General features: G+C 58.6%; 57 protein-coding genes and 1 pseudogene (1 of these 58 cut by a window edge). 30 read left to right on the plus strand and 28 right to left on the minus strand.

Features of this window, described 5'->3' with window-relative positions; genetic code table 11:
• From ONG87_RS15565 to ONG87_RS15575, 3 genes are all read right to left on the minus strand, one after another.
• Positions 1 to 798 carry the 5' portion of a putative 2-aminoethylphosphonate ABC transporter ATP-binding protein gene (locus tag ONG87_RS15565; protein WP_192057842.1) on the minus strand. Its footprint begins 279 nt before the window's first position, so only the first 798 of its 1077 coding nucleotides appear in the window; it begins with the start codon at positions 796 to 798; the stop codon falls past the left edge of the window.
• Positions 799 to 950: 152 nt separating this feature from the next.
• Entirely contained in the window at positions 951 to 1820 is an 870-nt protein-coding gene (locus ONG87_RS15570; protein WP_264381582.1) for a LysR substrate-binding domain-containing protein, read from the minus strand.
• 131 nt (positions 1821 to 1951) lie between these two features.
• Positions 1952 to 3598, minus strand: a complete 1647-nt coding sequence (locus ONG87_RS15575) for a Na+/H+ antiporter (protein ID WP_264381583.1) — start codon at positions 3596 to 3598, stop codon at positions 1952 to 1954.
• Between the two features lie 225 nt (positions 3599 to 3823).
• Between ONG87_RS15575 and ONG87_RS15580 the strand changes: the two genes are divergently transcribed.
• The gene (locus ONG87_RS15580) at positions 3824 to 4834 is read left to right on the plus strand and encodes a GlxA family transcriptional regulator (protein WP_192102503.1); all 1011 of its coding nucleotides are present in this window, start codon (positions 3824 to 3826) and stop codon (positions 4832 to 4834) included.
• Between the two features lie 75 nt (positions 4835 to 4909).
• On the opposite strand, the gene ONG87_RS15585 is transcribed toward ONG87_RS15580, so the two are convergent.
• The 6 genes from ONG87_RS15585 to ONG87_RS15610 all read right to left on the minus strand — a co-directional run bounded on the left by ONG87_RS15585 (position 4910) and on the right by ONG87_RS15610 (position 11996).
• A complete protein-coding gene (locus ONG87_RS15585) occupies positions 4910 to 6400 on the minus strand; it encodes an aldehyde dehydrogenase (protein ID WP_264381584.1) in 1491 nt (496 codons plus the stop codon).
• A gap of 1 nt (position 6401) precedes the next feature.
• On the minus strand, positions 6402 to 7304 hold the full coding sequence (locus ONG87_RS15590; protein ID WP_264381585.1) for a dihydrodipicolinate synthase family protein: 903 nt from the start codon (positions 7302 to 7304) through the stop codon (positions 6402 to 6404).
• 51 nt (positions 7305 to 7355) lie between these two features.
• Entirely contained in the window at positions 7356 to 8675 is a 1320-nt protein-coding gene (locus tag ONG87_RS15595) for an FAD-binding oxidoreductase (protein WP_122476785.1), read from the minus strand.
• Between the two features lie 227 nt (positions 8676 to 8902).
• Positions 8903 to 9928, minus strand: a complete 1026-nt coding sequence (gene proX / locus ONG87_RS15600; RefSeq protein ID WP_122476614.1) for a glycine betaine/L-proline ABC transporter substrate-binding protein ProX — start codon at positions 9926 to 9928, stop codon at positions 8903 to 8905.
• A gap of 41 nt (positions 9929 to 9969) precedes the next feature.
• Positions 9970 to 10923, minus strand: a complete 954-nt coding sequence (proW, locus tag ONG87_RS15605; protein ID WP_122476616.1) for a glycine betaine/L-proline ABC transporter permease ProW — start codon at positions 10921 to 10923, stop codon at positions 9970 to 9972.
• Between the two features lie 38 nt (positions 10924 to 10961).
• On the minus strand, positions 10962 to 11996 hold the full coding sequence (locus ONG87_RS15610; RefSeq protein ID WP_122476617.1) for a glycine betaine/L-proline ABC transporter ATP-binding protein: 1035 nt from the start codon (positions 11994 to 11996) through the stop codon (positions 10962 to 10964).
• A gap of 362 nt (positions 11997 to 12358) precedes the next feature.
• Between ONG87_RS15610 and ONG87_RS15615 the strand changes: the two genes are divergently transcribed.
• The 4 genes and pseudogenes from ONG87_RS15615 (at position 12359) to ONG87_RS15630 (ending at position 17294) form a co-directional block, all read left to right on the plus strand.
• Entirely contained in the window at positions 12359 to 13318 is a 960-nt protein-coding gene (locus ONG87_RS15615; protein WP_122476619.1) for a LysR family transcriptional regulator, read from the plus strand.
• A gap of 138 nt (positions 13319 to 13456) precedes the next feature.
• Positions 13457 to 14870, plus strand: a pseudogene (locus tag ONG87_RS15620) (MmgE/PrpD family protein).
• 136 nt (positions 14871 to 15006) lie between these two features.
• Positions 15007 to 16242: an aromatic ring-hydroxylating dioxygenase subunit alpha gene (locus ONG87_RS15625; RefSeq protein ID WP_264381586.1), complete on the plus strand. Its 1236-nt coding sequence runs from the start codon at positions 15007 to 15009 to the stop codon at positions 16240 to 16242.
• Between the two features lie 644 nt (positions 16243 to 16886).
• Positions 16887 to 17294 carry a DUF4145 domain-containing protein gene (locus tag ONG87_RS15630; RefSeq protein WP_264381587.1) on the plus strand — a complete coding sequence of 136 codons (408 nt, stop codon included), beginning with the start codon at positions 16887 to 16889 and terminating at the stop codon, positions 17292 to 17294.
• A 182-nt stretch (positions 17295 to 17476) separates the two neighbouring features.
• On the opposite strand, the gene ONG87_RS15635 is transcribed toward ONG87_RS15630, so the two are convergent.
• Positions 17477 to 17752: a hypothetical protein gene (locus ONG87_RS15635; RefSeq protein ID WP_264381588.1), complete on the minus strand. Its 276-nt coding sequence runs from the start codon at positions 17750 to 17752 to the stop codon at positions 17477 to 17479.
• A gap of 20 nt (positions 17753 to 17772) precedes the next feature.
• A complete protein-coding gene (locus tag ONG87_RS15640) occupies positions 17773 to 18243 on the minus strand; it encodes a LexA family transcriptional regulator (RefSeq protein WP_264381589.1) in 471 nt (156 codons plus the stop codon).
• A gap of 81 nt (positions 18244 to 18324) precedes the next feature.
• Here ONG87_RS15640 and ONG87_RS15645 point away from each other — a divergent pair, with 81 nt between their 5' ends.
• Genes ONG87_RS15645 through ONG87_RS15660 form a run of 4 tightly spaced genes read left to right on the plus strand, consistent with a single transcriptional unit; the run spans position 18325 to position 20014 of the window.
• A complete protein-coding gene (locus ONG87_RS15645) occupies positions 18325 to 18528 on the plus strand; it encodes a hypothetical protein (RefSeq protein ID WP_264381590.1) in 204 nt (67 codons plus the stop codon).
• Between the two features lie 23 nt (positions 18529 to 18551).
• Positions 18552 to 18899 (plus strand): hypothetical protein, encoded by a 348-nt coding sequence (locus ONG87_RS15650; protein ID WP_264381591.1) that lies wholly within the window; start codon positions 18552 to 18554, stop codon positions 18897 to 18899.
• A gap of 29 nt (positions 18900 to 18928) precedes the next feature.
• The gene (locus ONG87_RS15655) at positions 18929 to 19744 is read left to right on the plus strand and encodes a YfdQ family protein (protein WP_264381592.1); all 816 of its coding nucleotides are present in this window, start codon (positions 18929 to 18931) and stop codon (positions 19742 to 19744) included.
• 54 nt (positions 19745 to 19798) lie between these two features.
• Positions 19799 to 20014: a LexA family transcriptional regulator gene (locus ONG87_RS15660; protein WP_264381593.1), complete on the plus strand. Its 216-nt coding sequence runs from the start codon at positions 19799 to 19801 to the stop codon at positions 20012 to 20014.
• Between the two features lie 193 nt (positions 20015 to 20207).
• Here the strand turns inward: ONG87_RS15660 and ONG87_RS15665 are convergent, their stop codons facing one another.
• Complete coding sequence (locus ONG87_RS15665) at positions 20208 to 21116, minus strand: putative phage abortive infection protein (RefSeq protein ID WP_264381594.1); 909 nt, start codon at positions 21114 to 21116, stop codon at positions 20208 to 20210.
• A 537-nt stretch (positions 21117 to 21653) separates the two neighbouring features.
• Here ONG87_RS15665 and ONG87_RS15670 point away from each other — a divergent pair.
• Both ONG87_RS15670 and ONG87_RS15675 read left to right on the plus strand, forming a co-directional pair.
• Entirely contained in the window at positions 21654 to 21899 is a 246-nt protein-coding gene (locus tag ONG87_RS15670) for a hypothetical protein (protein WP_264381595.1), read from the plus strand.
• A complete protein-coding gene (locus tag ONG87_RS15675; RefSeq protein ID WP_264381596.1) occupies positions 21896 to 22621 on the plus strand; it encodes a hypothetical protein in 726 nt (241 codons plus the stop codon). Before ONG87_RS15670 ends, ONG87_RS15675 begins: the two co-directional genes overlap by 4 nt.
• 20 nt (positions 22622 to 22641) lie before the next feature.
• On the opposite strand, the gene ONG87_RS15680 is transcribed toward ONG87_RS15675, so the two are convergent.
• Positions 22642 to 23109: a hypothetical protein gene (locus ONG87_RS15680; protein ID WP_264381597.1), complete on the minus strand. Its 468-nt coding sequence runs from the start codon at positions 23107 to 23109 to the stop codon at positions 22642 to 22644.
• Between the two features lie 407 nt (positions 23110 to 23516).
• On the opposite strand from ONG87_RS15680, the gene ONG87_RS15685 reads away from it, so the two are divergent.
• From ONG87_RS15685 to ONG87_RS15700, 4 genes are read left to right on the plus strand one after another with little or no spacing between them, the layout of a single operon-like run.
• Entirely contained in the window at positions 23517 to 23846 is a 330-nt protein-coding gene (locus ONG87_RS15685) for a hypothetical protein (RefSeq protein ID WP_264381598.1), read from the plus strand.
• 36 nt (positions 23847 to 23882) lie between these two features.
• Positions 23883 to 24122 (plus strand): excisionase, encoded by a 240-nt coding sequence (locus tag ONG87_RS15690; RefSeq protein WP_264381599.1) that lies wholly within the window; start codon positions 23883 to 23885, stop codon positions 24120 to 24122.
• Positions 24103 to 24615 carry a phage integrase Arm DNA-binding domain-containing protein gene (locus ONG87_RS15695; protein ID WP_264381600.1) on the plus strand — a complete coding sequence of 171 codons (513 nt, stop codon included), beginning with the start codon at positions 24103 to 24105 and terminating at the stop codon, positions 24613 to 24615. The genes ONG87_RS15690 and ONG87_RS15695 overlap by 20 nt, the downstream gene beginning before the upstream one ends.
• Complete coding sequence (locus tag ONG87_RS15700) at positions 24546 to 25205, plus strand: tyrosine-type recombinase/integrase (RefSeq protein ID WP_264381601.1); 660 nt, start codon at positions 24546 to 24548, stop codon at positions 25203 to 25205. The genes ONG87_RS15695 and ONG87_RS15700 overlap by 70 nt, the downstream gene beginning before the upstream one ends.
• Positions 25206 to 25214: 9 nt before the next feature.
• On the opposite strand, the gene ONG87_RS15705 is transcribed toward ONG87_RS15700, so the two are convergent.
• Both ONG87_RS15705 and ONG87_RS15710 read right to left on the minus strand, forming a co-directional pair.
• The gene (locus tag ONG87_RS15705) at positions 25215 to 25622 is read right to left on the minus strand and encodes a hypothetical protein (protein ID WP_264381602.1); all 408 of its coding nucleotides are present in this window, start codon (positions 25620 to 25622) and stop codon (positions 25215 to 25217) included.
• Complete coding sequence (locus ONG87_RS15710) at positions 25619 to 26437, minus strand: hypothetical protein (protein WP_264381603.1); 819 nt, start codon at positions 26435 to 26437, stop codon at positions 25619 to 25621. The genes ONG87_RS15705 and ONG87_RS15710 overlap by 4 nt, the downstream gene beginning before the upstream one ends.
• A gap of 323 nt (positions 26438 to 26760) precedes the next feature.
• Between ONG87_RS15710 and ONG87_RS15715 the strand changes: the two genes are divergently transcribed.
• The 4 genes from ONG87_RS15715 to ONG87_RS15730 are packed head-to-tail and all read left to right on the plus strand — an operon-like array spanning position 26761 to position 29837.
• On the plus strand, positions 26761 to 27108 hold the full coding sequence (locus tag ONG87_RS15715; RefSeq protein ID WP_264381604.1) for an ArsC family reductase: 348 nt from the start codon (positions 26761 to 26763) through the stop codon (positions 27106 to 27108).
• Between the two features lie 35 nt (positions 27109 to 27143).
• Positions 27144 to 28178: a 2,3,4,5-tetrahydropyridine-2,6-dicarboxylate N-succinyltransferase gene (gene dapD / locus ONG87_RS15720; protein WP_122476625.1), complete on the plus strand. Its 1035-nt coding sequence runs from the start codon at positions 27144 to 27146 to the stop codon at positions 28176 to 28178.
• Positions 28179 to 28233: 55 nt separating this feature from the next.
• Positions 28234 to 29439: an aminotransferase class V-fold PLP-dependent enzyme gene (locus tag ONG87_RS15725; protein WP_264381605.1), complete on the plus strand. Its 1206-nt coding sequence runs from the start codon at positions 28234 to 28236 to the stop codon at positions 29437 to 29439.
• Complete coding sequence (locus ONG87_RS15730; protein ID WP_264381606.1) at positions 29436 to 29837, plus strand: SufE family protein; 402 nt, start codon at positions 29436 to 29438, stop codon at positions 29835 to 29837. Before ONG87_RS15725 ends, ONG87_RS15730 begins: the two co-directional genes overlap by 4 nt.
• A 51-nt stretch (positions 29838 to 29888) precedes the next feature.
• Here ONG87_RS15730 and tcdA read toward each other — a convergent pair whose 3' ends face one another.
• Complete coding sequence (gene tcdA, locus ONG87_RS15735) at positions 29889 to 30701, minus strand: tRNA cyclic N6-threonylcarbamoyladenosine(37) synthase TcdA (protein ID WP_122476630.1); 813 nt, start codon at positions 30699 to 30701, stop codon at positions 29889 to 29891.
• Between the two features lie 188 nt (positions 30702 to 30889).
• Here tcdA and ONG87_RS15740 point away from each other — a divergent pair, with 188 nt between their 5' ends.
• The 3 genes from ONG87_RS15740 (at position 30890) to ONG87_RS15750 (ending at position 32165) form a co-directional block, all read left to right on the plus strand.
• Positions 30890 to 31255 carry a YajD family HNH nuclease gene (locus ONG87_RS15740; RefSeq protein ID WP_043185061.1) on the plus strand — a complete coding sequence of 122 codons (366 nt, stop codon included), beginning with the start codon at positions 30890 to 30892 and terminating at the stop codon, positions 31253 to 31255.
• An 8-nt stretch (positions 31256 to 31263) separates the two neighbouring features.
• Positions 31264 to 31734: an RNA methyltransferase gene (locus ONG87_RS15745; RefSeq protein WP_049862310.1), complete on the plus strand. Its 471-nt coding sequence runs from the start codon at positions 31264 to 31266 to the stop codon at positions 31732 to 31734.
• A 65-nt stretch (positions 31735 to 31799) separates the two neighbouring features.
• The gene (locus ONG87_RS15750) at positions 31800 to 32165 is read left to right on the plus strand and encodes a DUF2892 domain-containing protein (RefSeq protein WP_122476633.1); all 366 of its coding nucleotides are present in this window, start codon (positions 31800 to 31802) and stop codon (positions 32163 to 32165) included.
• 83 nt (positions 32166 to 32248) lie between these two features.
• Here the strand turns inward: ONG87_RS15750 and ONG87_RS15755 are convergent, their stop codons facing one another.
• Positions 32249 to 32698 (minus strand): YcgN family cysteine cluster protein, encoded by a 450-nt coding sequence (locus ONG87_RS15755; protein WP_122476635.1) that lies wholly within the window; start codon positions 32696 to 32698, stop codon positions 32249 to 32251.
• 187 nt (positions 32699 to 32885) lie between these two features.
• On the opposite strand from ONG87_RS15755, the gene ONG87_RS15760 reads away from it, so the two are divergent.
• A complete protein-coding gene (locus ONG87_RS15760) occupies positions 32886 to 33479 on the plus strand; it encodes a nitroreductase family protein (RefSeq protein WP_122476637.1) in 594 nt (197 codons plus the stop codon).
• Between the two features lie 54 nt (positions 33480 to 33533).
• Here the strand turns inward: ONG87_RS15760 and ONG87_RS15765 are convergent, their stop codons facing one another.
• From ONG87_RS15765 to rnd, 3 genes are all read right to left on the minus strand, one after another.
• Positions 33534 to 34469: a D-2-hydroxyacid dehydrogenase gene (locus tag ONG87_RS15765; protein ID WP_264381607.1), complete on the minus strand. Its 936-nt coding sequence runs from the start codon at positions 34467 to 34469 to the stop codon at positions 33534 to 33536.
• 79 nt (positions 34470 to 34548) lie between these two features.
• Positions 34549 to 34842 (minus strand): YcgL domain-containing protein, encoded by a 294-nt coding sequence (locus ONG87_RS15770; RefSeq protein ID WP_122476641.1) that lies wholly within the window; start codon positions 34840 to 34842, stop codon positions 34549 to 34551.
• Complete coding sequence (gene rnd / locus ONG87_RS15775) at positions 34839 to 35972, minus strand: ribonuclease D (RefSeq protein ID WP_264381608.1); 1134 nt, start codon at positions 35970 to 35972, stop codon at positions 34839 to 34841. The genes ONG87_RS15770 and rnd overlap by 4 nt, the downstream gene beginning before the upstream one ends.
• Positions 35973 to 36177: 205 nt before the next feature.
• Between rnd and ONG87_RS15780 the strand changes: the two genes are divergently transcribed.
• Entirely contained in the window at positions 36178 to 36402 is a 225-nt protein-coding gene (locus ONG87_RS15780; RefSeq protein WP_122476645.1) for a hypothetical protein, read from the plus strand.
• A 58-nt stretch (positions 36403 to 36460) separates the two neighbouring features.
• On the opposite strand, the gene ONG87_RS15785 is transcribed toward ONG87_RS15780, so the two are convergent.
• From ONG87_RS15785 to ONG87_RS15795, 3 genes are all read right to left on the minus strand, one after another.
• The gene (locus tag ONG87_RS15785) at positions 36461 to 37069 is read right to left on the minus strand and encodes a hypothetical protein (RefSeq protein ID WP_240998687.1); all 609 of its coding nucleotides are present in this window, start codon (positions 37067 to 37069) and stop codon (positions 36461 to 36463) included.
• Positions 37070 to 37124: 55 nt separating this feature from the next.
• The gene (locus tag ONG87_RS15790) at positions 37125 to 37943 is read right to left on the minus strand and encodes a hypothetical protein (RefSeq protein ID WP_185794244.1); all 819 of its coding nucleotides are present in this window, start codon (positions 37941 to 37943) and stop codon (positions 37125 to 37127) included.
• A 221-nt stretch (positions 37944 to 38164) separates the two neighbouring features.
• Positions 38165 to 38563 carry a nuclear transport factor 2 family protein gene (locus ONG87_RS15795; protein WP_264381609.1) on the minus strand — a complete coding sequence of 133 codons (399 nt, stop codon included), beginning with the start codon at positions 38561 to 38563 and terminating at the stop codon, positions 38165 to 38167.
• A gap of 185 nt (positions 38564 to 38748) precedes the next feature.
• Between ONG87_RS15795 and ONG87_RS15800 the strand changes: the two genes are divergently transcribed.
• Genes ONG87_RS15800 through ONG87_RS15815 form a run of 4 tightly spaced genes read left to right on the plus strand, consistent with a single transcriptional unit; the run spans position 38749 to position 44524 of the window.
• Positions 38749 to 39942 carry an ABC transporter substrate-binding protein gene (locus ONG87_RS15800; protein ID WP_264381610.1) on the plus strand — a complete coding sequence of 398 codons (1194 nt, stop codon included), beginning with the start codon at positions 38749 to 38751 and terminating at the stop codon, positions 39940 to 39942.
• 3 nt (positions 39943 to 39945) lie between these two features.
• Positions 39946 to 40815, plus strand: a complete 870-nt coding sequence (locus ONG87_RS15805) for a branched-chain amino acid ABC transporter permease (RefSeq protein WP_264381611.1) — start codon at positions 39946 to 39948, stop codon at positions 40813 to 40815.
• Positions 40812 to 43304: an ATP-binding cassette domain-containing protein gene (locus ONG87_RS15810; RefSeq protein WP_264381612.1), complete on the plus strand. Its 2493-nt coding sequence runs from the start codon at positions 40812 to 40814 to the stop codon at positions 43302 to 43304. Before ONG87_RS15805 ends, ONG87_RS15810 begins: the two co-directional genes overlap by 4 nt.
• On the plus strand, positions 43301 to 44524 hold the full coding sequence (locus ONG87_RS15815; RefSeq protein WP_264381613.1) for an amidohydrolase family protein: 1224 nt from the start codon (positions 43301 to 43303) through the stop codon (positions 44522 to 44524). The genes ONG87_RS15810 and ONG87_RS15815 overlap by 4 nt, the downstream gene beginning before the upstream one ends.
• A 22-nt stretch (positions 44525 to 44546) precedes the next feature.
• Here ONG87_RS15815 and ONG87_RS15820 read toward each other — a convergent pair whose 3' ends face one another.
• The 3 genes from ONG87_RS15820 to ONG87_RS15830 form a co-directional block, all read right to left on the minus strand.
• Entirely contained in the window at positions 44547 to 45239 is a 693-nt protein-coding gene (locus ONG87_RS15820) for a GntR family transcriptional regulator (RefSeq protein ID WP_122476658.1), read from the minus strand.
• Between the two features lie 76 nt (positions 45240 to 45315).
• The gene (locus tag ONG87_RS15825) at positions 45316 to 46887 is read right to left on the minus strand and encodes a gamma-glutamyltransferase family protein (RefSeq protein WP_264381614.1); all 1572 of its coding nucleotides are present in this window, start codon (positions 46885 to 46887) and stop codon (positions 45316 to 45318) included.
• A gap of 203 nt (positions 46888 to 47090) precedes the next feature.
• Positions 47091 to 47369 (minus strand): hypothetical protein, encoded by a 279-nt coding sequence (locus ONG87_RS15830; RefSeq protein WP_264381615.1) that lies wholly within the window; start codon positions 47367 to 47369, stop codon positions 47091 to 47093.
• Between the two features lie 401 nt (positions 47370 to 47770).
• Between ONG87_RS15830 and ONG87_RS15835 the strand changes: the two genes are divergently transcribed.
• Positions 47771 to 48799, plus strand: coding sequence for a DUF4238 domain-containing protein (locus ONG87_RS15835; RefSeq protein WP_264381616.1), 1029 nt, complete (start codon positions 47771 to 47773; stop codon positions 48797 to 48799).
• Between the two features lie 334 nt (positions 48800 to 49133).
• Here the strand turns inward: ONG87_RS15835 and ONG87_RS15840 are convergent, their stop codons facing one another.
• Positions 49134 to 52616 (minus strand): DEAD/DEAH box helicase, encoded by a 3483-nt coding sequence (locus tag ONG87_RS15840; protein WP_264381617.1) that lies wholly within the window; start codon positions 52614 to 52616, stop codon positions 49134 to 49136.
• Positions 52616 to 53350, minus strand: a complete 735-nt coding sequence (locus ONG87_RS15845) for a DUF1837 domain-containing protein (protein WP_264381618.1) — start codon at positions 53348 to 53350, stop codon at positions 52616 to 52618. Before ONG87_RS15845 ends, ONG87_RS15840 begins: the two co-directional genes overlap by 1 nt.
• Positions 53351 to 53616: 266 nt before the next feature.
• On the opposite strand from ONG87_RS15845, the gene ONG87_RS15850 reads away from it, so the two are divergent.
• Positions 53617 to 54138, plus strand: coding sequence for a hypothetical protein (locus ONG87_RS15850; protein WP_264381619.1), 522 nt, complete (start codon positions 53617 to 53619; stop codon positions 54136 to 54138).
• The last annotated feature ends 1015 nt before the right edge of the window (positions 54139 to 55153 follow it).

Below are 55153 nucleotides of genomic sequence, written 5' to 3' on the forward strand. Positions count from 1 at the left end.
CTGAAGTGGGCCCACTTGCGCATGACCATTGCCATTGCCTTCGAAAGCCAACCAGTTGCCCTGCCCCACGAAGTTGGCCACAAACGGCGTCTCGGGACTTTCATAGATTGATTGCGGGCTGGCGTATTGCTCGATGCGCCCCTGATTCATCACCGCAATCCGATCGGCCATCAGCATGGCTTCTTCCTGGTTATGCGTAACCATCAAGGTGGTAATGCCAAGCCGCTGCTGCAGCGTGCGCAGCTCGGTGCACAGGTGTTCGCGCACCTGGGCGTCGAGCGCAGACATCGGTTCGTCCAGCAACAGCAAGGATGGCGCGGGAGCCAGCGCACGGGCCAAGGCGACGCGCTGTTGCTGACCACCGGAGAGCTGGCCCGGATACTTTTTCTCGCTGCCGGTCAGCCCTACCAGCTCGAGCATGGCAGCGACCCGCTGACGAACGATATCGCGCGCGCTGCCGGCGAGGCCGTAGCCGATGTTTTGCTCGACGGTGAGATTGGGGAACAACGCGTACGACTGAAACACGATGCCATAGTCCCTGGCCTGGGGCGGCAGGTTGGAGACATCCCTGGACCCCATGTAGATGGCCCCGCGATTTTGCTGCTCCAGCCCTGCGATGCAGCGCAACAACGTAGTCTTGCCGCACCCCGACGGGCCGAGCAGGCACACCAGTTCGCCCGGCGAGATCTCCAGGGATACGTCGTCCAGCGCCTTGAACGCGCCGAAGTTCTTGCGCAGACCGGCGATCCGTATCGTCACGCCTGGAGAGGCTTCATCAGTAGGGCTGGAACGCAGCATGGGGCACCTCATCAAGTGGAGCACGCGCCGCCTGTGGAGTGCGGCATGCGTGTCGATGAGGCAATGCTAGGGCGTTATTGCGACGACGATGTGGCAGATAGCCAAAAGCTGGCGATAGTCCTATTGGTGAATTTGCCCAGTCTTCAGGATGGCTACAGCTGACGCGCGATGCTGTCGCGAGCGACGTCGAGAAAAGCCGCTGGCAAACGGGCCTGCCTGCGGTCCTTGAGGCAATACAGATACTCGGCGATCTGCGGCGCGCCTTCTATCGCAATGATCCGCAGATCCGGGTTGACGGGCACTTCCTGGCGAGCGATCAGGCTCACGCCGATATTGCGCAGAACGGCTTCGCGGATGGATTCCCGGCTGCCGATTTCCAGCTCGATGCCTGGGCGAACCTGATGGGCGTTCAAAAACTGCTCGGTCAAGGTTCTGGTGGTCGAGCCATGTTCGCGCATCAACAGGCATTGGCCCGCCAACGCGCTGGGCGGTACACACTCTTGCACGGCCAGCGGGTGCTGCTTGTGAACGGCCAGTACCAAAGGATCGGTGCCCAGCACCAGGTGCATCAAGCGAGGGTCGTCGAGCCATTGCGAGGAGGCCGCCAGGTCGACCCGGTAGTCTTCGAGCGCCTCGAGTACATCCTGGGAGTTGCCGATCTGCACCGACACATCGATGTGTGGCAGCCGCTCGCGAAATGACTTGATGAGATCGAGGATATAGTAAGGCGCCGTCGCTCCGATCCTCAATGCGCCAAGGGCCTGGCCGCAGTTTCGCAAATGAAACTCGATATCTGCCTCATGCTGCAACAGCGCCTTGACCTTGGGCAACAGCCGGGCACCCTCGTCGCTGACAGTCAAACGACGCCCTCCCCGATAGAACAATTCCACGGCGTAGCGGCTTTCCAGTTGCCGAATCTGCGTGGTGACCGTCGGCTGGCTCAAGCCAAGCTTCTTGGCGGCCTGGGTGACGCTGCCTAAGAGCGCGACGGTGTAGAAAGCCTTGAGTTCTGCACTGAGCATGGTCGGGCGGGTTCCTTGCAATACAGCGAGATTGGATTGTCTGCTGGGTGACATGGCGCCGGGTTCTGTCGATGGCCAGGCCCTGGCCTCGAGGTTACACCGCAGCGGCGGCTCGACTCTTCGGCCAACGCTCAGCGCCCACGGCCCAGATTCGCCTCGTTCATGTCCAGTTCGGCCAGCACTTCGCGCACGACGTCGTCGCCGATCTTGCGTTGTCGACGCATTTCATACAACGCCAGGCGTTGCGCACGCAGGGCCTTGATACGCAGGTGGCGTTCCAGTTGGTCCATCTGCCGGGCCAGCGCCTGGGCTTCGGCGGAGTCTTCGAACACCGCCAACTGCTGCCGGTACTCGGACATGATGCGCGCCTTGAGTTCGGTTGCCAGTGCGGCCTGGCTGGCGTCCTGTTCGGTGGCCTTCTGCGCCTGGTCTTCCCCTTCCAGCGAACGGATGGCCGATTCGGCGGTGTAGCGCCAGGCATCACGCACCTCCTGGCGAGCACTCTGGTCATCGCTGGCGGCGACTCCGCGCAACAACAGCGGCAAAGCGATGCAGGCCACTACCAGCGAGAGCAGGATGACACCGGCCGCGATGAAGATCAGCAGGTCGCGCTGGGGAAAGGCCTGGCCAGGCGCCATCAGCAAGGGCACTGACATGACACCGGCCAAGGTCACCGCGCCACGCACGCCGCCCAGGGTCAGCAAGGCGCAGGAGCGTGCGTCTGGCAGGCGGGTGATGGTAGTCTTGCCGCGCAGGCGGCGTACCCACGATATCGCACGCCAGGTGCTCTGGACCCAGACGAAGCGCAGCAACAGCAGGATGCCGAAGATCGCCAGCACTTCCAGGCAGCGCCACGACAAGGCTGGCCACAGCGTAGGTTCGTGGCTGATCACCGCCTTGACGATGTCCGGCAACTGCAGACCCAGCAGCAGGAAGATCAGACCGTTGAAGGCGAACTCCAGCAAGGCCCAGACGCTGCGGTTGAGGATGCGCGTGCGCGTCTGCCGAGGCAGCAGATCGAGCCAGCTCTGCATCATGCCGGCGGCCACTGCGCTGAGGATACCCGAAGCTCCCAGGCGCTCGGCCAGCACATAGGCGGCGAACGGCAGCAGCAGCATGAACACCACGTGCGTGGCTGGATCGTCCCAGCCACGGGCGATCATCCACACGCGCAGGCGCCCTACCACCCAGCTGAGCAGCACGCCCAATGCCAGGCCACCGACCGCGACCAGAACGAACGTGACACTGGCATCGGCCAAGGAGAACACCCCGGTGATCGCCGCGGCCAGGGCAAACTTGAACGTCACCAGGCCCGATGCATCGTTCATCAGTGCCTCGCCCTGAAGGATGCGCATCAAGGGTGTCGGCAAGCGGTCCTGAGCGATGGCCGATACTGCCACCGCATCGGTAGGTGACAACACGGCGGCCAACGCAAACGCCACCGGCAGCGGAATGTCGGGCAGCAGCCAATGGATGAAGTACCCGGCGCCCAGCACCGTGAACAGCACCAGACCCACCGCGAGCATCAGCACAGGGCCGCGGTAATGCCACAGGTCACGCTTGGGGATGCGCCAACCATCGGAGAACAGCAGCGGCGGCAGGAACAGAAACAGGAACAGCTCGGGCTCCAGCGCCACGTGCAGGCCCAGGGTCGGCCAGGCGAGAATCGCCCCGGCGGCAATCTGCAAAAGTGGCAATGGCAGGGGAATGACGCGGGCGACCAACCGCGAAACGCCGACCAGCATGAGCAGGATCAGCACGGTGTAGGCGGTTTGCATGGGGCAGGATTTCCTTTGAATCGACAGACAGTGGCCATGGTACCGGCTTACGCACGGTTGGCGCATGACATGACACAACGCGACTCGTCCGTGGAGCGGGTCGGCAACGTCAGTCGAGTGGCCCGGCGCTGATAACCCTGGATCATCCTAAGCCCGGCGAAAATGTAGATTCTTGCGCCATGGGCTTGTCCGTAGACTGGACACACCCGTCAGGATCAAGCAGCCATGTTGCCAGACACCGCACACTCATCGACGGCAACGTTTCCCGATCCGCCCGCGCCAGTGCTGCAATGGGCGAATCACAAGGTCTGCGTCATTGGCTTTCTGCTGCTCGACGGTTTCTCCCTGCCCTGCTTTACCCAGGCACTGGCGGTTCTGTCGACCGCCAACATGATCAGGCCGGGCGCGGTGAAGACGCGCACGTTCTCGGGCAACGGCACCGAGGTGGTCAGCGACCTGGGCATACCGATCCGACCGGACACACCCCTTACCGACGTGCGAATGGCGGAACTGGATGTGTTGATCGTGTGTGGCGGTCTGCGCACCACCCGAGTCGCTCCACCCTGGCTGACGGTGTTGTTGAAGAAACTGGCGAGGACACCGGTGGCGCTCGGCGGGCTCTGGAACGGCGCCTGGTACCTGGGAAAAGCCGGCCTGCTGGATGGGTATCGCTGTGCCATTCACCCGGAGCAACGCACTGCGCTGTCCGAACGCTCGCCCTACGCCAGCGTGACTACGGAGGTGGCCGTCATCGACCGTGACAGGCTCACGGCCGCCACCCCCACTGGCGCCTATCACGTCATGGTGAACTGGCTCAAGAAACAGTGCGGGCAGGCATTGGCCGAGGCGATCGCCGACCTGCTCAACTACGACCAGCCCCGCTCACGCAAGGTCGATCTGGGTCGGCAGCAGCATCTGAGCCGGCCGCTGCGCGAAATCATCCAGCTGATGCAGACTAACCTGGAAGAATCGTTGGATCCGGAACAGCTGGCCGCTTGTGTCCACCTGTCCAGGCGGCAGGTGCAGCGCCTGTTCCGCGAGCAACTGTCCACCACACCGCAGCGCTACTACTTGCGCCTGCGCATCACCGAAGCACGCCGGCTCATTCAGAACTCGAGCATGCCGATTACCGAAGTGGCGATCGCGTGCGGCTTCGTTTCCGGCCCTCACTTCAGCAAGTGCTATCGAAGCTTCTTCGGCTACCCGCCTTCCAGGGAACAGCGCTATGAAGTGTGACGCCGTCTGTAGCCTGCCCCGGGACGGGCTACCCCCGACCCTGGGATAGGGTCGGGGCGGCCCTCACTGGCAGGGTTACGACGCGTCGATCCAGATGGTCTTGATCTCGGTGTATTGATCATGGGCCCAGATCGATTTATCACGCCCGCCGAAACCGGATTCCTTGTACCCGCCGAATGGCGTCGAGGCATCACCCTCGCCGAAGCAGTTCACGGTGACGATGCCGGCGCGGATGCCTCGGGAGAGTTTCAGCGCATTGCGCAGATTACCGGTGTAGGCCGACGCGGCCAGGCCGTAGGCGGTGTCGTTGGCCAACTCGATCGCCTGCTCGACGGTGTCGAAGGTGGTCACGGTCAACACCGGGCCGAAGATTTCTTCCTGAAAAAGACGACTGTCGCGCCCGACGCCATCGATGATCGTCGGCTCGACGAACATGGGCGCGCCTTCACCTCCGCCGACCAGAAACTCGAGTTTTTCGTCAGAGGCCTGGTCGATGTAGGAGCGTACCTTGTCGAAGTGAGCCTTGCTGATCATCGACCCCAAACGGTTCTCTGGGTCGAGTGGGTCGCCCATCTGCCAGTCGCGCAGGTGCACGACCACGCGTTTGATGAGTGCTTCCTTGATGTCCTTGTGCACGATCAGCCGCGAAGACGCCGAGCAGTTTTCACCCATGTTCCAGAAGGCGCCGTTGACCACGTGCTGGGCGACCTGATCCACGTCTTCCACATCGTCCATCACCACCGCTGGATTCTTGCCACCGCATTCCAGCACGACCCGCTTCAGGTTGGATTCGCTGGAGTACTTGAGGAAACGACGGCCCGTCTCCGTCGAACCGGTAAAGCTGATCATGGCCACGTCCGGGTGGCGGCCAATCGGTTCGCCTGCCTCCTGGCCACTGCCCGGAACGACGTTGAAGGCGCCAGCAGGAATGCCGGCCCGATACGCAAGCTCAGCCACCCGCAACGTGCTCAGCGTGGTTTCCTCGGCCGGCTTGACCACCACCGAGCAGCCTGCAGCCAGTGCAGGACCGATTTTCCATGCCAGCATGAGCAGCGGGAAATTCCACGGCAGGACCAGGCCGACGACACCTATGGGCTCGCGCACGACCATGGTCACGGCGCCGGAACCGACGGGCGCGGTAGCGTCGTAGATCTTGTCGGCCAGCTCGGCGTGCCAGCGAATGGTGTTGATGGTTTCGGGAATGTCGATGCCTTGGCATTCACGGACAGGCTTGCCGCTGTCCAGGCTTTCCAGAACGGCCAATTCGTGGGCGTTGTCTTCCAGCAACTGGGCGAAGCCGAGCAGTACGGCCTTACGCGCGGCGGGAGACAGCGTGCTCCAGCGGCCATCTTCGAAGGCGGCCTTGGCGCTGGCGACTGCCAGGTCGACATCTTGGCTATCGCAGGCGGCCACATCGGCAAGATGCGCACCGGTTGCCGGGTTGCGGGTGGCGAATGTCCTGCCCGACCGTGCGGGGTGGAATGTGCCATCCACGAACGCCTGGGTATGGTATTCAAGCCGACCGGCCAGTTCCAGATAGCCTTCTTTGCTCAGCAACTCGGTCATTTCATGCCTCCCCAGTGATGTGGGCAACGTTCTGCTTGAGGGTGCTCACGACAGCGGCAAGCTCGGCCTTTTCGGCTTCTTCCAAGCCCTTGAGGGGGGCGCGCACACCGCCTGCGTGAAGGCCACTGAGCTCGCTGCCGTACTTGATGGACTGGACGAACTTGCCGGCTTCCAGAAAATCCATCAGTGGCAACATCGCGGCCATGATGCGCCGTCCCTTGTCGAAGTCCTTGTCGATCACACAGGCTTCATAGAGCGCAACGTGTTCGCGGGGAATGAAGTTGGAACCGGCGCAGACCCAGCTGCGCGCGCCCCAGGCGAAGAACTCGAGCGCCTGGTCGTCCCAGCCGCAGGAAATCTGGATGGCAGGGTGAGCGGTAGCCAGCCGGTGCAACCGCGCCATTTCCCCGGAGCTCTCCTTGATCGCAACAATATTCGTGCAGTGCGCCACGGCCTCGAAGAACTCGTTGCCCATTGCCACACCCATCCGTGCGGGATAGTTGTAGAGCATGATGGGCAGCCCGGCGGCCTGGTCGACGGCCAGCACATGGGCGGCGATTTCATGCTGGGTCGGCAGTGCATAGGGCGGCGACCCCACCAGGATGGCATCGGCCTTGATGTGCCGAGCCTGCTCGGCGAACTGCACCGAGTCTTCGGTGCGGATGGCACCGGTGCCGATCACCAGGGGCAAGCGCGAGCCGATGACGTCCCTGGCCTTTTTGGCCAACTCGATGCGCTCTTGCGGCGAATGCGCGTAGTACTCGCCGGTGGAGCCGCCGATGATCACGCCATGCACTTTCGAATCGATCAGGTATTCGAGCACTTCGGCAAACGCGACAGGGTCGATACTGCCGTCCGCCTTCAATGGCGTGATGGCGGGCGTGAAGATGCCGTCAAAGTTCATGGTGTAGCCTCCAGTAGTTGAATGTCTGAATCTCGAACACTTCGCAACACGTCAGCTCTCGCGTCCGGCGCGGTACTGTCCCCACTTCAAATTCATGTTCACCCCCGCTGACAGAAACGGTTGCGGCGGGTTGGTATTGGGCCGCGGCGCACTGAGCAGGTAGTCGATCAGGGGGTCGTGTTCGCCGGCCAGCCAGTCGGCGAGAAGCTTCCCGGTGATGGTGCCCCGCGTGACGCCCAGGCCATTGCAACCCAGGGCACCGTAGACGTTGCGGGCCAGCTCACCGAAGAAGCCGTTGTGGTTACGCGACATCGCCAGGGCGCCGCCCCAGGTGTATTCGAAGTTCACGTGCGGCAACATGGGAAAGCGCACATCGAATGACGCCTTGTGACGACGCACGAAGCGGTCGTTGAATTTCTGATTGCTGCGTCCATCGGGATTGAAGCTGAAGCTGTTGCGAATGAGCAGCCGGTTGTCCGGGGTACGCCTGACCGTGGTGCCGAAGGGATCCGCCGGAATGGCGCCCCAGAACGGCTTGCCACCCAGCGCCGCTTGTTCTTCCTCGGTCAGCTGACGGGTAATGCTGCCGTAGGTGTAGATCGGCAACATTCGCCCCTGAAGAAATCCGAAACGCATGCCGAACGAGTTGTTGGCCAACACCAGCTTGTCGGCGGTGATGCTGCCATGGGCATGCCTGAGGACCGTCTTGGCGCCATACTCGACATCGGTGATCGGCGTGCGCTCGTAGAGCGTGACGTTCGCAGGCAGGCTGTCAGCCAGGCCTTTGACCAAGGCAGACGGTTGGATCAGCACCGCGCCTGGGGTGTACAGGGCCTTTCGGTAGAAACGCGTTCCGAGGTGATCGGGCAGTTCATCGGCGCCGATCATCTGGTAGGGCTGGTCGAGCTTGTCCAGTCCCCGGCGATACGCTTCAAGTACGGCGATGCCGCGCTCCTCGACTGCCGCCTGATACTTGCCGCAGGCCTTGAGCTGGCAATCGATCGCGTGCTGGCTGACCAACTCCTTCAACGACAATTGCCCAGCCAGGTTCAACCTGAGGCTGATCTTGGCCAGTTCGATATCGCCGATGTAATCTTCAGCGGCAATATCGTGGGGCAGGTCGATGGCGAAACCGGCATTCCTGCCCGAGGGGCCGAGCCCGACTTCCTGGGCCTCCACCAACACGATCTCTTCGTCGGGAAAGCGCAGCGCCAACTGCCGTGCAGCCGCCAGACCGGTGAATCCTGCGCCTACCACGACCCAACGCGCAGTCCTGTGCCCCGAATGAGTGGGCATCGGCGTGCGTGGGTAGCTCAGATGAAACCAACCACAGGTCTTGTCGTCCGCAGGCAGCGAAGTAACTTTCATGATCGTGACCATCGATAGTTGAGTTTGCCTGCCGCCAGCATGAGTTCACGGACAGGTAACAGCGCCAATGAGAAGTACGCGCGCAGCCGGACGCGGTCCGTTGATACGTACGTATCGGCAAAGCAGTGCGGTGACAGGGTGTGGCGGCCCTGACGGCAATCATCGTCAGGCGCCGCCGGGTGCGGGCAGGCACAGGGCCCGGCGTGGCAGCCGGCCCCTGTGTCATGCGTCTATTTCTTCGCCGCGGCGCGAGCGTCCGCCAGCCAGCCGTCGTATTCGGCCTGGTGCGCCTTGATCCATTCGGCGGCATGCCGCTTGATATCGGCCAAGGACTTTTCACCTTTCTGCATGCGCAAGTTCTGCGCACTTTCATCGGCCGTGGTAATACGCACTTCGGACAGGAACTTGGTGGCCACCGGATTCTCTTCCGAGAACTCCTTGTTCATCACTGCGTAGACGGTGTCTACCGGGAAGCCCAGGTTTTTCCCGTTATAGAAAGTGTCCTTGGATTCCTTGCCATCGGGCAGCGAGGTGAAGGGCACCGGCAGCCAGACCACGTCGCGGCCCTCCACCAGTACGCCGGCGATCCACTGCGGCACCCAGGTGAAGAACAGGATGGGCTTGCCTTGTTCGAAGCGCGCAATGGTGTCGGCCATGAGGGCGAAGTACGAGCCGCGGTTGTCAACCACCGTAGGCTCCAGACCATAGGCTTTCATGTGGTACTCGACCATGACTTCGCACCCCCACCCCGGGTTGCATCCGGTCAGGTCGGCCTTGCCATCGCCATTGCTGTCGAACAGCTTGGCGATTTCCGGCTTCTTCAGATCCGACAGGTCCTTGATGTTGTAGGCGTCTGCAGTTTTCTTGTCGATCATGTACCCCTGCAGTACTCCCTTCATCACTTCGCCGACCTTGACCATCGACTCATCGCCGCCAGCCTTGTTGTAGAAGCCTTCATGCAAGGCGCCCCACTCATGCACGGTGAAGTCCGCGTCACCGTACGACAGTGCCAGGAACATCGCCGGGTAATCGACCTCCTTGGGTGGCTTGACGTTGTAGCCCAGGTCTTTCAGGCCGGCTATGGCCACCTCCCCCCTGAAACGCTCTTCGGCGATGGATGGAAAGATGGGGGTGATCGACTTGCCGTCCCCAGGCTTGTTGGCATCGGCGGCGAACGCCCCGAAGCTCAGAACGGTGCCAAGGACTGCCGCGGCGAGGCTGGCAAGCGCGGATTTCTGGAGGGTTACAGGGTTCATGAGTCACCACGTTCAAGGGTTAGATAGGGTGAGCAGGCACATCAATGAGTGATCGCAGTTTCGACTGGCTTCTTCTTTTTCAACTTCATCAGCAGACCTACAGGGCCGGTTTCGTACCAGCGCTGACCCGTTGCCAGATCCTTGCTGCGCTCGCCCATGGCCTGGGTGAGTCGATCGAGGAACACGGCAAGCAGCACCAGCCCGGCGCCACCGACACTGGCCAGGCCCATGTCCAGCCTGCCGATACCGCTGAGCACCATCAGGCCCAGGCCACCTACGGAAATCATGGACGCCACCACCACCATCGAAAGCGACAGCATGAGCGTTTGATTGAGGCCGGCCATCATGGTCGGCGCGGCCAGCGGCAGTTGGACCTTCAAGAGCATTTGCGTCGCCGTGCAACCGAACGCCCTGGCGGCCTCGACCTTGTCTTCGGGCACCTGGCGGATGCCCAGATTGGTCAGGCGTACCAACGGCGCCACCGAGAAGATGATGGTGACGATCACTCCGGGCACGTTGCCGATGCCGAACAGCATGACCACCGGCACCAGGTAGACGAATGCCGGCAGCGTCTGCATGGCGTCCAGTACCGGACGAATGATCATCTCGAGCCGATCGCTGCGCGCGCTCAATATCCCCAGTGGAATGCCGATGACGGCACAGAAGACCAGCGATGTGAGCACCAGCGCGAGGGTGACCATGGCGTCCTCCCACACACCGATCAGCCCCAGCGCGGTGAGCGTGGCCAGGGTGAACAAGGCGATTCGCTTGCCGCCGATCTGCCAGCTGATCAGCGCGGCAATGATGATGAACACGGTAGGCGGCGCTGACAGCAAGCCTGCCTGGATGCCATCGAGTACCTGATCCACCGGCCAGCGAATCGAACGGAATACATCACGGAAGTTATGAACGAGATACTTGAGAACGCCCTCGACCCATGTCCCGAGCGGTACGTTTATGGTTTTGAAAGGATCCAGAAGATTAAAGTCGGACATAGCCCACCTCAGAGACGACCCGAAAGCTGATCGTGGATTTATCGGCTGCTCAAGCAGTTCAACAGGTGACCTTGCGAGATGGTCCCCTTGTACAAACCCCCACGGTCCACGACAGGCATGGGCGTGTGCGAGGCGGCAACGAGCGGAACGATTTCGCGCAGCAGCGCATCTGCATCGATAGGCGTGTGTCGGCCGGGCTCGTAGACGATGCGGGCGTCCAGCTGGGCGATATCGCCCGCGCGCAGGATGCGGCTGGTATCGAACCCTTCGAAGAAGTCCTTGACGTACGTGTTGGCTGGATTGCAGAGCAGTTCGCGCGGGGTTCCGATCTGTACCACTCGGCCGCCCTCCATGATCGCAATGCGATGCCCGATCCGAACGGCTTCTTCAATATCGTGGGAAATGAAGATGATGGTGCGGTTCTGCTCGGCCTGTAGCTTGAGCAGTTCGCCCTGCATTTCGCTGCGAATCATCGGGTCGAGTGCCGAGAACGCTTCGTCCATCAGCAGGATGGCCGGGTCGTTGGCCAGCGCCCGTGCCAGCCCGACGCGCTGCTGCATGCCGCCGGACAATTGATGCGGGTAGCTGTGTTCTTGCCCGGCCAGCCCCACCTGCCGCAAGGCCACCACTGAACGGCTGTAGCGTTCCTTTTCGCTGACGCCGCTGATCTCGAGGCCGAAGCTGACGTTATCGATCACGCTCATGTGGGGCATGAGGGCAAACGACTGGAAGACCATGCCCATGTCCTTGCGGCGCACTTGCAGCAGATCTTTGTCGGCCAGGCCGGTGATTTCCTTGCCATTGAGGAATATCGAGCCGGAAGTGGGCTCTATCAGCCGGTTGAAGAGGCGCACCATGGTGGATTTGCCCGAACCGGAAAGCCCCATGATCACGAAGATCTCGCCACGCTTCACGGAAAAGTTCGCATCGAACACACCGATGACCTGGCCCGTCTTTTCGAACACTTCGGCCTTGGAAGCGCCCTCGCGCAACATATTCATGGCCACTTTGGGTTGTGCCCCGAAGACCTTGTATACATTGTGTACGGATATTATATCGTCGGCGTTATTCATACCTTGCCTCCTTCGCGGCGGCACTCATTGCAGTAGGCAAATCATGGCAACGCGAAACATGTTGTAAGGGGCAGTGGTACGGGTAATTGTTCATCGCAACGATTTCCTTGTTTTTTATTCTTACCCCCAGGAATTAGGGTGTTTTTTCAATCTATGCCCAATGTGTATTCAGATCCAACAACATTTACAGCCCTTATTCGATAACGTTGGGTTATAGGTTCTGCATGGGTTGTGCAGCAGGCCTCGGGCATGCCAGCAAGCGACCGAGGCGCATCGAAAACGACACCGAACCGACACGGCGAAGCCAGGGTGCTATACCCTCGCCGCCGACCGAGCACAGCGGTACTGACAGGAGGTTGAGCATGTCGAAGCACGTTGACCCGGATACGATTCTGCTCAAGATGCCTTCGCTGCGTGCAGTCAAGGCCTTCGTGGCCGCCGCCAAGTACGAAAGCTTCACACGGGCTGCAGAGGCGCTGTGTGTATCCCAGGCAGCGATCAGTCGCCAGATCAAGGAACTCGAGGTTCACCTGGGCGCGGCACTGTTCACCCGTGTAGGTCGCGCGGTGGAACTGACCCCGGCAGGGACGCTGTTTTTCGACGCGGCCCACCTGTCGTTCGTCAATATTGCCCAGGCCGCCGAGCGTATTCGTAGCGCGCAATCCGAAAAGCGGGTGCTGACCATCTGTTGCTCACCGGCGTTTTCCGCGCTATGGCTGTCGAGCAACCTGCCGGAATTCTTTGCCCAGAGCGAAGGCATCGAGCTCAACCTGATTACCACGCAGAATTTCCTGACCATGGAGCCCGGCGTCCAGCCGGACGCGTTCATCACCAAGATTGCGCGCATACGCGACGGCTACAAGAACTACCACCTGTGCCACGACCTGATCTATCCGGTGTGCACGCCGGCGTATCTGCAGCAGCATCCCGAGATCGCCTCCCTGGACGGTATTCGCGACTCGGCGTTGCTCAACCTGAGTCCCTATGGCCGTTCCCAGGTCGCGGAGCATGTCGACTGGGGGGTATGGTTCGCCTTCCAGGCCATCGACCTGGACGATCGCCCCGCCGCCAGCCCGGCCATTTTCAATGCCAATGACTACAACTTGATCATCAGTATGGTGCTCACCCATCAGGGCATCGCATTGGGCTGGAACCATCTGGTCAGTGGACTCATCGGCAAAGGCCTGCTGGTCAGGCCGATTGCGGATCAAGTGCAGTTGCGCAATAGCTGCCACTACCTGGCGTGCAAGGAAAACTCGGACAACGAAGATGCGTTGCGCAGATTTCGTGAATGGATGCTCGGCAAATTTCCCAGACGGTGACATTCAAGCGCCGTTCAGCATTACTGGACGTTATGCATAGCCCTGCGAAAAAGTTGCTCGCGCCTTGGCGGCGATGCGCTCATCGTTGAATCACGTCGGTCAGCACTGACCTGCAGGATCATTCGAAGGAGCCGCTGGATGTCGCTATTCCTGTTCTGCCGAGATTTCGATTTTCAACAGGCACCTGCCAAGACCCAACAGATCCTCATGAACAGCCTGCTCGATATTCTCGGGGTCATGGCCGGAGCGACGGGCAACGACACCAGCAAAGCTGTTCGACGATACGCCCGAGCGCATTACCCTGGGGGGCGAGTTCACCAGCCGCATGATCTTCGACGGCCAGCGGGTCAATGTGCTCGGTGCCGGCTGGGCGGGTGGATTCACTGCCGACAGCCTCGACGCTCACGAGGGTCACTTCACCTCCAAGGGCCACGCAGGCGCCACTGTGGTGCCCGCCCTGCTCGCCCTGGCAGATGCGCTGGCCCACCAAGGCAAGCCAGTGAGCGGTCGTGAACTGTTGACGGCGCTGTGTATCGGCTACGAAACCGCCCTGCGCGCAGGCGTCGCATTGATGGCCACCTCGCCGACCTACCATGCCTCTGGCGGCTTCTCGGGCATTGGTGTGGTGTGTGCCGGGGCGAGGATGCTGGGCTTCGACGAATCGACATTCCGGCACGCGCTGGGCATCGCCGAATACTTCAGTGCACGCTGCCCGATGATGCGCGTGGTGCAGTCACCGACCATGCTGCGCGACGGTCACGGTGCCGGCGCATTCGCGGGGCTGAACGCATTGCTGATGGCACGCGAAGGCATGACGGGGGCACCGGCGGAAACCATAGAGGACGAATCCGTCGCGGCGTTCTGGCAGGATCTGGGCCATCGCTGGGAAATCGACAGCCAATACTTCAAGCCATGGCCCGTCTGCCGTTGGGCGCAGCCTGCGCTTACGGCAATGGTGGCACTGCAGCAGGTATCGGGCGGCATCGAGGTCAATCGGATCGAGAAGATTCGCGTCGAGACGTTCTTCGAATCGGTCTGCCTGCAGGGGCACACCCCTGCCAACGCCGACGAGGCGCAATACGCCCTTGCATTCCCTCTGGCCGCGCTTATCGTCCGGGGCAAGGTCGGGCCCGAAGAAGTCACGGGCGCATCGATCTGCGCCCCGGACATTCTCGCCATGAGCGCCAGGATCGAGATCGTGGAAGCGCCGGATCTTTCGGCGCGCTTCCCCGAAGAGATCCTGTCACGGGTCATCGTTACCCTTGACGACGGTAACGTACTGCGTAGCCAGACCACCGCCGCCAAAGGTGACCCGGAAACCGCGATGACCATCGCGGAACTCGAGAGCAAGTACGACATGTTCGCTTCGGTGTCGCTGGATGAAAAAACCCGTGAAGCGATCAAGGCAGGGGTCAAAAACCTGGCTTCATCGTCATCGGCGGTAGAAGCGCTCTCGGAAATCTTTCAAGCCCCAACTGCACCGGGGGCCAACCCGCCTGAAGTGCGCCACGCACGGCTCGACGAAGGGAGCGAGCAGGCGATCCATTCATAACCTGCCCGCATTGATTGCACGCCTTAAATGTCGTTTGATCCGCCTCGATTGGCGGGTATAGGCTGCGATCAATAGCCAGTCGGCAATGCCGAGCTGCATCTAACCTGGCCCCCAAGGTCTGCATCCTGGAGGAAATATGGATTTCAAGAAAACCGTTTTTGATCTGGTTTCCCAACGCAAGCCCAACCACTCGCTACCGGGCGCGCTATATAGCAGTAATGAAGTCTATCGCCAGGACCTCGAGCAGATCTGGCACAAGGACTGGATCTTCGCAGGCCATACCTTCGAAGTCGCCAAACCCGGTCAGTACATGACGCTTCAAGTAGGCGATTACCCCGTGGTCATCGTGCGCAGCAAGGACGGCGAAGTCAGAGCGTTCCACAACGCCTGCCGCCACCGTGGAGCCAAGGTCTGCGAAGCCGCGCAGGGCAAGGTCGCCAAGCTGGTCTGCCCGTACCACAAGTGGACGTTCGAGCTCGATGGCAAGCTGCTGTTCGCCGGCAACATGGGCCAGGACTTCGACAAGAGCCAATACAACCTCAAACCGGTGCACTGCGAAGTGGTGAACACTTACATCTACGTGTGCGTAGGTGTAGTCAAACCTGACTTCGAATCGTTCCGAAAGGCTGTGGATCCGTTCGTGGCACCGCACAACCTTGAAGAATGCAAAGTTGCCTTCGAGTCGAACATTATCGAGAAAGGCAACTGGAAACTGGTGTTCGAGAACAATCGCGAGTGCTACCACTGCGACGGCTCGCACCCTGAACTCTTGAACTCGTTCGTGGATAATCTTTCAGTGGGTGGCACCAGCGGGGAGGACGATCCGGAACTGGCGGCATACTGGAACAAGTGTGAAAAGGCAGGCTTGCCCAGTCGCCTGGTCATGGATATCCATGGCCGTTTCCGTATGACCCGGATACCGCTGTCGGCGGGCGCTGTCAGCTACACCATGGACGGCAAACCTGCCGTCAACGGTCGCCTGGACAAGTCCGGCGAGCCCGACATCGGCGCCTTGCTGTACTTCAACTATCCGTCGACCTGGAACCACTTTCTGGGCGACCACGCGTTGAGCTTCCGCGTGCTGCCCATCAGTGCCACTGAAACCCTGGTGACCACCAAGTGGCTGGTGCACAACACCGCCATGGAAGGTGTGGACTACGATCTGGATCGCCTCACCAAAGTCTGGATTGCCACCAACGACCAGGACAGGACGCTGGTGGAGGGCACCCAGCGTGGGGTCACTTCCCCGTCGTTCGAACCGGGCCCGTTTTCCGAAACGGCTGAAACCGGCGTTTGCCAGTTCGATGACTGGTACTGCAATACCATGCTCGATCGCCTTCAGGGGCCGATCCCTTTGAAGTCGGTTGGCTAGGTTCGAAGCCGGGGGGGCATTTGCACCCCCGCGCCCTGTCTGCACAGCGACCGCGTGGCCGAATCACGCGCACCGCCTTCCCTCCTCGCCACGCAAGCATGGCGCTGTCACAGTCGATGCCGCATAATTCCCCGATTCGTTTTCGGGAGGCAGTGGGGCGCATTCGCAGCCCCTCCTAGATCAATGGCTCATATTCTCTACGGCATCAAAGCCTGGGATGCCGTAGCGGATCTTGAAAACTTATTTATTTTCAGAGAGTTACACAATTTTCTATCAAGAAAACGCCTGTTTTTTACGAACGCCAGTATTTCAATAACCATTAACCCAAACGGATGTGTTTTGGGGAAGTTTTGCTCCCGAGCATCAAAATTCTAGAATGGCATCTCATGACCGAAAATATCTCTATCTGGTCCCATTGCAACGAGTGCTCTCGATCCACAAAGCATGAACAGATTGCCAAAAAGGTTCAGGCGGAGGATGAGTTCAATGAGTGGGGACATGACTACTCATGGAGCAAAACTAGCCTGATGCTCGAGTGTAGAGGCTGCGAGTCGATATCTATGAGGGTGGAATGGTGGCATTCGGAGTTTGACGCATCCGACGATATTGACTACTACCCACCTCGCGTCTCCAGGAAACCGCCCGTGTGGCAGTCGCATCTTCCTGCAGACTGGCAAAGCATGCTGCGCGAGATTTACACGGCTCTTCACGCTAACAGCAGAAGCTTGGCAATGATGGGCGCCCGGGCAATAGTCGATATGTACATGAATGATGCGGTCGGCGACATTGGCGGTTTTGCAAAAAAACTTTCGAAACTTGTCACTGATGGGCACTTGAGCAAGCAAGATAAAGAGATTTTGGATGTAGCATTGGAAGCCGGTCATGCAGCAGCGCATCGAGGTCATACGCCAACTGTTCAAGAAGTGGCGCATGTAATGGACATCGTTGAAAATCTCCTACAGAAATTTGCGCTCAGACATCACGCTGCAGAGCTTTCGAAAGGGACACCTCGCAGACTGATTAAGCAGGTAGCGCCTGATCCTAATAATTGAACTGCTGATGATGCAGCATTAGTGGTTAAAAGGTGCTCAAGGCCGTGATCGGCGTGCCCTCGCGGGCCTACCTGTCTAAATCGCAAGGGCCTCAAAGCTCAACTTAAAGGCAACAAACGCAGGGTAGGAACCGCCAGTATTAGACAGATGTTCAGCCCTTTCTCCGAGCGTTCTGCTCACTCTCACCCCACATTCTTGCACCACCACGACTGCGCATAGAGACATCCGCCCTCTTCCTCCAGCCCGCTCAGCACGAACCCGTTCGGCGCCATCCACGACAGCACTGCCTCATGCAGCAAAGGCAGCTCGCTTGCACCGATAGAGTTCACGCCCTTGACGCTGGCCGTCTTCGAGTTCCTGCCCAGGGCTTGGCACAACTCTTCATTAATCCGCAGATCGCCCATGGCCGCCGGCAGCCCACGGATCTCGGCCGCCTCAATCGGCTTGCCCAGGCGCATCCTGCGCGTCACTTGGCACCTCATGGCTCGATGCCATGCTGACGCACGCTGTGCGTCACGACGCCCCACACGGTGAACTCGTCGCCTTCCATGATGAAGCGATGGTGGTGGCCATCGCCTTCGGACTTCAGCACCGGCATGCCCCGAACATAGTCCAGACGCTTCACCATCGGCTCCTGATTCACCACCCCGATTATCACCTGCCCCTTCTTCACTTCCGCGCCCTTGTCGACGATCAGTAGGTCACCGTTGAATATCCCAGCACGGGTCATGCTGTCACCGGCGACGCGCACCAGGTAGGTGAGCGCGTCGGTGGTCAGACCATGGCCAAGCACCACGCCAAGCTGCGCAACGAGCGCGACAAGGATTCGCTCAACCTGCGCCACCTGGCCGAACAAGGCTACAGCGTGAAGGAAGCCGCTGAAGCCATGGGCACCTGCGAAAAACGAATCAGGCTGATGGCAAGCGAGAACGGTATTGCGATCGGGCATCGGCTTTGAAGCGAACGATCGACCGCCACTTGCACCAGCGTACCTGTCTGGGCTGGCTGGATATACCCGTGAGCGGACTGTATGCAAAAGATCACTCGAAACCACACAAACCATCGCTGCCGCGCCAGCCACCAGCGGGCAAAGCTCACTACTGAACAAGTATCCGCCATGCGCGCCGAGTATGAAGCGGGCGTTGGCGGCTACGAATACCTGGCGGCCAAGTTTGGGTGCGGCGTTTCCACTGCTCGCGACATCGTGAAGTACCGCACCCGCTGGGCTAGCTGAACTACATCGCCTGGAGATACGTAATGCCTACACCCACGGATACCGCCGAGTTCCTCGAAGAGTTGAACGGCGGCGCTTTCGCCAGCCAGATCGGCCACGCCCTGTCCGAAATCGCCTCGGGCGTCGTCGACCACGGCAAGGCCGGGAAACTGGTCATCACACTGGACTTCAGCCAGATCGGAGAATCCCACCAGGTGAAGATCAAGCACAAGCTGGACTGCAAGGTGCCCACCAAGCGGGGTACGCGCAGTGAGAACACCAGCTTGGATACCCCGATGCACGTCGGTTCCGGCGGCCGCATCAGCCTCTTCCAAGAGAAGCACGACCAGTTGTTCAGTCGTGAAGACGCCCCGATCAAACCCCGCACCTGATCTCGAACCCCACCACCAGGAATAGAAGAATGTCCCTGACCAAAGATGCAATCCAGCAGATTACCGAGACCGCACTGTCGGCCGCCGGCAAGATGCTGCCCACCAACACGCCAGTCGCGCTGATACCAGACGCCGTGAGCGTAGCCGACCTTGAGCGCTACATGGCCGGCCGGAGCCGGTTCCGCGGTACCTTCTCTACCCATTCGCTGGCTGATTTCGTCGGCCATGTGATCAAGCGAAACATGCCCGGCGCCAAAGGCTTCATCGACCAAGACGAGATGTCCTGCTCGCTTTTCTTCAACATCGGTGACGAGCTCAGCCCGGGCCACGCTGACGACCGTGCCTTGGTCAAGCTGAAGCCGTCTGCAGGCTACAAGGCCGCTCAGTTGGTCAACGGCAAAGCGATGACCCAGAAGGATATGAGCGACTGGATCGAGGACTGGCACCAGTACCTGACCCCGGTCGACGAGAACGAAACTGCCATCGCGATCGCCAAGGCTATCGCCGCGGTGCGCACCATCACCGTGAAGGCCACCAGCGAATCGGAAACAACGGTCGGGGATACCAGCGCCAGCCGCAGCGCCATGGACCAGATCGAAGCGCGCAGCAAGGAAACCATGCCGGTGGCACTGCTGTTCAACGTCATCCCGTTCGAGGGCCTGACGGAGCAGCAGATCAAGTTCCGCCTTTCGGTCATCACCAGCGGCCAGCAGCCGGTGTTGAAGCTGCGTTGGATCGGTGAAGAGGTCCAGCGCGAAGACATTGCCCAGGAATTCAAGGCAGTGCTCGAGGACAAGATCGGCGAAGCGGCGAGCCTTGCACTGGGCTCGTTCGATCCACGTTAAAAATGCGCGGGCCTGTGGCGGGCCCGCCCACCCTGCAAACGAAGGAGACCATCAATGCCGGCCAGCAAGAAGCCCACTAAAGTCCAACTTGAAACGCTCAAACACATCAAAGAGTATATCAAGGCACACCAGTACTCTCCCACCGTCGCCGAACTGGCTGCTGCTGCAGGCGTCACGCCGAACTGCGTCGCCGAAAGACTTGGTGCTCTGGTGAAGCTTAGGCTGGTCAGCAAGACGCCAGGCATCGCACGCAGCATTCGCCCGGTGTGACCACCCCTCCTTATTTGCCAGTCATCAGTCATATTTCTAAGAAAGATCAAATACACCACCGCAGCAAAGCATCGAAAACCAGCGCACTTAAATTCGGGCATTAAAGCCTTGCTTAACATATAGCATGTTATGTCGCAACCTTGAAAAGCTGCTCAACACATCCATATCTATAGATAATAAATCAATTAGAGCCTTATACTTTGGAATCGTATCGCATGCGAATATGACTTATGATGTCAGCCATCTCCATATCTTCATAGTCAGCATATGCGAGAGAACTATAAAGATTTAAGATGCCGGAATCATACTTCACCACTCTTCGCTCCAGATTTTTTAACATCGAATATTTTTCGACGTAGTACTTTAGCCCCAGACCTTGCTGCGACAAACAGTTAAGGAATAAACATGCAACTTCATTACTGCTAAGCTGAGCTCGTAGGATGTTTGCATAATCTCTCTGCAATCTATAGGAGCGCATCGCTCGCCTAATCTCCATACCCATCGGCGCTTTACTTGGAGAGCCTGATGAAATCTGCCCCATCCCATCAACATACTTGAGTATTTGGTAGATATTTCTAAAATAATGTCCAACCGACTCTACGTATGCAGATAGGAAATCTTGGGAATTCTTCTGAACGGCATCTACCTGCCCTTCACCAAGCTCCAAGCACTTGGAAATTAAAACGTTTTCAGTAAAATAAATCTTAACGATTTTTTCAAAAGCATCAGCACCATGATGGTCGGCTATAGTTACGCCGCGCCGGCCTTGAATCTTCAAATTCGTTGAAAGCTGCGAATGGACGTCAAGCAATCTAAAAAATACCGATTCAAAATTTTGTTGCTTAAATATATTACTCTGTTTATTTTGTATATCCTGCGCGTCTTTGGCGTCTCTCCGAGCCAACGCAAGCTCCTCTCTCTGCAACATCAAGTTATACAGTACGGCCATTAAAGCAAAAAAGCTTAATAAAGGATTTAGTACTCCGCCTATGAAATCACCTATTTGCCCCCAATATTGAGCGGTTTGTGGGTTTTTAATTTCCACCCACATCAAATCCACACCCAACTGGAAATGAACGAACACCAGCGCACCAACAGTCATCGACAGTATCAGTGCTAGGACACCTAGAAAATAGATAAAATTCCTACTTGACCCGTCCCTCCGACTGTGGATTCTACGTTTTATTGGTATCTTCATAGCGCTCTCCATGCTCAAAACGCGACATTTTACTGCTGAAAAAGATTCGTGGAAATGGATTACAGCGGCTACGGTGGTTTGCCTGTTTACGTTGCACATCCTCATCCAATTAGAGGCGGCATAAACACTTACCATCGTATCCCCAAACCGCTCCGCCTACCCGTGCAACCCCTCGATTTTCAAACAGCTGCACCAATGCGGTGTATACCGCGCCCAACGTGAACACCGCTCCGGCTCCAAACAAAAGCCAGTAGCGGTATGTAAAAGCGAGGAAAAAATGAGCCTACTAGCCGCTCAGTGCGTCATCGTGTGGCTCTGCCTGCAACTCCCCCTCGGCATGATCCTCGGCCGCTTCATCGCAAGTTCCGACATCATCGCCAAGTAACCCCTTCCCCTTCAACTCAAAGTCAGCCGCTGTAGCGGTGTGGCGGAGCTATCCCCATGAATATTTACCGGCACACGTTCGCGGCCACCTGCCCTTCGGACGGGGACACGATCATCTACAGCCTAGAGATTCGTACGTTGGACGTGGTGATGGTCGAGCACATCCGGACCGCCACGGCGCTGGTCAAGTCCGGCTACCACGAACGAATCGCGGATGAGCTGGCCGAGCGCTTGGGCGGCGACCAGACGATCAAGGCTGTGCACCAGGGCGTCGAGATCGAAACGTTGAGGGTGAGCAGATGATCCATTATCACGGTACTCCAGTCGGAGGCACCCGCCAGGACGGTGCGCGCTTTCTTGCGGGCCGGCACGCCCTGGTGCCCTTTCCGCGCCAGGACGACGTAGGAATAGTCGCTGAGGTGTGCCAATCGTTCGTGTTCGACAACGGTGCCTTCAGCATCTGGAACAAGGGCGGCACGCTCGACGTCGACGGCTATACCCGCTGGGTTGAGGACTGGCACCGCCACCCAGGCTTCGACTGGGCGTTGATCCCTGATGTGATCGACGGGGATCAGGCGGCGAACGATGCGTGGCTGACAGCGTGGCCTCGGAACATACGCGGCGTACCTGTCTGGCACCTTCACGAATCGCTCGAACGCTTACAGCGTCTCGCTAGCGAATGGCCCATGGTGGCCTTTGGCAGTTCAGGGCAATGGCGTTCGCCTGGTACCCCGGCTTGGTGGAAGCGTATGGGGGCGGCCATGAACGCGATCTGCGACGACCAGGGCCGGCCGGCATGCCGGTTGCACGGTCTGCGCATGCTCGACCCGAACATTTTCCAGCGCGTGCCATTTACCTCGGCAGACTCCACCAACGCCGCGGTCAACGGTGGCAGCATCAGCCGCTTCGGCATGTACGCGCCTCCCACCGCCGGCCAGCGCGCCTGCGTGATAGCCGACAGGATCGAAGCTTACAACAGTTCGCCGAACTGGCAGATCGAATCGCAAATAGACTTAACTTGGTAGTACTAAATACGCTATTCACCTTAGTAGGCTTTATGGGGGGTATATCCGCCTGGATACATACTGTAATCGTGATCCCCATAATAATCTGCTGGAACTCGAGGGCCGAAGCTTAGTGACATCACCGGATCTTCTTTTGATGCCTGCATTTTACCTCTCAAACATAATCTTTCAAGTTCTTCGTCCAAACCCGAACTCATCCCCCTATGGTACCTACCAGATTTAACAACAAAGCAGCCACCACTAATAGTTTGTGGATCTAGAGTCAAATGCTTAACGTAGTTACAGTTTTCGTCTACCGCCCAGCAATAGCCTGTTTTTATCTCAAGCGGAAAAATATCCCCCGCTCTCATCATTGCAATGAGTGCTCGCATTCGAGACGAATCAGGATATATAGAGATAATCTCATGAATTAAATCTCCCGAAGATTTGTATTTTGCATATCGCACCTTATATTTAGCGGACTCATCCTGATACTTTATTTTTGGCACAATAAAACCTAGACCTTACGACTCGAAACATGAGAATACATAGCCTCCGCAAACAGCTCAATACAAATATTGCTATCTGCGAAAACCCCCTAGCCAAAAATAAGCTCATTGCAATAGGTGGCTACATTGTAGGCCTGCTTCCAACACAACGAGGTCTGCAACGAATGCGGCCAATACCGCGCCCATGGAAACCACCGCTCCTGCTCCAAGGAGCCCCAGCAGCGGTATGCACAAGCGAGAAAAAAAAGAGCCTACTAGCCTCTAAATGCGTCACCGCTTGGCTCTGCCTGCAACTCCTCCTAGGCATGCTCCTCGACCGCTACATCGCAAGCGCCGACGTCATCGCCAAGTAACCCCTTCCCTCCCATCTATGCAGCCTGCCGGTGATCGGCGGGCGGAGCTATGCCATGACAAAAGAAGAACTCGAAGGGCTGCCCAAAAAGATCCGGATAGCCGTGGCCGCAGGCGTCGAGGCCGCTAACGCTCAGCCAGACGATGGCGGTAGCGCAAATCTCGATCGCGTCGTTATCCCGATTCGCAAGGTTCGTGAATCCACAATCGCAAAACACGGCTTGCCTGGCTACCTCTCTGAGGCCAGCCGCTGGCACGGACGGGCGCTGCACCTTGATACGCCATTTAAGGGCCAGGGGAATCGTCGCTATGCCGGTGTCCAGGCCATGCACAAGTCGCTGCAAGCCCAGGGCGTCAACTGCTACGTCTATTACCAGATCGACTAACCACTTCTGCCGCCAAGCGCGGCACGGAGCATACCCATGAGCAAGGTAACCCTTGAAGAATGGGCGGCGGACCAATTCAGGACGCCGCCCAGCGCCAATACGTTGCGCAAATGGGCGCGGGACGGCTGCATATTCCCTGCGCCGGTCAAGCACGGCCGCAGCTACTATGTCGAGGATGACGCTTGCTACCGCGAGCAAGTGCGGCACCAAATCCCCAAGGGCACAAGCCTTATCAGCCGAATCGAAAGCGCACGACATGGCACCAAGGCCGCGTAACCCCGGATCGAAGGACCTGCCGCCCAACCTCTACAAGAAGAAGGACAGCCGAACCGGAGCGACCTACTTCACCTACCGTGATCCGGTGAGCAATCGATGGTTTGGCTTGGGCAAAGACAAGGACGCAGCCATTCGTGAAGCGGTGTCCGCCAACCTGGCGGATGCACACCGACCAATGTTGGCGACTCGGATGGTAGCGGCTGCGGCGCCAGCGGCACGGCTGTTTGGTGACTGGCTGGATAAGTACGAAGAGGTATATCAGGAGCGGAAGCCGGCCGAGTCCAGCAAGAAGAGCGTGCGCATGCGCGTCAAGCGTCTCAAGACGGCATTCGGCGGAATGGATATTCGCTCTGTGTCGACAATGAACATCGCAAACTATCTGACTGCGATGTCCAAAGAGGGAAAGGACAGATGGCGCGCGCTATGCGCTCATTGCTTCGTGACGTGTTCACGGAGGCCATTGCTGCGGGCTGGACTGAAACCAACCCCGTAGAGCTCACCAGGGCAGCCATGGTGACAGTGAAACGCGAGCGCCTGAGCTTGGAGTTATGGTTGGCCACCCTGGAAGAGGCAAAGCAGCCTTGGTTGAAGCGGGCGATGGAGCTTGCGTTGCTGACCGGCCAGCGGCGTGAGGACGTCGCCAGCATGCTTTTCAAGGATGAGCATGACAAATACCTGCATGTGGTCCAGTCCAAGACTGGCGCTGGGCTCCGGATAAGCACTGCGCTGCGCCTGGAGTCCGCCGGGCTGGAGCTGGCGATAGTGATAAAACGCTGCCGTGACCGCGTATTGTCGCAACACCTGGTGCATCACACCCGAACCATCAGCCGCGCAAAGGCCGGTGACCGGGTCGTACTCGACACTTTGAGCAAAGAGTTTGCATTGGCACGTGACAGAGCAGCCGCCAAGCTGGGCATCACACTCGGCGACAGCCCGCCGACGTTCCATGAGCAGCGATCCTTAGCCGCCCGTCTCCACGCCGCCGAAGGTCGTGACCCGCAAACGCTTCTTGGTCATAGGTCGGCAAAAATGACGGATATGTATCGTGACAGCCGTGGCGCCGAGTGGATAGATGTGGCTTAGATACGACTTCTATGCAGCTGCGGTGCTCTGAAGTTCAGATATCCGTCTCGACAATCTGCTGGCCTCAGCCAGTACAAGCTCCACCGTTGTCTGGGTAACGGTCTTGCTGAGGTAATAGTCGGAGATGACACGATGACCGTGCAAAGCCTTCAGCTCACGACTTAAAGCCTGCAGCTTAGTCATCAAAGGGCGATTGGATGTAGCATGAGACTTCAGTGCTAAAAAAAGGCTGGCATGAGTCGAGGCTTTGATCTCGGACAAATCTATTTTTAGATCAAACTCCACAAGCTCTAGAGCGGAATGAAATACAGAATAGTATGCCCTACCAACAATATTCCGCCGCTCAACTTCAGTTAGCGCATCATTCTGATTCAGAAGTGCAGCATAGCTAAGAAGATCGCACGCTCCGATAGTCATATCGACTCTCCAACGGATGCCAAAGACACCACAGCTTTCTCTTCAACTTCATCATCAGATAACGGCACAAAGTGGTAGATAAGCTTGTCTGCCTGCTCGCAAGAGAAATCGTACACGCTCAATATCTCAGCAGTCAGCTGCTCGTTCATCTGAACGACTATATCCACAGTAGCTTGTACCGAAACATAAACTGACAAGTAGCAAAGCCCGTCTTCGCCGATAAGTGTGTGACCTAAACCACGATCTCGAACCTTGAATGCTCTTACAACCTTACCCACTAAAGCGTGCATAGTTTCAGCAAAACTAAAATCGATTTCTGCCGATTCAAACATAGCTTTACATTTTTGTGCACTATGAACTGTAGTGGATATCCTATTGGACATCTTGCCGCCGGCAGTGACATACAAATCCAAACCATCAGCTATGAGATCCGGACGATTCGAACCAATACAGCTTAGCAAGTACTGATAAGCTGCTTCTTCAGAAACTCTGGAAATCTGCACCGCTTTCAAATAAGATTGCCGAGACTCCGAGTCATACGAGAGCCTGCCTAAAACAACAGCCTGATTCATGTATAAAAAAATATTGGATGTCGAAATCGCTTCGGCTTTAGCGAAGAATATCCTGGTGTTTTTTTCATCCCAAAGATATGAATACAAAATACCCTTGATGACATACCCAGAAAAAGCATCAGTAGTTAGAAGTCTGTCAGCCTTTCTTAAAAGAAGACCAATCTGAAACTGATTCGCGTCAGCATCGTTCACAGCATCTAATTCAGCTATTAGGTCGTGTGCGATGGTGGCAGGTATGCTCATTTAATCTCCTCATAGAACCATTGCCGAAGGGCTCTCCCGCCCAGTTACTAGACTGGTCTTCGGAAACCGAACAGCTTGATCGCTCTCGTCCATTGCGATCCTGGCTGAACAATCTGTAGCCTCACTGCCCAATTTCAACGCGCTTGAGCACGGCGGAGCTTACCTTGAGCTCGAGTTCATGGCAATCCACGCTGATCAATCTCCCGTGAACCGAGACGCCTCACATAGCGTAGCGTCCGACAATCGCGCATAATCTTAGGCATATTACTTTTGCAGGAGTATTGGGGGAGTTTTGGAGGAGTCCGATTCGTCCATATAAATCAATGAGTTATACTCTCTACGGCATCAAAGCCTGCGACACCATGAAAAAGGCCCGTACCTGGCTCGACGAGCACCAGGTGGAGTACGCCTTTCATGACTACAAGAGCGCCGGTATCGACCGCGAGCACCTGTCCCGCTGGTGCGACGAGCACGGCTGGCAAATGGTGCTCAACAAGGCCGGTACCACCTTCCGCAAGCTTAGCGACGAGCAGAAGGCCGACATCGACCAGGCCAGGGCCATCGAGCTGATGCTCGCCCAGCCGTCGATGATCAAGCGCCCGGTGTTGCAGCTTGGCGACAAGACCGTGATCGGCTTCAAGCCTGATATCTACGCAGCGGCCCTTGCCTGACGCGGGCCCGCACTTATTCTGCACGAGGTAATTCCATGTCCAATTCCCTGTTCAGCCTGGCCTTCGGTGTCGGCACGCAAAACCGTCAAGGCACCTGGCTGGAAGTGTTCTATGCACAGCCGTTGACCAACCCGTCCACTGCACTGGTCGATGCCATCGCTCCGCTGCTGGGTTACACCGGTGGCAACCAGGCCGTTGCCTTCAGCAACACCCAGGCCTCGCAGCTGGCCGAGGCGCTCAAGCACGTCGACCCGGCGCAAGCCGCCCTGTTGACCCGCCTGGCCGAAAGCCACAAGCCGCTGGTCGCGACGCTGCTGGCCGAAGACGCCGCGCTGACCTCCACGCCCGAGGCGTACCTGAAGCTGCATCTGCTGTCGCACCGTCTGGCGCAGCCACACGGCCTGAACCTGGCCGGCATCTTCCCGCTGCTGCCCAATGTCGCCTGGACCAGCCAGGGCGCGGTCGACCTGGCCGAACTGGGTGAGCGTCAGCTGGAAGCACGCCTGAAGGGCGAACTGCTGGAAGTGTTCTCGGTGGACAAGTTCCCCAAGATGACCGACTACGTGGTACCGGCCGGCGTGCGTATCGCCGACAGCGCGCGCGTGCGCCTGGGCGCCTACATCGGCGAAGGCACCACCGTCATGCACGAGGGCTTCGTCAACTTCAACGCCGGCACCCAAGGCCCAGGCATGATCGAAGGCCGTGTCTCGGCGGGCGTGTTCGTCGGCAAGGGCTCGGACCTGGGCGGCGGCTGCTCGACCATGGGTACCCTGTCCGGTGGCGGCAACATCGTCATCAAAGTAGGCGAAGGCTGCCTGATCGGCGCCAATGCCGGTATCGGCATTCCATTGGGCGACCGCAACACCGTCGAAGCCGGTCTGTACATCACGGCAGGCACCAAGGTGGCGCTGCTCGATGAACAGAACCAACTGGTCAAGACCTTGAAGGCACGGGACCTGGCCGGTCAGCCCGACCTGCTGTTCCGTCGCAATTCGGTCACCGGTGCCGTGGAGTGCAAGAGCCACAAGTCGGCCATCGAACTCAACGAAGCGCTGCACGCTCACAACTAAGTGGCGATATCGGGCCCGGCATCCCTGCCGGGCCTTTTGCCTGGGGTCTTCGACCATGTTCCACGCCTCCCCCTGGCGCTCTGACTTTCCAGCCATCGCCGCCTTGCACCAGCAGCAGCAGACCTACCTGGACAGCGCTGCAACCACCCAGAAACCGCAAGCTCTTATCGACGCCATCGGCCACTACTATGGCCACGGCGCGGCCAACGTACATCGCGCCCAGCATCTGCCGGGATCCTTGGCGACCCGTGCGTTCGAAGCCAGCCGCGAGAAGGTCGCGCGATGGCTGAATGCAGGCAGTTCCGAGCAGATCATCTTCACCCACGGCGCGACCAGTGCGCTGAATCTGCTCGCCTATGGCCTGGCCGAGCAACTGCAGCCCGGCGACGAACTGGTGATCAGCGCCGCCGAACACCATGCCAACCTGCTGCCGTGGCAACAGCTGGCCAAACGTCGTGGCCTGCCACTGCGGGTACTGCCGCTGGATGCCAGTGGCGTGGTCGACCTGCAGGCGGCTGCGCAGATCATCGGGCCACGTACCCGGCTGCTGGCAGTGACCCAACTGCCCAACGTCTTCGGCGCGTGGCAACCGCTGCCGGAACTGCTCGCGCTTGCGCGTGCACAAGGCGCGATCACGGTGGTGGATGGCGCACAGGGCGTCGTCCATGGACGCCATGATGTCGAGCGTCTGCAGTGCGATTTCTATGTATTTTCCAGCCACAAGCTGTATGGCCCGGACGGTGTCGGTGTGCTGTATGGCCGGCGCGAGGCGTTGCAGAAACTAGCGCACTGGCAATTCGGCGGCGAAATGGTGCACCAGGCCGATTACCAGAGTGCGAGCTTTCACCCGGCGCCCTTGGGCCATGAAGCGGGCACCCCAGCCATCGCCGGTGTGATCGGACTGGGCGCAACCCTGGATTACCTCAGCGGCCTGGACGCCCAGGCCGTGGCCGCACACGAAGCGTGCCTGCATGCGCAATTGCTGGCGGGGCTGCACGCGCGCAGCGGTGTGCGCTTGCTCGGCACGCCGCAGATTGCGTTGGCCAGTTTCGTCGTGGACGGCGTACACAACGCCGATCTGGCGCACTTGCTGACCGATCAAGGCATCGCCGTGCGCGCCGGGCATCACTGCGCCATGCCATTGATGAAGCACCTTGGCCTGTCCGGCGCCATTCGTGTGTCCTTGGGCCTGTACAACGACTCTGGCGACCTGCAACAGTTTTTCGAGGCACTGGACAAGGCGTTGGAGATACTCACATGACCTTGAACCCACAGGCTGAAGACGCACTTCAGGCTTTCAAGCAGGCCGCCGGTTGGGAACAACGGGCGCGGCTGTTGATGCAGTGGGGCGAACGCCTGGAGCCGCTGGACGAAGGGCAGAAAGTGGACGCCAATCGTGTGCACGGGTGTGAAAGCGTGGTGTGGTTGGTGGCTGAGCGGCAGGATGAGCGCTGGCACTTCAAGGCCGCCAGTGATGCACGGATGATCCGTGGCTTGCTGGCGCTGCTGCTGGTGCGGGTCGAGGGCCTGGATTCGCAGGCGCTGCGCGAGCTGAAGCTGGCCGACTGGTTCGAACAACTGGGCTTGGGCCGCCAGCTGTCGCCTTCGCGCAGCAATGGGCTGAATGCGGTGTTGAAGCGGATGGCCGAGCTGGTGTGAACCTTGTAGGTCCGGTGGGCAGTCCTTCGCGGTGTTATGACTACCCTGCCCTCAGACTCCCGCCTTGACCCTATCCGCCGGACGCCGCACCCCGGCCACGATCTTGTCGACCGCCTTGGTCGCCGCCACCATGCCAAAGGTCGCCGTCACCATCATCACCGCCCCGAACCCCCCGGCGCAGTCCAGCTTCACCCCGTCACCGACGAAACTCTTCTGCAGGCAAATGCTGCCATCGGGCTTGGGGTACCGCAGCTGTTCGGTGGAGAACACGCAGGGCACGCTGTAGTGGCGCGTGACCGTGCGTGAAAACCCATAGTCGCGACGCAGTGTCGAACGCACCTTGGAGGCCAGCGGATCGTTGAACGTACGGTTCAGGTCGCAGACCTGGATCAAGGTCGGGTCGATCTGCCCGCCGGCGCCCCCGGTGGTGATGATCTGGATCTTGCGCCGCTTGCACCAGGCGATCAGCGCGGCCTTGGCATTCACGCTGTCGATGCAGTCGATCACGCAATCGATGTTCGGCGTGATGTATTCGGCCATGGTGTCGCGAGTGACGAAATCCGCCACCGCGTGCACCGTGCAGTCGGGATTGATACCGCGTAGCCGCTCGGCCATCACCTCGACCTTGGGCTTGCCCACGGTGCTGTCCAGCGCATGCAACTGCCGGTTGGCATTGCTGACGCAGACGTCGTCCAGGTCGAACAGCGAAATCTCCCCCACCCCGGTGCGGGCGATCGCTTCCGCCGCCCACGAGCCGACGCCACCCACACCGACGATGGCCACGTGGGCGTCACGCAGGCGCTGCATGCCCTCCAGGCCATAAAGGCGGGCAATGCCGGCGAAACGGGGATCTTCTGTACTCATCACACGGCACCTCAAAAAACCGGCGCGCAGTATACACCACCGCCCAATGTAGGAGCGGTCATCGGCCGCGAAAGGCGCGCCGCAGTCTGCCTGAGGCACCGCGCCGCCCTTTTCGCGGCCACGGACCGCTCCTACGCACGGGAAACCGTTAATATAGCGCCTGACCGTCATTATCAGAGGTGAACCCCATGAGTTCGTCCACACCCCATACCGCCAAGCTCGATCGCATTCTCGCCGATGCCCAGCGCGAGCGCGAAAGCGGCTATCGCGACAAGGCCCTGCGCATGTACCCCCACGTGTGCGGCCGCTGTGCCCGCGAGTTCGCCGGCAAGCGCCTGAGCGAGCTGACCGTGCACCACCGCGACCACAACCACGACAACAATCCCCAGGACGGCTCCAACTGGGAACTGCTGTGCCTGTACTGCCACGACAACGAGCACTCGCGCTACACCGACCAGCAGTACTACGCCGAAGGCTCCACCAGCAGCCCGACCATCGCCAAGGCGACCCACAACCCCTTCGCGGCCCTGGCCGGATTGATGAAAAAAGACTGAGCGAGCACGTGGCCAACAAACGGTACAGCTGCATCGGGTTGTTCAACCCCAAATCCCCGGAAAACGTCGGCTCGGTCATGCGCGCCGCCGGTTGCTACGGGGTCAACTCGGTGTTCTATACGGGCAAGCGCTACGAGCGTGCACGTGATTTCGTCACCGACACCAAGCGGGTTCACTACGACATTCCGCTCATCGGCATCGACGATTTGCAGAAAATCATTCCGCTGGGCTGCACCCCCGTGGCCGTCGAGCTGGTCGATGGCGCACGTCCGCTGCCCGAATACACCCATCCGGATCGCGCCATCTACATCTTCGGCCCCGAGGACGGCAGCCTCGACCAAAGCGTGCGCGACTGGTGCGAAGACACCATCTACATTCCCACCACAGGCTGCATGAACCTGGCCGCCACGGTCAACGTCGTGCTTTACGACCGCCTGGCCAAGGGCAACAACACGCGCTCCGGGCCCAAATTCAAATAAGCCGATGGAACAGCGTGAAGATTTGGCAGTCAGCTTGTTATCACTGCCCTATCAGGAGATTCACCATGAGCGACAGCAAAACCGTGGACGTCATCAAATCCGTTACCCAGCCCGACTACCATAACGTCAAGGGTTGGGAACGCGCCGGCTCGCTGCTGGTGGGCGTCGTCTCGATCGGCAAGGGTCTGCGCCGCGGCGGGATCTTCGGTCTGATCCAGGTGGCCATTGGTGGCGCAGCCCTGGCCCGCGGCTGGAGCGGTCACTGTGCAGCCAAGTCGCTGGCCGAGAAAGGCCGCAGCGATCTGGAAGAGATCCGCAACAAGATCGAACGCGCTGGCGAAGATCTGCTGAACCTGAAGAAAAATGCTGATTCGGCGACCGACACCGCTACCGTGACTGGCGAAGACCCGGCGGTAACGCCAAAGATCTGAGTGCCTCGAGCCTCAAACGCGCCCCTCTGCAGTCATGCTGCAGCGGGGCGCAGCTTTATCGGCCGAGCGACCGGCGCGACGAATCAACCCGCGCGAAAGATCAGATAGTCTTCCCAATCGTCTTCGTCGACATCCTTCTCGCTGACCATTTTGCCGGACTGCGAAATACGCTGTTTATGCACCTGTTCGCGGTCACCGCAGACCAGATGATGCCAAAGCGGCAGGTCCTGGCCCTGGCTGACCAGGCGATAACCGCAGGTCGGTGGTAGCCATTTGAATTGGTCGGCCTGGCCCGGCGTCAGCTGGATGCAGTCCGGCACGAAAGACTTGCGCCGCGGATAGTCGCTGCACTGACAGGTCTTGAGATCGAGCATCTTGCAGGCCACACGGGTGTAGTAGACGCTCTCGTCGTCTTCGTCCTCGAGCTTCTGCAGGCAGCACAGGCCACAACCGTCGCACAGGGACTCCCACTCGAGCGGATCAAGTTGCTCGAGCGTCTTGCGCATCCAGAAGGGTTCGACGATGGCAGCCATGTGACCGAGAGTCCTGTACGAAATTGGCGGCTCAGGCGCGGGCAGTACCTGAAAGGGCCGCCAGTCTAGTGCGCCCTGCAGCGCGGGCCAAGCTCTGGCGACTGCCGGTAAGCTTCACTTGTCAGGCGCGATCGATTCGCAGTAGTTTTTACCCCCTGCCCTCCATCACCCTTCAATCAGGAATGCCATGAGCGCCAATCCCCGCATCGCCGACTATGCCATCCACGAGCAATTCATCAATCGCTGGTCGCCGCGCGCGTTCGAGCCGGTCGAAATCGAACAGGACACCCTGCTCAGCTTCTTCGAAGCCGCCCGCTGGGCCGCCTCGGCCTACAACTCGCAACCCTGGCGCTTTCTCTACGCGCGCCGCGGCACGCCGAACTGGGAGCGCTACCTGGGCCTGCTCAATGAATTCAACCGTTCCTGGGCGCAGCACTCGTCCGCCATCGTGATCATCGCCTCGAAGACCACCTTCACCGCCCCCGGCGCCACCGAAGAATCGCCGGCGTTGTGGCACACCTTCGACACCGGCTCGGCCTGGGCGCACCTTGCGCTGCAAGCCAGCATCAGCGGCTGGCACACCCATGGCATGGCCGGCTTCGATCAGGATAAAACCCGTGAAGAGCTGAAGATCCCGGCTGAATATGCCGTGCATGCGGCCGTGGCCATCGGCAAGCTGGGTGACAAGGCCACCCTGGCCGAGTACCTGCAAGGTCGCGAACTGCCGAGCCCACGCCTGCCGTTGAGCCAGCTGGTGGCCGAAGGCGATTTCACGCTGTAAGCCAACCCGTAGACCGATGGGGCGGCAGACTCTGCGCCGCCGCCCCTGACCCACTCAATACCCGCGAGCGAAATCCACTTCGCCGCGCAGCGCCTTGCCGTCCTGCCACGCCTGCAGGTTCTCGACGAACAGCTCGACCATGGCCGATGGCGAGGTTGGCGCTGCGCTGTGGCCGGTGAGCAGCAAGCCCCAGGCCGTCCAGAACGGGTGCTTGACCGGCAGCGGCTCCTGACGACAGACGTCGATCACAGCCCCAGCCAGGTGCCCTTCCTTGAGCGCTTCCACCAGATCGGCATCCACCACCGCCACGCCGCGCCCGGCATTGATGAACAGCGCCTGCGGCTTGAAGCGCTTGAACAGCGCGGCGTCGAACAGATCGTGGGTCTGCACGGTGTCGGGCAGCAAGTTGATCACGTAGTCGGCCTCTTCCACCAGACGCCCGAGCTCAGCGAGCGGCGCCACCTCGATGAACGGTGACAACTCTCTCGCCGTGCTGGCTACGCCCAGCAGCGTGACCCCGAAGGGTTGCAGGAACCTCGCCACGGCCTGGCCGATCTCGCCGATGCCGACGATCAGCACGCGACGCCCGGCCAGGCTGCAACCGGGACGTGGATCCCACTTGCGCTCGACCTGGCTGACCAGCCGCGCCAGCACTTCGCGCTCATGGCCCAGCATGTAGGTCAGCATGTACTCGGCCATGACCTGGCCAAAGATGCCCACGGCGCGGGTCAGGCGATAGGCACGCGGCAGGCCGTCGCCCAAGAGCGGGGTGATGCCCGCCCACGTCGACTGCGCCCATTGCGGGGTCGCGCCGGTGCGCAGCAGGTTGACGAACAGGTCCGGCTGGCCGAGCCAGACCGGGCAGTCTGCCGCCAGCCGCGCCAGCTCGGCAGGGTCGCCGCTGGTGTGTACATTCAAATGGGGAGCAGCTGCGCCGAGCAACTTGGCGTAAACGGCATAATCGTGTTCGGCGATCAGAACGCGGGTCATTGCGAGGCCTTGGTCAAGACAGCTGCGCGACCCCGTATCGGCAGGGCGGCAGCAGGCAGGGTTGGTCAGATAAGGAGAGTCAGATAGGGTCGTTGCGGCGCAGCAGCTCTTCGGGAAGATGCTCGATGTACTCGTCTTCGGCAGGCGGCATCTGCAGGTGGTAACCCTGTGTTTCCAAGTGCTCGAGCACCAGGTTGATGTCTTCGCGCGCCAGGGCACGTTCCGGGCTGAGCACCAGATCGAAGGCGTGCACCGGTTTGCCGAACACGCTCAACAGGCCTTCGGGAACGCGCTCGAGCGCATCGCTCTTGAGCACATAGAGGTACATTCCGTTCTTGCACGGGCTACGGTAGATCGAACAGATACGTTTCATGGCTGGTCTCCAGCGGTGGCCAGGCTGTCGAGCAGGGCCTGCCCCATGCGCTCGCGTCGCCATCCACGCAGCGAATCGGGCAAGTGATAGGGGCCGTCGGGGTAGCCTGTCTTGAGCAACGCCTCGAGGGTCTTCTTGCGCAGCATCAGCTCGGGCGCCATGTTCAGACGCTCGGCCTCACGCTGGCCAATCGCACGCAACTGCTTGAGCACGGCCGACGCTTCGATCGGCAGCGGCTCGGGCAGCACCGATGGCCACTGCTCGGGCGCAACGCTGGCCGCAGCCTTGATCAACGCCAGAATCTGCTCGCCATCCTGGCGGACGGTGCGCGGATGCATGTCTTCGATCTTGGCCAGCGTCTGCAGGTTATCCGGTTGCAGCTTGGCCAGCGGCCACAGCGACTGCTCGCGCACGATGCGGTTGCGCGGCAGGTCGCGCGCACGGGCTTCCCGTTCGCGCCACGCGCACAGTTCGCGCAGTACCGCCAGTTGCGCGCGTGACAGTTTCCAGGCCAGCTTGGCGTCACGGTACAGCTCGTCGGGGTTCACTTCGCGGCGCAGCTGTGCCACCAATTCGGCGCCGTCTTCGAGGACCCAGGCGTACTTGTCAGCGGACAGCTGCGGGCGCAGCTTCTCGAACACCTCGGCCAGGTGCACGGCATCCTCGGCAGCGTAGCTGACCTGGGTGTCGGACAGCGGCCGCTGCAGCCAATCCGAACGCGTCTCGCCCTTGGGCAACTCGATGCCCAGCACTTCCTGGACCAGGCGCGAGTAGCCCATGGAGAACCCCAGGTTAAGGTAGGCGGCGGCCAGCTGCGTGTCGAACAGCGGCGCCGGCAGGCTGCCGGTCAGGCGCAGCAGCACTTCCAGGTCTTCGCTGCAGGCGTGCAGCACCTTGATCACCGCCGGATTTTCCAGCAGTTGGGTCAGTGGCTGCCACTGGGTAATCGACAACGGATCGATGAGGAAGGCGCTGGCGCCATCGCCGATCTGCAACAGCCCTGCGATGGGGTAGAAGGTGTCGACCCGCATGAATTCGGTGTCGAGGGCAACGTACGGCAAGCTCTGCCAGTGGGCGCAATGCTCAGCCAGGCTGGCATCGTCGCGAATCCAGTGAATATCGATGGCCACAAGGCTCTCCCACGAATAATGGCGCGCAGTATATATCGGCCCTGCTTCCACGGGGACATCCGTGCGTGCCTGCGGTCGTTAATCCGGCGAGCGCCCGTTGCGGGCACATGCATTGAACGATCTGCCCCCAACGGGGGGTCGAACCTAGGCATCGGGTCATTTTCCATGGCCCACCATTCTGTCCACCCCACCCAGAGGTGTCGAGATGCCGGTAAAACACAACCTGTTCGCTGATCTGAAACAGAGCAAGGAAGAAGTCGAAACCCGCGCCAAGAGCGACGATCGGCTTAGCCAGCTACTGACCCAATACCATGTCAGCGATGCCGACGTGGTCAAGGCCGAAGACCGCGCCGCGCCGGACGACGAGGTCAAGAAGCTCAAGGAAAAACGCCTGCTGATCAAGGACAAGATCGTTCAGCATCTGGGCTGACCCTACCCATCGCAGCGGCGCATGCGCGCCGCCTCCCGCCGCACCGATCCTGCACGCTTCACAACGTCGACGATTCGCGCTTCAGGTCTGCATGGCGAAAGGGCTTTGTCGCCCCGGACAACGATGTGGCGACTTGATCGAGCCAGTGCTCGGCAGTGAATTTTGGCGCAGCCCCGGCGAGCGTGATCAGCATCAGGCCAGGCAGCAACGTAGCCGGCCCCAGGCGCTGCAAGTTCCAACGCTCCAGCACCAGCAAAAATCCAAAGGCGGCACTCCCCCCGATCAACGCGCCCATGATGGCCTCCGCCATCGGGTGGATCACATTGCCCACCAGTGTCGCCGCAAACCATACTCCAAAGCCGATACCTGCCAAGGCTGCTGGCCATCGCAGGTATGGGTGAACCTGCCGCGCCAGAACGCTCGCCAGCACCGGCACCATCAGGCAGGCATTCATCGCATGACCGCTGAACACGGCAATGTTCAACGACGGCAGGCCGATGCCCCAGCCCTTGAACAGGATCTTGCTGGCACCCACCAGGCCATAGGCGCACAGCACCGTCAGCAACCACACCGTACAAGCCGCGCGTGAACCGGCCAACCACAACCAACCGGCAATCACCAGCGCAATTGGAAACATCACGGTGATAGCACCGTATTCCAACAACATGCATCACTCCTTCAAAATCGAACAGGCGGCGCCAGGCGTGAAGCCCGGCGCGACGTCAAAGCGTCTTGTTGAGCGTTATACGCGAGATATCATTCACCGCGATGTACTTCTTGGCATTCTTCGACACACGCATGCAACCAAACACCAGCACGTAGGCACCGGCCAGGTCTTCCAGCTCATGGATGGGGAAACGCTGGGTGAAATCATCGACCAGCGAACCGTCGACCACCACGCTCAAGTCCTGCCGCCCGCCGGTGTTGAGCCACAGGCTCGGCGGCTGATCGCCCGACTGCGCCGCATCGGACACCAAGCCCCAGTAACCGCGCATGCGCTCCAGCTCATCGAACTCGGCGCGGGCGAACGGCACGAAGAAATCGCGCACCTTGAACAGCCCGCTTTCCACCGAAATCAACTGCTCGGAGCGACGGAAGTCCTCACTCAGGATCAAGTTCTTCAACAGCGTGCTCAACCGACGCTGACGCGTCTGCGCCCCCTGGGCGGCATGCCCGCCACTGTGCCGGCCCACCCCGTAGACCGGCTCGGCACCCTCCTCTACCCCGTAGTGACGCAGCGGCGCACCGAAGGCAAAGTCCACCTCGATGCGCTCGCCACGATTGACCACATCATCCTGCTCCAGCGTATCACCCCGATACGACTCACTTTGCGGGCCGCCCATGTCGCAGAAGTCGGCATGCGGCCGCGCACCGAAACACGACGCCTGGCCACTGCGCGCCGCCTTGCGATAGAACCCCGGCCCCAGGCAACGCGGACACAACAGATTGCGCCGCATGACAGCCACGCAATTGGGGCTGAGCGCCTCGAATCCGGCGATGTCGTAAACGGTGTTGTTGATGGTGCACAAGGCGACGTCCATGCAGCTCTCCGGCTCAAGCGTTTGGTAAGGGAAAGCCGAAGGTTGGCAGGGGGTGGGGTAGGACGATAGGCAAAGGGGGGATTTTCAGATTTGTCCTACAGGGTTTCTTCAATGCGGCGTAGGTATGCCGAAGAGCCTGAGTAACGAGCCGGTAACCGGCTCACCCTGGACGCAGGCAGGGGCTGTTGGACCCATGGAAAAAAGGTTCGCCAGACCGCTTTTCAGGCCTTGGCAATCTCTGGCGCCAGCAGCCATTCGGCACTGTCATTCCAGACGTCCATGCGCACTATCCTGCCATTGCGTACCTCGAACCGATCCAGATAACGATTACCCGAGAAACTCCGGCCATCAGCCCATTCGCCGAACAGTGTGCCGTTCGAATACACCACGGTGTGATCGCCACGATCCATCCAGTCGAAGTTACCCAAGGCCTTTTTGACCCAAGCGTAACGTGAACCGTTGAACGCAGTGATTGCCTGGGGATCGGGCATCACCCGCCCGCCGGTAAAGGTGATCTGCACATCCTCACTCATGAACGTCGCAGCGCGGACCGGATCCGGCGCCATCGAAGCCTCGAGGAAACTGCTAACAATCTGTACGTCTTCGTTCATCTCAATCATTGCTGTAACTCCTGAATCAAGGGAAACCCGCTAACCAGGCATGCCTCTGCCTGGTGCGGACCGCTTTATTTTGGCGCGTAAACAGGCGCCCGAATGGATACTTAAGCCGTTTCCAAGGATGTAACGACTGGCACCCTACTTGCTAGCAATAAATATGCAAATGCTAGCAATCAGGAGAGTAAACCATGGCCACCTGGCTTCCAAACCTGCAACGTCTGCTGTTCCCCGTGGCTGCGGCAGCCACTCTCAACCTGGCAATGGTTCTCGGCGCGCACGCGGCCGAACCGCCGATCAAAGTCGGTCTGGTAGCCGCCCTTTCGGGTCAATCGGCCAAGTCCGGCGAAGCCCTGACCCGCGGCCTGAGCATGGCCATCAATGAGGTCAACGCCCGCGGCGGCGTGCTTGGCCGTCAGTTGGAGTTGGTGCGCCGTGACGACGAAAGCAACCCGTCCAAAGGTATGCTCGCCGCCCGCGAACTGGTCCAGCGCGAGAAGGTCACTGTGCTGTTCGGCGGCTTGGACACGCCGGTTTCTCTGGCAATCGTACCGCTGGCCAATCAGCTGAAAGTACCGTTCATGGGCATCTGGGCGGCAGGCACGAAGATCACCGAGAACGGCGCGGCAGATAACTATGTGTTCCGCGTCTCTGCCGTCGACGAGCTGGTGGACGAGGCGCTGGTGCAATACGGCGTCGCCAACGGCATGAAAAAGCCGGGCATGATCCTTATCAACAACCCATGGGGCGAATCCAACGAGGCAGGTTTCAAACGTGCCCTGGAAAAACGCAGCCTGGCCAATGCCGGTGTCGAGCGCATCCAGGACAGCGATCTGGATGTAGTTCCGCAGTTGACGCGCCTGAAAAACGCCGGTGCGGACACATTGCTGATGGTCGGCAATGTGGGTCCATCGGCGCAGGTCGTGAAGTCTCTGGACCGCATGGGCTGGGACGTCCCGGTGGTTTCCCACTGGGGGCCGGCCGGTGGTCGCTTCGGCGAACTGGCGGGCCCGAATGCGTCCAAGGTGCATTTCATCCAGACCTACGTGTTCACCGAACACAACAGCGCCAAGGGCGATGCATTGCTGGCCGCATTGAAAACAGCCTACCCGCAGATCAAGACCGTGGCCGACGTGACCCCGGCAGTCGGCATTGCCAATGCGTACGACGCGCTGCATCTCGCCGCTCAAGCCATCGAAAAGGCCGGCAAAACGGACGGCCCGGCCGTGCGCGATGGTTTCTACGCCATCACCGACTATGACGGCTTGATCAAGCACTACAAGCAGCCGTTCAGCCCATCCAAGCATGACGCCCTGGGGCCTGACGACTATATCTTCAGCCACTTCGTCAACGACCAGATCGTACCGCTCAAGCCTCAGGAGTAAGCGATGTTCACCGCCGCCATTGTTACCGGGCTTGGCCTGGGCAGCATGTATGCGTTGCTGGCGTTGGGTTTTCACCTGACCTACGTCGTATCGCGCACCGTCAACTTTGCCCAGGGCAGCGCCATGATGGTCGGTGCGGTGCTCGGCTACACGTTTTGCATCAACTGGGGCTGGCCACTGTGGCTGGGCGTGCCGCTGACACTGATCCTCTGTGCGCTGTATGGCCTGGTGATCGAGCGCTACCTGGTGCGACCTTTCCACAGCCGTGGCTCGCAGGCCTGGCTGATGGCAACGGTCGCGGGCGGAATTCTGGTGGACAACCTTGCGCTGTTTACCTTCGGCAAGGAGCCTCGGCAGTTCGAAAGCGCCTTGGTGAACCTGAGTGTCGAGCTGTTCGGCAGCCACATCAGTGCCCTGCAATTGCTGATTCCGCTGGCGGGCGCAGCCGTCGCCTTGGCGCTGCATCTGGTGCGGCGCTACACCCGGCTGGGCAAGGTACTCGAAGCCTGCGTACAGAATCCGCGCGCCGCGATGTTGATGGGTATCAACGTCAATCGGGTGGTGGCCATCGCCTTCGCGTTGTCGACCGTCTTCGCGGGGGTGGCGGGCCTGCTGATTGCGCCGCTGTTCAGCGTCAACGCGGAAATGGGCATGTTGTTCGGCCTGAAAGCCTTTGCAGTAGCGATTCTCGGCGGCATCGGCAGCGCGGGCGGGGTCTTTGCCGCCGGATTGCTGTTCGGCCTGGCCGAAGCATTGATCACCTTGTACTTCGGCTCTGCATTCACCCAGATATTTACCTTCGCGCTGGTCATTCTGGCGCTGGCGATTCGTCCCAACGGTCTGTTTGGCAGCCGGGCATTGGTGAAAGTATGAACAACCTCAAAACCCTGGTCGCTCCGGCGTTCATCGCCTTGCTCGCTGTGCTCTGTGGCGTTCTGGCGTTCACCCTCGACAGCTACTCGCTGTTGGTTTTCACCCTCTGTGCGCTGGCGGCAGTGGTCGGTGTGGGCTTGAACATCCTGATTGGCCTGAGCGGGCAAATTTCCTTCGGACATATCGCGTTCTACGCGATTGGCGCTTATGTATCGGCCCTGCTGAGCATGGCGGGATGGACGCTGTGGCTGGCCCTGCCAATGGCCGGTGTTGTGGCGGGTCTGATCGGCGCGCTATTGGCGATCCCCGCGCTTCGGGTCAGCGGCCCGTATCTGGCGATGATCACCATCGCCTTCTCGTTCGTGGTGCATCACGGCTTGATCGAATGGCGGGATGTAACAGGGGGCTCGAATGGCCTGATGGGTATCCCGCTGCCGGAGTTCGCGGGCCTCGATCCGGCGATCCTGCTCGCGCTGCTCGCCGCCGCGCTGATGATCGGCGCGCTGTTGTTCTATCGGCGCCTGAGCCAGAGCGGCTGGGGCAAGGCCATGCTGGCGGTGAAAACCTCGGAAATCGCCGCGCGCTCGCTGGGCTTCAACCCGGTGATAAGTAAAACCCTGGCATTCGCATTGTCGGCGGCCTTGACCGGGCTGGCAGGTGGGTTGCTCGCGCCCTTGCTGATGTTCATCAACCCGGAATCCTTCCCCTTCTCGCAATCCATCCTGTTCGTTCTGGCCGTGATCGTGGGCGGCAGCGGTATGCTGTTCGGGCCGTTGATCGGTGCCGTGTTGATCGTGCTGGTGCCGGAACTGCTGTCGGATTTCGCTGAATACCGGCTGTTGATTTTCTCCATACTGCTGCTGATCGTGCTGTGGATCGCGCCCAACGGCTTGCTCGGTGCCCTCGCCCGGCGCGTGATCAAACCCGCTCGCCTGCTGCCGCCGACGTGCATCGATCACGCACGCATCGCTGCTCATTTACGCAGCCGCGGCCCGTCCTCAGGCCTGCGGGTGACGGACATCGGCATCCGCTTCGGCGGCGTGCAGGCTGCGCAACACGTCAGCCTGCAGGCTCCCGCTGGCAGTATCACCAGTATCATCGGCCCCAACGGTGCAGGCAAAACCACCGTTCTGAACATGATCAGCGGGTTTTACGCCCCTGACAGCGGCCAGATCGAATTGCAGCAACCGCTGGCTGGGCTGCCTGCCTGGAAGACTGCCAGGGCCGGTATCGCCCGTACGTACCAGACCACCTTGTTGTTCGGCGAACTGTCCGTACTCGACAACCTGCTCGTGGCGATGCAGAAGGGTCGCCTGGGGCTGCCGTTCAGCCGTGCACTGGAAACGCAACGCAGCCTGGCGCTGGATCTGCTGGCGTTGGTGGGCTATCGCGGCGAAGTGAACATTGCCGCCGAGGATTTGCCCCACGTAGACCGCCGCCTTGTGGAAATAGCCCGGGCGCTGGCGACTGCACCGACCGTGCTATTGCTGGATGAGCCAGCGGCAGGCCTCAGCCGTCGCGACACCGACGACCTGGCGATACTGCTGCGCAAGCTGGCGGATTTTGGCCTCACGGTGATTCTGGTCGAGCACGACATGGCACTGGTGATGTCGGTGTCCGAGCATTTACTGGTGCTCGATGCGGGCAAGCCGATTGCGTCGGGGCCACCCTCCGAAATCCGCCAGAACCCGCAGGTGATCGCCGCGTATCTGGGCGGCACCGACTACCAAGCCACCCCGCGCGCACAACCCTGGGCGGGTAGCCGCGACGCGCGTTTGTATGTCAAGGATCTGGTCATTGATTACGGCGCGTCCGCCGTGGTCAACAAGGTCAGTCTGCTGGTCAATCCCGGCGAGCTGGTGGCCATCCTCGGCGCGAACGGCGCGGGTAAATCCAGCATCCTGCAATGCCTGGCCGGCCTGCATCGCGCCAGCAGTGGCAGCATCCTGCTCGACAACGAAAATATCGAACAGACCAGTGCCAGCCTGATTGCCGCGCAGGGCCTGGCGTTGGTACCCGAAGGTCGTCAGGTCTTTCCTTACCTGAGCGTGCGCGACAATTTGTTGCTGGGTGGTTACTCACGTCGCGAAGTCTTCGACACCGACGCTGAAATCGAGGCCATCCTCAAGCGCTTCCCTCGTCTGCGGGATCGCATCGACAACCCGGCCGGTCTGCTCTCCGGTGGCGAGCAACAGATGGTCGCGGTGGGTCGCGGCCTGATGGCGAAGCCGAAAATCCTTCTGCTCGATGAACCGTCGCTGGGCCTGTCACCTGCCATGATCGGCGAGCTTTACGACGCGCTGGCTGCGCTGCGCGACGAGGGCGTGACCATTCTGCTGGTAGACCAGATGGCCAACCTCGCGCTGCAGGTGGCTGACCGCGCGTATGTGCTGGAAACCGGAACCATTGTGAAGTCTGGCAGCGCCGCGCAATTGCGCGACGACAAAGACCTGGCCGCGGCCTACCTGGGCGAAGGAGTCAGCGCATGAACGCTTTGCAGATCATCAATGCGCGGCTTGGCGACGGTAACCACCTGACCCAGCTGCAGGTAGAGAACGGCTATTTCGTCGACGCCTGGAGTGCCGACACACACCAGTGGGACACCCTCGATCTGCAGGGGCAGCTCATCATGCCCGGCCTGATCGAAACCCACATTCATCTGGACAAGGCCTGCATCATGCAGCGCTGCCACCTGCAGGAAGGTACGCTGGCCGAAGCGGTGGCCCAGACCCGAGCGGCGAAAGCGGGGTTTACCGAAGACGATGTGTATCGGCGCGGTGCCCTGGTGCTGGACAAAGCCATCGTGCAAGGCACGACACACATGCGCACCCATGTCGAGTTGGACCCGCAGATCGGCTTGACCGGCTTCCATGCCATTCGCCGCTTGCAGGCTGACTATGCCTGGGCGATCAGCCTGGAGCTGTGTGTGTTCCCGCAGGAAGGGCTGCTGAACAATCCGGGCACCGAAGCACTGTTGTGCGAGGCACTGGAAAGTGGCGCAACGGTCCTGGGCGGGTGTCCGTACATGGACAGCGACCCGCTGGGACAGATCCAGCGCTTGTTCGAATTGGCTACGCGTTACGACTGCGACCTTGACCTGCATCTGGATTTCGATTTGAACCCCGAAGGCCTGACCGTCATGGAAGTCGCACGCTGTACGCGGCTGCATGGCTGGGGCGGACGCGTGACCATCGGCCATGTGACCAAGCTGTCCGCCCTGCCCAGGGAATCACTGACGGTAATCGCCCTCGAGCTGGCCGAAGCAGGCGTACAGGTGACCTGCCTGCCCAGCACCGACCTGTTCCTGATGGGTCGCGAGGTGTTCCACAACAAGCCCCGCGGGCTGGCGCCGCTGGCGTATCTGCACGCCTGTGGCGTGACGTGTTCGGTGTCTACCAACAATGTCGGCAATCCGTTTACGCCCTATGGCGATGCCTCACTGGTGCGTCAGGCCAATCTGTTCGCCAACGTCTGTCAGATGGGTACCGTCGGGCAGTTGCTGCAATGCCTGGCTTGGGTATCAAGCGAGTCGGCACGCCTGCTCAGGCTGGAAAATTACGGCCTGCTACCGGGCTGCCGCGCCGACTTCATCGTCTTCGACGCGCCCTCACCCGCTGCGGTGATCGCCGAGATCAGCGCCCCGGTGATGGGTTTCAAGGGTGGCAGGCAAACCTTCAGCAGACCGGTTGGGAAGTTGCTGAGGCCGTGATCGAACAGGCAACGCCTGCGCATCAGCCACGCAGCGCTTGCTTGAGGTTGAACTCCTCCAGCGCTCGCTCTTCCAGCGCCAGCTGCCCTTCCAGTTCGTCCAGGTGTTCGAGCATGACCGCCACGGCCCGTGCATTGTCGCCCTGCTCCAGCGCGGTAATGATTTCCTGATGCTCATCCGACGCGCACGACGGCACGTCGTTACGCTGGTACAGCGCCACGATCAACGAGCTGCGCACCATCAGGTTGCCCAGGATATCGCTGAGCACGGTATTGCCGCTGATCTCGCCGAGCAGCAGGTGAAATTCGCTCAGCTCGCGAACGATGGCGCGGCGATCGGTATCGCTGGTGGCTTTGCGTTCGTTACTCATATGGCTGGCAATGCGTTGCCGCTGCTTGCGCATCACGGCCGGGGTAATGGCCTCGACAATGGCCCGCTCGATGGCACGACGGGCGCTGAAGATATCCCGGGCTTCCTTCGCCGTCGGCTGGGCAACCATGGCGCCGCGATTGGCTTCGATGGTCACGACTTTCTGCATCGCCAGGCGCTGTAGCGCGACCTGCACATGATTGCGGTTGGCCTGCAAGGTTTCGACGATGTGGGCTTCGACCAACCGGGTGCCGGGCGGCAGGCGATGTTGGGCAATGGCCTTGAACAACGCATCGACGATACGCTGCACCTCGAGCTGTTTGGCAGTGACGGTACTCAACCCCATCGTTTCCTCTGTTGTCTGGAAGGCCTCATGCCTATACACGAGATGCCCCGTATCCGGCAAATGCCCGGTTCGACGCTCAGTCTACCTGGCCAAGGGCCGTACCCTCACCTCGCGGATCATGCATGGCGCTGCGCCGACCCTCGGCATCAATGGCAATGATACCGGCATGGCCCGTCATCGGGCTCTGCGCAGCTATGATTTCCACCTCATGGCCGAGCGCCGCCAGGCCTTCGATGGTCGCGGCAGGCATATCGCCCTCGAGCTTGAGGTTGTCGGTGCTGTCGAAAAAACTGCGGCCCAACAGAAAGCGCGGAGTGGCCAGCGCCTGATCGATGGGCTGCCGATAGTCGATCAGCTGAGTCGCCAGAACCATCTGTGTCTGCGGTTGGCCATCGCCCCCTTGCGTGCCGAAGAACCAGCGCTGGCCATCGTCCGCCAGGTAACAGGACGGGTTGAGCGTGTGCGCGGGACGCTTGCCAGGAGCCCAGCCGTTGACGTGCTCGGGGTTGGCGTTGAAACCCGCAGCACGGTTCTGCCACAGCACCCCGGTGTCACCCAGAATACAGCCAGAGCCAAAGTCGTGAAACAAACTCTGGATGAGGCAGGCCGTGCGACCCTGGGCATCGGTCGCCGCCATCCACACCGTATCGGCCGGACGTCCCGGCTCGTTCCACGGAGCTGCACGCTGGTCGTCGATGGCATCGGCATACCCTTGGATGTGCCGTTCATCGAGACTGGCGGCAAAATCCCAAAGCGTGTTCAGGGGGTCGCACAACTGCGCGTTACGGCGCAGCAGGCCTTGCTTGATGGCTTCGACCAGGTAGTGGTAGTAAAGCGCGCCGCCGTTGCCGACCCGCGCGAGCGGCTTATGCTGCAGTGCGGCCATGGCTTGCAACGTGTACAGACCCTGGCACGGCGGCGCGACGTTATAGAGTCGGCCCTGGCGATAAGGTACTGAGATCGGGGCAACCAGCGGCGCTCGCGTGGCCGAAAGATCGGCCTGGGTCAAGCCACAACCTAGCCGATCGAACGCCGCCTCGAAGGCGTGGGCCAACTCGCCCTGATAGAAGTCCTCGACACCGTGCCTGGCCAGATGCCGCAAGGTATTGGCCAGCGCCGGCTGGCGCAGCGTATCGCCCGCGCGTAGCCAACGCCCATCGGTTTTGCAGACACCGTGCAGGTCCGGCAATTGCTCGATGAGTGGCTGCCGCAATGTCTGCCAAAACAGCTGCGACTGTGAAACCGGCGTGCCCGCCTCCGCCACGCTGGCGGCGTCCTGCAACAGGTCGGCCCAACCAAAATTCGAACCCCACTCATGTCGGCTGATCGTCGCCGCCGTGTGCCAGCTCGCCAGCGCACCCGCCGTGGTGGCGACCGACGATGGCCCTCTCAAACCGATGACTCCGCCGTCGGGCAAACGCTGTCCGGCCTGCCCGATCCCCACGATGGTGCGCACCTGGGTGTCGTGGATCATCCACAGGGCATCCCCGCCCAGGCCGGTCATGTGCGGGAAGACCACGGCGAGCATGGCGCTGGCTGCCAACATGGCATCAATGGCAGTGCCACCGGCTTCGAGGATCTGCATCCCAGCGGCACTGGCCTGGGCGTGAGGCGTGCAGATCACCGCACGAGAGGAGGTAGCGATCATGATTTGGGGGCCCCGGCTTTGCTAGCTATCTATGAAGTTATTGTTAGCAGAGCAATATGTGTGCCGTGGTTTTTACTGGTGGCGGATGAGGCTCGGGGGCATGGATAGCAACGCGGTTTCACGATTGAAGTCGTTGGGGTACTCGGATCTGTCCGGAGGGATTGCGCGGTCAGCGGGAGCACGATCTGTGCCCCCCGCTTCGGTCATTGTGCAGCGTCGAACTGCGGGGTGGCCTCGATAGGTGCCTTGACCAACAAATACGGCGGCTGCCGGGTGTCGAATCCCTTGCCCATCCGGCTCCACTGCCCCAGCGTCACGTACACCGACTCGGCAGTCACGAATACCCCGTCCGGCCACACCAGTCGCGGGTCGCGCACGACCACGTCGAGGCGGCCATCCGGCCAGCGACGCAGCACCTGATGATGCTCGGCATCGGTCATGTACAGACGGCCCTGAGCGTCCATGTCCATCCCATCGACCATCACCTTCTCCCCTTCATCCTTGATCTGCTCAGCCAGTTGTCGGTCATTGAGGTTGAAGTCAGCAAGGGCCGCGGTCGGTAGACTCCACAGGCTAAACGAGCATAAATTAACACTCAGAAAAGTCATAGCCTACTATTATAACAGTTTTTAAATTTGTTGATTATGGGAATCTCTCGGTTCCGCTAGAGATGGAGTCGCTTAATCCCTAATGGCTTACCAAAATTAAGCGGAATTTATTCGCCATTGATTGTCGAAAACGGTGAGCCCATCGTAGCCATATGTTCACTTCTGGATGAAAGCGTCATTCGCCCAAGGCATGCGTGCGCCGAAGGAGTACTTGGTCGCCCGCCGCTCCATGTATGATCACGCGGACCCACACTCTTTTTTATGAGAAATCTGGAATGCAGCAGCTCCGAAAAGACCACCACTACGTGCCCCGGCTCTACCTAAAGCAATGGGCTCTCGGTGGTCTGATCAAAACTTATCGACTACTAGTACCGAACGAAAGCGTCCCGTTATGGAAGCCGCAGTCCTTGAAGGGCATTGCATTCCACCAGCACCTATATACCTACCTAGCCGGCCAAGAAGAAACAGACGAATTCGAGAGGTGGCTGGATACCGAATTTGAAAATCCCGCCGCAGAGGCTATCCGCAGAGTGACACAGGAAGATCGTATGTCTCCCGAACATTGGAGACGGCTGGTGCGGTTCGCCGTTGCTTTGGACGTCCGCACTCCAGCTCGTTTGAAGGACTTCATCCGTCGTCAGAATGACTCACTGCTAGCATCTATGGAGCAGTCCATGCAGCGCTCCGTCAGCCACCTAGGTGAAGCAGCAGAGCTGAGCAAGCCTCTATCGGCCGGCAAGGAAGACATCGAAAATTTGTCAATTTTCAAAGTCTCAATTAAGACTGCTCCAGGCGGGGATCGCTACGTTAAAGCCGAAACAGTCGTCGGTAGGCGGTTGTGGATCTGGCAGATGAAGCACTTGCTCACCAAAACGCTTGGACGTATACCCACACACAAGTGGACCATCCTGCATGCCCCCCAAGACATGGCGTGGCCTACATCGGACAACCCACTCATTCGTCTTAACTTCCAAGATACAGAAAACTACGACTTTCGTGGAGGCTGGGGAGTCCAGAATGGAGACATCCTGCTACCACTGAGCCCAAAGCACCTACTCTACACAAGTATCGGTAATCAGGTCTGGCCGAGAGGTACCACGCTTAGCGCTACGACGGCTAGTTTGATTAGGAAGATCATCATCGAGCACGCTGATCGCTATGTCTTCGCCCAAGAATCAGGAGACATTCATTTAATTCGGCCAAGGGTGGTTTGCCCAAAAACCTTTAACGTCGAGCTTGCAGCCTGGAAAAACTGGCACGAAGAGCAGTGTCTTGCGGAGAGGCAATTACAAGACAGACCTTGAGGGCGCTTAGCGTTGATGATCACGCAAACACCTTACCAAAAGACGCCTGCTGGTTGCATTCTGCGAAGCAGGTCCTGGAGGCGCACTCCAAGAAATGGTAACAGACGGTCCACACAACACAATCTCACTTCCTGCCAAAGAGATGACTACGAGAAACGAGATTGCACCCGCAGCCATACGCTGGGAGATGTGATCTACAGTCGCTAGCGGCCATTTGTTACACGCTGCAAAGCGGGCCCTGAAGACTCGTTCATATCACACGCAATTGGCGACCTTCAGACGAAGCTCAGTACTACCTTGAATGCCGCCAGCGTTCTCCACTGGCGTCCTCTGCCTAAGACACAATCTCATCAGGTCCTAGATACTCAAAACGAAGTTGATTCGCAGCTCCATTCGATTCAGCTATCACTAGTCCGAGAGCTTCTGGATTAGGGCTCCAGCGCAATCGTCCGATCTCCGAGTAATCTGCTGCGAACACTCCACGGGGATTTCTTCCAGGAAGTCCAAATCGGAGTGCAGCGCCTTGAGGCGGGGGGTCCCCTAACCAGTCAACGTCGGCAAAATAGGATTTCACAGCCCACGGCTTGACCAGAGGGGTCTTGGTAGGGTGTACGAATTCCTGCCAAAGGCTGTGAGACTCGATAGTTGGCCACCAAGGCAACAGACCATGCTCTCGCACCTCTGGAGTCGCTAACCACATGTTGAGACCTTGCACTGAGTCAAAGTCACCATTCGGGAGCCCAACCGCAGCAATCGCCCCTAGGCGGGAGCTGAAGCCAGCTTGAATTAGGGTAGCGGCCGCCATGTTCAACGTACCGGTTTCTAAAGCGACTACAGGGTGCGCCATGGGGAAGTCGGTTAGGGAAAGAGTGTCAGCAAAAGGATCAGCGTTTACCTCCGCACGAACACGCACAGCCTCCATCGCCCAAGGCAAATTGTAAACGAATGCCTGCTCGATAAACTGGATGGTTTCATCGTCAGCTCCTACCAATGATCTCCCCGCCAACCATCCTGCTAGGATCCTACGCCAGTCATCATGGAGCTTGGTTGGAGCGAAGGGGGGGATCGAAAAAGCAACCGTTGCGAACGTTTCAATAGCTAGGATAGCGACATCAAACTTTCCATCCTCAATCGCAATGTTCGCCAGAAGAAGTTGTTCCTCCAGCTCGGCTGCCTTCGCATCCAGCTCTTTGCCCGTAGCTAAACCTACGCCAGCCAGAAAATAGCCTCGTCGTTGAAGAGGAGTCGTCTCACGCCAGATAAATTCCGCACGTTTAACGAGAGCACCCCGCAAGGCAATTTGATTTGGTTCGATCTGACGAGCAATCCTGCGTATGAAGAGCGAGCGCTCTAACGCTGCCTCGAGCTTTGACTCAATCTCATCATCATCGATTTCCTCATCCCCCAAAAGGCTCAGCAGCGCCGTATCGAGGCTCATCAGATAGGAACGCCATTTTTTATGTTGGACCTCCCGCTCAGAGCTATCCTCTGCGACTACCTCTGGGAAATCCCATGCGCCTTGTCCTGCGACGTAGGTCAACAGCGTGTTGAGATCGAGGCTGCCCAGTTTTGAGCCCATGCGGACAAGAAGCGACAGAATAAGCTGAAGGATGCCGCTCTCCATTTCTCTGCCTTTTTGACTGGAAATGAGTTGATTCCAATCCCGGCGGCGATTTTTGTGCTTGTCAAACATCGGATACAGAACCAACCCTTCGATATCAATGTACGCTCGCCCCGCCCTTCCCACGACGTTGCGAAACTCGGAAATATCGATGGGGTCACGGGCGCGATTTAGACCATGAAATATCAGGCTGGTCGCAGCCAGGTTCAATCCTTGCGCCAAAGTAGGCGAAGATACGGTGACTTTTAGCACACCCTCCCTCAACAGCCTTTCGACCTCCTTTCGATAGCCTGTAGGCAGCGCCCCATGATGAATAGCAATACCAAGTCTCAAGCAAGCAAGAATGTCATGATCTTGACCAAACCATTCAGCTCCGACTGTGAGGGCTGTGGATAAGATCTCAGGCGAAACCTCTAGCACAGAATCAATGTGCCCCCGCCTATTCATTTCAATAATTTTCCGAGCAAAAGGCATGACTGAGCGACGCTGGGGACAAAAGATCAGAACTGTTTGTCCATCATCAACAAGCCTCCATGCAGTTGCGAGGCAAAGCTCTGCTTGATCTGACGGAAACAGCTTTCTTGCCCTGCCTTTAGTAGGTTTTTTAGCAACCACGAACTTGGGAATATACGGTTTCTCATCACCTACGGTGAAATTCAGTCGACCCTGATCAACTTTCCAATCGATCTCACCGTACCTCAATCGTGTAGGTCGCCAGCTGTGCTTGATCAGCCCGTCGTCACTATCATTGGTCAGCCATGCGGCGAAATCTTCTAACTGGCCTCCGTCAGGGAGGATCGCTGAAAGGCAGACAATTCTTCTTACTCCGGCATCTGAGCGACGCAGCAGCCTTTGAATCTGGGCCTCATAGCGAACCTCGCGCTCACCCAAGCCGATCATGTGCCCTTCATCCAGAACCACTAGGCCGACATCGGCTAAAAGAGAGGGATCACTTCTAAGAGCAAAATCTAGCTTTTCGGGTGTGGCTACTACAATGTGAGCATTTTTCAGGGTATTGGAATCTTCACCGCTAACTCCGATGCTTCCATAGAGACTAGACACAGTTTTGCCTAGCGGAGCAAAGGTGCGTCTTAAGCTAATCTCCGTCTGAGCAGATAGCGCACGCAGGGGGGTGACAAATACCACACGCTTATCTTCTGCCAAGCAGTTTAAGATGCATAACTCAGCAATCCGCGTTTTCCCGGCGCTGGTGGGCAATGATAGAACAAGGTGCGCATTGCTATCCACAACCTTTGCTGAGGCTTCTAATTGCGACGGCCACAACTCGATCTCAGATTTATTTCTTTTGTAAAGAGATGCAATAAAGACCCTCCTCAGCCATAACCAATTTTCCGAAAGCTCCCCTGAAGGCCCACTGACTGGTAATGTCTCGTGAAAACTCGTTTGCCAGAGTCCTCGGATTAGATATACCGCGATGCGGTGAATCCACCACTGGGACACCGCATTAAGCTCACCAGCCACCTCTAAGCCGTGATCCAAGCGCGTGCACGCTTCATCTACAAGTCCCGGTTTACCAGTTTCAAGGGCAGTCATGAAAATTGACATTGCGGCCATAAAATTATCTTCTATAGCCAAATCTATTGCTTCATCCAGCGGACCAAAGTCTTCAGAATTTTCCGACCGGTCTGAAATCCCAACAAAATTTGATAGTTCGTCTATAACAGCTCGCTCTGAGCCCTTGCCAGACGCAAACCAACTTGAAATACCTTCGGCGAAGCCGGTTAAGTCTCTCAACATCAATTGAGTTAATGCAAGCTCACTAGTCGTCAGATTAGGCTTTGCCATGCCCTGATAAAGCAGGGAATAGGCTCTTGCGGAAAAACGACCCAAGTGGTAAGACGATGCAGCGATTAGTAGATGAAAAGCTTTGTCATCCGTTTCTGCCCCCTTGAAATAAACTGCCTCAATTGCCTCAGCTGCAATTTCAAATCCCACACGAGCAGTTTCGGGTTCCCCGCCCAAGTCCAGAAACCGAAGCGCATGAGCTAAAAGCGAATAACCGTAAGTCAATAGGTCATCGGACAAATCAGAACTGAAATTAGGCGCACCGGCTGGCAGCTCTCCTTCTCGCCATATCATTCCGCGAGACTGACCACGAGCCAAAAGCTTGTGACGAAATCCTTGCTGGGTGGCCAGCTTTAAATGACTGCGGACCTCTTCGAGTGTGCTCGCCATTACTTGACCACCGTTTCAAATACCGACTTGATGAATTCTTGATGTTCGGATACCGTCAAAGCGACATATTGCTGGGGGACTGTCCCCGAATAGCTATTCAAATTCTTTGTTAGCAGATTGCTGGGGTTGCTACCTGAAAATGTAAAAAGCATATGCGTAACTTGGGACTGTTTGATTCCGCCTATTAATTGAGCCTTATCAAGAGCATCACGAAGTACTGCGTCACCGGCCTCATTCAGTCTGTCTGCTACAAAGGAGATAGCATGGGGGGACGGAAGTTCATTATTATAGGAAAGCGCATCTCGCGCCTCGCTTATCACAGCCGATGTCATAGATGCCCGACTTTTAACTTCAGCCTTCAGTATATAGAGCCCTCCCTTAAGATCTAAACTAAAGGCTAGAACATCCTCACCCCGCATAGACATCTCACGATGGTCTTTCCACCGGAGCCGCCTTACACCTAAATTAAATCTTGTTGATTCTAGCACGTACGCATTGCACAAAATTTCACCCAGATCACCCGAACGAATGGCTTTAGTCACCGGAAGTTTCGTTGCTATGTAATCTGCGGCGGCAGGTTTACCAAGCTTGGCTAGAAGATCCGAGAGCCTGGAAGGAATGGCGTAAAAGCTCGGGACCGCCTCAGCGACGACCGTCACTGCGTGAGCAATTTTCGGAGACTCCGCATTAAGCCGGTGCAACTTATGGGCGGAAACGGGTGTTTCGGTTTCCACACACCACTCGACGAACCTAGTCATTTTGACCTCAAAGCGTACTGGTGGGCACGCCACCATCCATGGCAGGGAAAGCAGATCCCCAGTGTCGACATCCTATACTCTGAGTGGCAAAAAGCCAGCGGCTGACGAAAATCCTTTTGCTCAGTCCCAATCACACCAAACCAAACCAAACCAAATCATATGAAGCATACATATAAAGCTAACAATACAAACAACAGTTATAAAATGCTGTATACTTACAAAAACAATAATGAAATAAGATCATGAACAATAAAAAATCGCAAAACCAAAGTCATTTCTCCGACAATACCAAATCATTAATTAAGAACAATACAGTCGTCACCCTTACCAAAAATGAACGCCCAATACAGCGCGGTCCATCAAGTTCAGAACAAAGCATAATAAAATCGCTACTTCCTTCGATCTCTGAAATTGAGGCTTCGCAGGTTGAATCGCATGAACTTCGAGTCAAGGGACCACGCAAGCGTCACAGCTATCCTCGAATAGCTATTCTTTTATCCAAAGATCAACTACCCGAAGTGGATACATCCACAACTATCACCACGGAAAAATTCTCTTTACTAGCAGGCATCAGCCTCTCATCGCTTCTGGTCTGGCAGTGGAACGAAAACTTTAGAACCGTCCTACCCTTTCAGGGCAATGGCATATCAGCGACGTACACAAAGGCGGACATCATTAAGTTCCTAGTTCGAGGTCGCGCTTATTGGATGGAACAATCCCACAGATTCTGCAAAAAACATAAGCCTGGTAGATCTAACATCTGAGCGGATTGACGCTCCCGAAAAGGCGACTAATTTACTCCCGCCGAATTAGAGCTATTAGTGGCAAATCAGCTACCACTGACCGATATAGTATTACTCACAATTTCTCAGATCCGAGGCTATCAAATGATTCTATTTATTTCAGGAGAGAACGGAGGAAGTGGGAAGACTATCCTGACGTGAAAAGTTGCAATTTGGCTATCTAAATCGGATTATTACATTTGGTCTTAGATAGTGACACCCAAACTTTCGCCAGTCGACTCTTTGATCGATACGAGCAGAAATGCATGCTACGGAATAGTTGGCGATCAAAAACTGGAGATTTTTATTTTACTCTACAAGGGCTTAACCACAGATTTCAGCTTATCATATTCGGCGTGCGTTACAGGGACAGTCGTGAACTTCGTACTGCATGCTGGCTGCGGATGTAGTAATCGCGCTATATCAAGCATCTCAGCTTGACCTTGAGACCCTTCCATATTTTGAGGGAGCGATTGATGGCGCAATAGTGCTGAATTCAAGCATGCGAAGCATGGGGGGTTATTACTAGGACCTCAAACTATCCAGCTCAACGGGAATTGATAGACGCAAAAAAGTCACTCAGTATCTCAAATGGATTGCACCTTTGAAGCAACTGATTATGGGCCGAAAAATCTACCGGTACGCTTTTATTGAAGGCAAGGGCGTTATAGAGACGAAAAACCAAAGAACGAAAGCAGAAATACAGCTTCTGGGGCTAGAGATACTAGCCGGAGCTAGCTAATGAAGAGCGCGCGTTGACTTCATATCAAATGACATCATCTACAACGGAATACTATAATGTCGTTCAACCTCAATCCACCTAGAATCAACCCGCCACCTGACCACGTCGAGCGCTTTGCGTCGAAAGCGAAAATCAATCCACCTCTAAGCCCATATACGGCCACAGAGACCAAAGCATTTAATTCGAGAAAATTGAATCTATTCTTTCCCGCTGGTCAAGGTCCGTTTCCGACGACATAGAGTTTGTGTTTCAGCA

Origin of the sequence: Pseudomonas sp. MM227 (assembly GCF_947090715.1) — a bacterium.
Taxonomy (GTDB): Bacteria; Pseudomonadota; Gammaproteobacteria; order Pseudomonadales; family Pseudomonadaceae; genus Aquipseudomonas; species Aquipseudomonas baltica.

Excerpts from the sequence above, each read along its gene's own strand:
- ONG87_RS15765 (WP_264381607.1), bottom strand. The coding sequence starts at position 34,469 with ATGACCCGCGTTCTGATCGCCGAACACGATTATGCCGTTTACGCCAAG.
- ONG87_RS15690 (WP_264381599.1), top strand. The coding sequence starts at position 23,883 with ATGAGCAAGGTAACCCTTGAAGAATGGGCGGCGGACCAATTCAGGACG.
- ONG87_RS15770 (WP_122476641.1), bottom strand. The coding sequence starts at position 34,842 with ATGAAACGTATCTGTTCGATCTACCGTAGCCCGTGCAAGAACGGAATG.
- ONG87_RS15805 (WP_264381611.1), top strand. The coding sequence starts at position 39,946 with ATGTTCACCGCCGCCATTGTTACCGGGCTTGGCCTGGGCAGCATGTAT.
- ONG87_RS15840 (WP_264381617.1), bottom strand. The coding sequence starts at position 52,616 with ATGGCGAGCACACTCGAAGAGGTCCGCAGTCATTTAAAGCTGGCCACC.
- ONG87_RS15850 (WP_264381619.1), top strand. The coding sequence starts at position 53,617 with ATGAACAATAAAAAATCGCAAAACCAAAGTCATTTCTCCGACAATACC.
- ONG87_RS15660 (WP_264381593.1), top strand. The coding sequence starts at position 19,799 with ATGCCGGCCAGCAAGAAGCCCACTAAAGTCCAACTTGAAACGCTCAAA.
- ONG87_RS15755 (WP_122476635.1), bottom strand. The coding sequence starts at position 32,698 with ATGGCTGCCATCGTCGAACCCTTCTGGATGCGCAAGACGCTCGAGCAA.
- ONG87_RS15740 (WP_043185061.1), top strand. The coding sequence starts at position 30,890 with ATGAGTTCGTCCACACCCCATACCGCCAAGCTCGATCGCATTCTCGCC.
- ONG87_RS15670 (WP_264381595.1), top strand. The coding sequence starts at position 21,654 with ATGAATATTTACCGGCACACGTTCGCGGCCACCTGCCCTTCGGACGGG.
- ONG87_RS15585 (WP_264381584.1), bottom strand. The coding sequence starts at position 6,400 with ATGACCGAGTTGCTGAGCAAAGAAGGCTATCTGGAACTGGCCGGTCGG.
- ONG87_RS15815 (WP_264381613.1), top strand. The coding sequence starts at position 43,301 with ATGAACGCTTTGCAGATCATCAATGCGCGGCTTGGCGACGGTAACCAC.
- ONG87_RS15790 (WP_185794244.1), bottom strand. The coding sequence starts at position 37,943 with ATGGACGTCGCCTTGTGCACCATCAACAACACCGTTTACGACATCGCC.
- ONG87_RS15610 (WP_122476617.1), bottom strand. The coding sequence starts at position 11,996 with ATGAATAACGCCGACGATATAATATCCGTACACAATGTATACAAGGTC.
- ONG87_RS15705 (WP_264381602.1), bottom strand. The coding sequence starts at position 25,622 with ATGACTATCGGAGCGTGCGATCTTCTTAGCTATGCTGCACTTCTGAAT.
- dapD (WP_122476625.1), top strand. The coding sequence starts at position 27,144 with ATGTCCAATTCCCTGTTCAGCCTGGCCTTCGGTGTCGGCACGCAAAAC.
- ONG87_RS15795 (WP_264381609.1), bottom strand. The coding sequence starts at position 38,563 with ATGATTGAGATGAACGAAGACGTACAGATTGTTAGCAGTTTCCTCGAG.
- ONG87_RS15750 (WP_122476633.1), top strand. The coding sequence starts at position 31,800 with ATGAGCGACAGCAAAACCGTGGACGTCATCAAATCCGTTACCCAGCCC.
- ONG87_RS15715 (WP_264381604.1), top strand. The coding sequence starts at position 26,761 with ATGAGTTATACTCTCTACGGCATCAAAGCCTGCGACACCATGAAAAAG.
- ONG87_RS15675 (WP_264381596.1), top strand. The coding sequence starts at position 21,896 with ATGATCCATTATCACGGTACTCCAGTCGGAGGCACCCGCCAGGACGGT.
- ONG87_RS15700 (WP_264381601.1), top strand. The coding sequence starts at position 24,546 with ATGCGCTCATTGCTTCGTGACGTGTTCACGGAGGCCATTGCTGCGGGC.
- proX (WP_122476614.1), bottom strand. The coding sequence starts at position 9,928 with ATGAACCCTGTAACCCTCCAGAAATCCGCGCTTGCCAGCCTCGCCGCG.
- ONG87_RS15635 (WP_264381588.1), bottom strand. The coding sequence starts at position 17,752 with ATGCGCCTGGGCAAGCCGATTGAGGCGGCCGAGATCCGTGGGCTGCCG.
- ONG87_RS15695 (WP_264381600.1), top strand. The coding sequence starts at position 24,103 with ATGGCACCAAGGCCGCGTAACCCCGGATCGAAGGACCTGCCGCCCAAC.
- ONG87_RS15645 (WP_264381590.1), top strand. The coding sequence starts at position 18,325 with ATGCAAAAGATCACTCGAAACCACACAAACCATCGCTGCCGCGCCAGC.
- ONG87_RS15570 (WP_264381582.1), bottom strand. The coding sequence starts at position 1,820 with ATGCTCAGTGCAGAACTCAAGGCTTTCTACACCGTCGCGCTCTTAGGC.
- ONG87_RS15650 (WP_264381591.1), top strand. The coding sequence starts at position 18,552 with ATGCCTACACCCACGGATACCGCCGAGTTCCTCGAAGAGTTGAACGGC.
- ONG87_RS15760 (WP_122476637.1), top strand. The coding sequence starts at position 32,886 with ATGAGCGCCAATCCCCGCATCGCCGACTATGCCATCCACGAGCAATTC.
- ONG87_RS15830 (WP_264381615.1), bottom strand. The coding sequence starts at position 47,369 with ATGGTCGATGGGATGGACATGGACGCTCAGGGCCGTCTGTACATGACC.
- tcdA (WP_122476630.1), bottom strand. The coding sequence starts at position 30,701 with ATGAGTACAGAAGATCCCCGTTTCGCCGGCATTGCCCGCCTTTATGGC.
- ONG87_RS15800 (WP_264381610.1), top strand. The coding sequence starts at position 38,749 with ATGGCCACCTGGCTTCCAAACCTGCAACGTCTGCTGTTCCCCGTGGCT.
- ONG87_RS15590 (WP_264381585.1), bottom strand. The coding sequence starts at position 7,304 with ATGAACTTTGACGGCATCTTCACGCCCGCCATCACGCCATTGAAGGCG.
- ONG87_RS15580 (WP_192102503.1), top strand. The coding sequence starts at position 3,824 with ATGTTGCCAGACACCGCACACTCATCGACGGCAACGTTTCCCGATCCG.
- ONG87_RS15810 (WP_264381612.1), top strand. The coding sequence starts at position 40,812 with ATGAACAACCTCAAAACCCTGGTCGCTCCGGCGTTCATCGCCTTGCTC.
- proW (WP_122476616.1), bottom strand. The coding sequence starts at position 10,923 with ATGTCCGACTTTAATCTTCTGGATCCTTTCAAAACCATAAACGTACCG.
- ONG87_RS15640 (WP_264381589.1), bottom strand. The coding sequence starts at position 18,243 with ATGCCCGATCGCAATACCGTTCTCGCTTGCCATCAGCCTGATTCGTTT.
- ONG87_RS15725 (WP_264381605.1), top strand. The coding sequence starts at position 28,234 with ATGTTCCACGCCTCCCCCTGGCGCTCTGACTTTCCAGCCATCGCCGCC.
- ONG87_RS15730 (WP_264381606.1), top strand. The coding sequence starts at position 29,436 with ATGACCTTGAACCCACAGGCTGAAGACGCACTTCAGGCTTTCAAGCAG.
- ONG87_RS15785 (WP_240998687.1), bottom strand. The coding sequence starts at position 37,069 with ATGTTGTTGGAATACGGTGCTATCACCGTGATGTTTCCAATTGCGCTG.
- ONG87_RS15625 (WP_264381586.1), top strand. The coding sequence starts at position 15,007 with ATGGATTTCAAGAAAACCGTTTTTGATCTGGTTTCCCAACGCAAGCCC.
- ONG87_RS15685 (WP_264381598.1), top strand. The coding sequence starts at position 23,517 with ATGACAAAAGAAGAACTCGAAGGGCTGCCCAAAAAGATCCGGATAGCC.
- ONG87_RS15780 (WP_122476645.1), top strand. The coding sequence starts at position 36,178 with ATGCCGGTAAAACACAACCTGTTCGCTGATCTGAAACAGAGCAAGGAA.
- ONG87_RS15655 (WP_264381592.1), top strand. The coding sequence starts at position 18,929 with ATGTCCCTGACCAAAGATGCAATCCAGCAGATTACCGAGACCGCACTG.
- ONG87_RS15825 (WP_264381614.1), bottom strand. The coding sequence starts at position 46,887 with ATGATCGCTACCTCCTCTCGTGCGGTGATCTGCACGCCTCACGCCCAG.
- ONG87_RS15710 (WP_264381603.1), bottom strand. The coding sequence starts at position 26,437 with ATGAGCATACCTGCCACCATCGCACACGACCTAATAGCTGAATTAGAT.
- ONG87_RS15835 (WP_264381616.1), top strand. The coding sequence starts at position 47,771 with ATGCAGCAGCTCCGAAAAGACCACCACTACGTGCCCCGGCTCTACCTA.
- ONG87_RS15575 (WP_264381583.1), bottom strand. The coding sequence starts at position 3,598 with ATGCAAACCGCCTACACCGTGCTGATCCTGCTCATGCTGGTCGGCGTT.
- ONG87_RS15615 (WP_122476619.1), top strand. The coding sequence starts at position 12,359 with ATGTCGAAGCACGTTGACCCGGATACGATTCTGCTCAAGATGCCTTCG.
- ONG87_RS15665 (WP_264381594.1), bottom strand. The coding sequence starts at position 21,116 with ATGACTGTTGGTGCGCTGGTGTTCGTTCATTTCCAGTTGGGTGTGGAT.
- ONG87_RS15820 (WP_122476658.1), bottom strand. The coding sequence starts at position 45,239 with ATGGGGTTGAGTACCGTCACTGCCAAACAGCTCGAGGTGCAGCGTATC.